Genomic DNA, 57,492 nt, shown 5'->3' with positions numbered 1-57,492 from the left:
TCAATGCAATAACCCGTCGCGAACCTAACCGGGGAGGCCCCGTCGACATCGGCGGTCGCCTGCGTCAGATCTTGGAGCTGCTACTGCCCGGCACCGTGACGGAGGCGTCGTTGCCCTATTTCCAGCAGTTCCTCGGTCGCGAAGTCATGCGTCATGCCGCGGTCATCGCGGCCCACCCCGATGCCGACACGGAACCCCTGATCGGCTAGGGCTCCACGATCCGGCGGTCGGGCCGGATGCGCCACACCCGCTTTCGCGGCCATCGAATTGATTGAAGTAATTGCGGCTGACGCGCATTCCACAATGCATACTGTTCCGGTGATGTACCGGAGACGTCTGAGCAAAGTGGCCGCGCTGGCCGCGGTGGTTGGGTTTTTGGTGATGAGCGCCCCGGCGTCCTGGGGCGCTCCCGGCGACCCGGCTACCGCCGCGGACTCGCCGACCCTGTCGCTTACCGACATCGGGTCCGCTCCCAGTCTGGAGTTCTGGGGCGTGACGAGTACCCAACAGCTGACCGTGCCGGTGCTGCATGGTCTGACACCGACGGCTATGAACGCCACCGTCGAAATGCCGATCAATTTGCGGTCCGGGGTGCTCACTGTCACGCAGGGCGAGCGCACCATCGCACGGCTGAATTTGCCCTCCACCGATCAGGCGCCAATCGTCATTCCCCTGGCGGGCGCGGAGGTCAACGACAATTGGCTGACGGTGACGCTGCGTTCCTACCTGGTGCCGTTGGACGGATACTGCCTGTATCCGTGGAGTCCGCTGCGCCTGACCAACGGGTCGATCACCTACACCGGGGTCGAACTGCCGCCCACCACCGTCGCACATTTCCTGCCTCCAGTGCTGCGCAAGCTGTCCATCTACCTGCCGCCGTCGCCCTCGCCGAATGAGTCCGATACGGCGATCCAACTCGCCGCCTCCGCGGCCGCGCATTACGGTAGGCAGACCACCGAGATAGCCGTGATTCCGCTGGCCGAGGGGCAGGCAGCGCCGCCGGCGCCGCCGCAACCGCTGGAACGTCAGATCGTCGTCAAAGAGGGCCCTGACAACGGGCTTTCGCTACAGGGCCCCTCCGGTGTGCCGTGGTTGCTGATGTCGGGACCGCTCGGTCAGTCGGACGAATCGAACACGGCGGTGCTGTTCAACGACGTGTCGCAGTTGGCGCTGTCTTCCAAGGCGGCGGTGGAACAGCTCAAACCGACCGTCCAGCAACTCGGCGGCAGCGTTGCGTTGCGCGAGTTGGCGCAGCCCGTTCTCAACTCGACGTCACTGCAACCGCGGGTGTCGATCGCAATCGACCAAACCCGATTCGCCAGATCGGTACACGACGTGCGCGTGCATCTGCAGGGCTCCTATACCCCGACGCCGGGGAACGTCGGCGGCCAGATCGCCGCGACCATCGGCCCCGAAACCATCGACCATTGGGCAACGGACGGCCACGGCACCATCGACCGCTGGATCGACGTGCCGGACCGATTACTGCAGCGATACACCAGTATTGATTTGGTCCTCGACGTTGCGGCGAACACCGGGCATTGCGGCGACTTCTATACCGCCGGGCCGGGGAATCAGCTCCTGACGCTGAACATCAACGGCGACAGCACAATAGAGAGTAACCCGGCTGCCCCACCGGTGCCGGACGGCTTCCAATCGGTGCCGCAGTCATTGATGCCCCGGATGCAGGTGGGCATCGAGGCCCACTCGTTTATCGACACCGTACGGGCGATCGGCATCGTGGTGGGCCTGCAGCGCATAAGTTCCGTGCCGCTCTACACCACGGTCACGACGCCGCAGCAGGCGATCGACTCGTCGGACCCCGCGATAGTGGTCTCGGCCGACGGGTGGAACCACTCCAATGTCGCGCTCCCGGTGTCCGCGGGGCCCAGCGGGCCCATCACCGTCAACGCCATCCAGTCCGACGGCAAGCCCGCCAAACTCACCCTCGACCCAGATCTCCGGTTCGCTTCTCTCCAAGTGGTTTTCAACCGCGGCAGGTCGCTATTGGTGGCGACATCCAACGGGGCGCCCGGGCAGCTCGACGAGCTGCTGCGATGGCTCAGTAGCGATAACAAGCGCTGGCAACGACTTAGAGGCGCCGCGGTGGTGTCCGCGCCAGGAGGGCAGGACCCGGTGACCGTCGAGCACTCGCCCTCGGCCGGTCCGACCGCGACATCGCAGGGCCACTCCGACCTCGGCTGGCTGTGGTGGTTCGGCGCGGGCTGGATTGCGGTGGCAGTCGTCGGCGGCGGGGTGATCCTGTGGCGCACCAGGCGCGAATCACGGCGGCGCCGTTAGCGTCTCACGGTCGGGGCCGGTGGCCGGATCGCTCTGCTGGACGACGGTCTCGGCAGCCATGGGGGACCGCGACCGCGGTGGTGGCCCGTTGGAGATCGCGGACTGCTGCCCGACCCTCAAGCGGGATTGCAAGCGCAACAACGGTTTTCGTCAACCCCGATAGCCGGCAAATCGTGCTTCGAGCGCTTGGGGCTGATGGTCTCCCGGGGTTCGGCACCGCCGCTAGCGGTCCTCCTGCCACAACTGCTCGGTCAAATCCTGGAAAGCCGCGAGCACGAACTGATCGTCGGCGCGCATCGCCGCCGACTTGCTCATCAGGGCGCGCACGACCGAGCCGTCCTTGTGCGCCAGTTCGACCACCATGTTTGCCAGGGAATGAACGACGGATAACAACGAATCCGAGGCCGGTGCCTGGTGGAAGATCTGGTGGAACTTCAGCGCCAACACCTCTTCCCGGTCGTAACCCATCATCTCGGCGAACGCGGCGTTGGAAAACAGGAGGGTGCCGTCATTCTCGATGGCCAGCACCGGGATCGGGATCCGCTCTAGCACAACCAGTGCCGGCAGCTGTTTGAGGGTCGTCATCGGCGAGTCACCCTGTTGCCGATTGCGTCGTCGGTCCACCGGCCGATTATGGCGCATAACATAGGCTATACACAGGTCTTCGCGCAGATGCCCATCCCCAGATGGTGCCGCTTTTCGTTCCTCGCTCGCCGAAAGGCCCATCACTTCGTTCGGAGAGCGTCGTCGGCGGCGTCCCAACCCCGTTCCTCCGCGCGGTTGGCTCCACGGCGGTGATAGCCGACGACGAGCGGCCCGGGGCGCCCGGCGGGGCGCGACGCATGCCATGTCATTAGCGCTGATACAAGAAGGTAGCACCGCTATTGACAGCCGCGGCCCGTGGGGTTAGCGTTGCTAGCGCTAACTGGATTTGAGGAGCGCGCATCATGGTCGCCACCTTGTTCGCGGTCGTCGCGGTGCTGGGCACCGGAGTGGTCTACGGCACCGACGTGTTCTGCGCGATGGTGCTCCAGCCCGCACTGGCCCGCATCGACGATCGGGCCCTGCTCGCAGTTTCGGGCAACATCCATCGCTATGGGGATCGCAGGATGCCGGTACCCGGGGTCCTCGGCCTGGCGGCGGCGGCGATCAGCGTGGTATTCGCCGCGGTGTCCGGCCGCTGGGCGCAAGCCGGCGCGGCCGGCGCCGCCGTCGTCCTGCTGCTGGTGTGGCTGCTGATCTACCTGCGAGTGAGCGCGCCGATCAACCGCCAACTCATCGCCGGCGCGGACCAACCCGATCTGCCGACGCATGCTCGTGCGCTGCAACGCAACTGGGACAAGGTGATCGCAACCAGGGCCACCCTGCAGGGCCTGGCCGTCGCGGCGCTGTGCCTGGCAATGTTGATGTGAACCGCCTCGCGAGCGGCTAGTCGGCTTGGTAGCGGGGGAAGACCCCGGTCGGCGCGGGCAGGGCCGTGCCGGGGGCCAACCGTTTGCCGATCGCGTCGAAGCCGCGCTGTTCGGGCGCCTGGCCGAGCAGATCCAGTAGCTTGCTCGCCGACTCGGGCATCACCGGCTGGATCAGCAGCGCCGCGATGCGAACCGCCTCGCACGTCGTGTAAAGCACTGTCGCGAAACGCTTCTGGTCCGCCTCCGAGTCGCTCTTGCGCAACACCCACGGCTGTTGCGCGGAGAAGTATCGGTTAGCGGCGCCCAGCATCAGCCAGATCGCCTCCAACGCCAGATGCATCGCCTGGGCGTCGAAGGCGGCGCGCACGCGGTCCAGCAGGCCGTCGGCCGTCGCCAGCAGCCCGGCGTCGTCGGCGGTGAATTCCCCGGGCGTCGGCACCACCCCGTCCAGGTTCTTGGCCACCATGGACAGCGACCGCTGGGCCAGGTTGCCCAGCTCGTTGGCGAGGTCGGTGTTGATGCGCGTGACGATGGCGTCTTCGCTGTAGCTGCCGTCCTGGCCGAAGGGGACCTCCCGCAACAGGAAATAGCGCAACTGGTCCACGCCGAACGTCTCGGTCAGGGCTACCGGGTCGACGATGTTGCCCACCGACTTGCTCATCTTCTCGCCCCGGTTGAGCAGGAACCCGTGCGCGAAAACCCGCCGCGGCAGCTCGATCCCGGCCGACATCAGAAACGCCGGCCAGTAGACGGTGTGGAACCGGATGATGTCCTTGCCGATCATGTGCAGATCGGCGGGCCAGTAGCGGCGGAACGTCGGTGAGTCGGTGTCGGGGTAACCGACGCCGGTCAGATAATTGGTCAGCGCGTCGACCCAGACGTACATGACGTGATCGGGGTGGTCGGGCACCTGCACGCCCCAGTCGAACGAGGTCCGCGAGATCGACAGGTCACGCAGGCCGCCGGAGACGAAGCTGACCACCTCGTTGCGGCGCACTTCCGGGGCGATGAAGTCAGGGTTCGCCTCGTAGTGGGCCAGCAGCTTGTCGGTGTACGCCGACAGCCGAAAGAAATACGTCTGCTCCTCGGTCCACGTCACCGGCGTGCCGGTCTCCACGGCGACCCGGACCCCGTCGACCACCGCGGTCTCCGACTCGACGAAGAACCGCTCGTCGCGCACCGAGTACCAGCCGGAATAGCTGTCCAGGTAGATGTCCCCGGCGGCGTCCATCCGCCGCCAGATCTCCTTGGACGCTTCGTGGTGGTCGGCGTCCGTGGTCCGGATGAACCGGTCGAAGGAGATGTTCAGCCTCTCCTGCAGCCGTTGGAACACGTCGGAATTGCGCCGCGCCAGCTCGGCGGTCGGGAGGCCCTCCGCCGCCGCCGTCTCGAGCATCTTGAGGCCGTGCTCGTCGGTGCCGGTCAGGAATCGCACGTCGAAGCCGTCGAGCCGCTTGAACCGCGCGATGGCGTCGGTGGCGATGTACTCGTAGGCGTGCCCGACGTGCGGATTGCCATTGGGGTACGTGATCGCGGTGGTGACGTAGAAGGGCCTCATCGAGAGTCCACCTTATTGTGTGCGCGTGAGCTCCAACCGACGAGAACGCGAAGCGCCGCCCGCACCCGAGCCACTGGCGCCCCTGATCGACGCCCACACCCACCTCGACGCCTGCGGCGCGCGGGACGCCGGGGACGTGCGCGCCATCGTGGATCGCGCCGCGGCGGTCGGGGTGGGGGCGGTGGTCACCATCGCCGACGACCTCGCTTCGGCGGCCTGGGTGACCCGCGCCGCGGAGTGGGATCCGCGGGTGTATGCCGCGGTGGCGTTGCACCCGACCCGCGCCGACGCGCTCGACGATGCCGCCCGCGGCGAAATCGAGCGGCTGGTGGCGCACCCCCGGGTGGTGGCCGTCGGCGAGACCGGCCTGGACCTGTATTGGCCCGGACGTCTCGACGGGTGCGCGCAGCCGGACACCCAGCGGGAAGCCTTCGCCTGGCACATCGACCTGGCCAAGCGGAGCGGAAAACCGCTCATGATCCACAACCGGGAGGCCGACGCCGAAGTGCTCGACGTGCTGGCGGCCGAGGGCGCTCCGGACACGGTGATCTTCCACTGCTTCTCGTCGGGCGCCGCGATGGCCCGCCGCTGCGTGGACGCCGGGTGGTTGCTCAGCCTGTCGGGAACGGCGAGCTTCCGCAACGCCCGCGACCTGCGGGAAGCCATTCCGCAGATACCGCTGGAACAGCTCTTGGTGGAAACCGATGCGCCGTTCTTGACGCCGCATCCCTACCGCGGCGCGCCGAACGAGCCGTATTGCCTTCCTTATACTGTCCGAGCGGTCGCCGAACTGGTGGGCCGGCCCGCCGAAGAGCTGGCGCAGGCCACGACGAGCAACGCTCGGCGGGTCTACGGGCTGGTTTCCGGCTGACTCGCCGCCCGGGACGATTCCGTTAACGAATTCGCGCCGGAGTTGCTCAACTTTGGCCGGTTCGTTACCGTCTTGTGATCGAAAGGGTGGGGCCTACAGGCCCTAAATTTGTCGCTTGGTGCTGATTAGGTCGTTGGAGTATTTGCTGTGGTCGGGATAGACGCGCGTTGACTGTATTAACAAAACTTCATCAGACACCGTCGCCGATGTTGCGGCTCATCGTCGGAGGACTGTTAGTAGTTCTGGCGTTCGCAGGTGGATTCGCGGTTTCCGCGTGCAAGACGGTGACGCTGACCGTCGACGGCATCGCGATGCGGGTCACGACAATGAAGTCGCGGGTCATCGACATCGTGCAGGAGAACGGCTTCGCCGTCGACGAGCGTGACGACTTGTACCCCGCCGGGGACGTCAAGGTGCACGACGCCGCCAACATCGTGTTGCGCCGCAGCCGGCCGCTGCAGATCTCGCTGGACGGCCGCGACACCAAACAGGTGTGGACGACGGCATCGACCGTCGACGAGGCCCTGGCCCAACTCGCCATGACCGACACGGCTCCGGCGGCGGCCTCTCGAGGCAGCCGGGTCCCGCTGGCCGGCATGGCGCTTCCCGTCGTCAGCGCGAAGACGGTCCGCATCACCGACGGCGGGGCGACCCGCACGGTGCACCTGGCCGCGCCCAACGTCGCGGGGCTGCTGAGCGCCGCCGGCGCCCCGCTCTTGGAAGGGGACCAGGCGATGCCGAGCGCGTCGTCCCCGATCGTCGACGGCATGGAAATCCAGGTGACCCGCAACCGGATCGAGCGGGTGACCGAGCGGATGCCGTTGCAGCCCAACGCCCGTCGGGTCGAGGACCCGGACATGAACATGAGCCGCCAGGTGGTGGAGGACCCGGGCAGCCCCGGCACCCAGGACGTCACGTTCGCGGTGGCCACCGTCAACGGTGTTGAGACCGGCCGGTTGCCGATCGCCAACACGGTGATCACCCCGGCCCGCGAGGCCGTGGTGCGGGTGGGCACCAAGCCCGGCACCGACGTGCCACCGGTCACCAACGGATCCATCTGGGACGCCATCGCGGGCTGCGAGGCGGGCGGAAACTGGGCGATCAACACCGGCAACGGCTACTACGGCGGTGTGCAGTTCGACCAGGGCACCTGGGAGCGCAACGGTGGGCTGCGGTTCGCGTCGCGCGCCGACCTCGCGACCCGGGAAGAGCAGATCGCGGTCGCCGAGGTGACTCGCGAGCGTCAGGGTTGGGGCGCGTGGCCCGTGTGCAGCGGAAGAGCTGGTGCGAGCTGACCATCCGGCTGCTCGGTCGCAACGAGATCAGGCGGCTTGCCAAAGAACTTGACCTTCGACCACGCAAATCCCTCGGTCAGAACTTCGTTCACGATGCCAACACGGTCCGCCGGATCGTCTCGACCTCCGGGGTCGGGCGGGCCGATCACGTCCTCGAGGTCGGGCCCGGCCTGGGCTCGCTGACGCTGGCGTTGCTGGACCGCGGCGCCACCGTCACCGCCGTCGAAATCGACCCGGTGCTGGCCGATCGGCTGCCGCAGACCGTCGCCGAGCATTCGAACAGCGAAGTGCAGCGGTTCACCGTGCTCAACCGCGACGTCTTGACCCTTCGCCGGGATGAGTTGGCCGCGCAGCCCAACGCGGTCGTCGCCAACCTGCCCTACAACGTCGCGGTGCCCGCGCTCCTGCATCTGCTCGCCGACTTCCCCTCCATTCAGACGGTGACCGTCATGGTGCAGGCGGAGGTGGCCGAACGTCTCGCCGCGGAACCCGGGGGCAAGGACTACGGCGTCCCCAGCGTGAAGGTCCGCTACTTCGGGTCCGTCCGGCGGTGCGGCACCGTGTCACCGACGGTCTTCTGGCCGATTCCGCGCGTGTATTCCGGGCTCGTGCGCATCGACCGCTACGCCGCCCCGCAATGGCCCACCGACGAGGCCTTCCGCCGCCAAGTGTTCGAGCTGGTGGACATCGCGTTTGCGCAGCGCCGCAAGACGGCCCGCAACGCGTTCATCGAGTGGGCCGGCTCGGGGAACGAGTCGGCGAGCCGGCTGTTGGCCGCCAGCATCGACCCGGCGCGCCGCGGTGAGACGCTGTCCATCGACGATTTCGTCAGACTGTTGCGGCGATCGAGCGAGTCGGCCGACACCACGACGCAGCAGCAGGCGTCGCCGAGCTGACCGAGGCCCGGTCGGCGCCGCTGCGTGTGGTTGGCCGGTGGCAGCGATAGTCTGCTGCGGTGGCTGACAATGTCTGACGGCAGCACCGCCGCGCAGTGGGTCCCCACCGGGTCGGTCACCGTACGGGTGCCCGGGAAGGTCAACCTCTACCTGGAGGTGGGCGACCGCCGCGAGGACGGTTATCACGAGCTGACGACCGTCTTCCAGGCCGTCTCCCTGCTCGACGAGGTGACCGTCCGCAACGCCGACGTGTTGTCGCTCGAGCTGGTCGGCGAGGGCGCCGACAAGCTACCCACCGACGAACGCAACCTCGCTTGGCAGGCCGCGGAGCTGATGGCCGAACACGTCGGCCGCGCGCCCGACGTGTCGATCATCATCGACAAATCCATCCCGGTGGCCGGCGGCATGGCCGGCGGCAGCGCGGATGCGGCGGCCGTGCTGGTCGCCATGAACTCGCTGTGGGAACTCAACGTGCCGCGCCGCGACCTGCGCGCGCTGGCCGCGCGGTTGGGGAGCGACGTCCCGTTCGCGCTGCACGGCGGCACGGCGCTGGGCACCGGCCGCGGCGAGGAGCTGGCCACCGTCTTGTCCCGCAACACCTTCCACTGGGTGCTGGCGTTCGCCGACGGGGAGCTGCTCACGCCGGCGGTGTTCGCCGAGCTCGACCGCCTGCGGGCGGCGGGCGACCCGCCCCGGCTCGCCGGGCCGGGCCCGGTGTTGGCGGCCTTGGCCGCGGGCGACCCGGAACAGCTGGCGTCGCTGCTGGGCAACGAGATGCAGGCCGCCGCGGTGAGCTTGAACCCAAAGCTGCGTCGCACCCTGCGCGCCGGCGTCGAGGCCGGCGCCCTGGCAAGCATCGTGTCGGGCTCGGGCCCGACATGCGCATTCTTGTGCTCCTCGGCGGCCTCGGCGGTCGACGTGGGCACCGAGGTGTCCGGCGCGGGCGTCTGCCGCACGGTGCGGGTCGCCAGCGGGCCGGTCGCCGGCGCGCGCGTGGTTCCCGCCCCCACCGAAGTGTGAAAATCGCCCCAAAACGCGCATTCGTTTGGGCTGTTCCCTAAGAGGAGTTTAAGATAATGCGCGGTGACGGGTAGCGCTGAGCAAGACCAATCATTTTCGTCGTCCGCCGGAGTCCCCGGCGGACGACTGATGCGTCGGGCTCACCAGCGTTTTCCGGGCCCGGTCCGCGCCTATCGGGCGACCGGACGGGGGGTCGCCGGCTCATCGCCGATTCGAGACCTAACCGCCGCCCGACTGTGTTTGCGAGCCTGCTGCGAAGTGCCACCCAGTGGGCGGAACATGAAATCCCGGGCGTTGGGGGAAGCGCCGGAACCGAGGAGGTTTGTGTGAGCAGGTTTACCGAGAAGATGTACCGCAATGCCCGCACCGTGACGACGGGCATGGTCACCGGTGAACCCCACGAACCGGTCCGCCACACGTGGGGCGAGGTGCACGAGCGGGCCCGCCGCATTGCGGGCGGCCTCGCCGCCGCAGGCATCGGCCTCGGCGACGCCGTCGGCGTCCTCGCCGGCTTCCCGGTGGAGATCGCCCCGACCGCGCAGGGCCTGTGGATGCGCGGCGCGAGCCTGACCATGCTGCACCAGCCCACGCCCCGCACCGACCTGGCCGTGTGGGCCGAAGACACGATGAACGTCATCGGGATGATCGAGGCCAAGGCCGTCATCGTCTCCGAGCCCTTCCTGGTGGCCATCCCCGTGCTCGAGGAGAAGGGCATCAAGGTCCTCACCGTCGCCGACCTGCTGGCGTCGGATCCGGTCGACCCGGTCGAGGTCGGCGAGGACGACCTGGCGCTGATGCAGTTGACGAGCGGTTCCACTGGATCTCCCAAAGCCGTCCAGATCACCCATCGCAACATCTACTCCAACGCCGAGGCGATGTTCATCGGCGCCCAGTACGACGTCAACAAGGACGTCATGGTCAGCTGGCTGCCCTGCTTCCACGACATGGGCATGGTCGGCTTCCTGACCATCCCCATGTACTTCGGCGCCGAGCTCGTCAAGGTCACGCCGATGGACTTCCTGCGCGACACGCTGCTGTGGGCCAAGCTCATCGACAAGTACAAGGGCACCATGACCGCGGCGCCCAACTTCGCCTACGCGCTGCTGGCCAAGCGGTTGCGCCGCAACGCCAAGCCGGGCGACTTCGACCTGTCGACGCTGCGGTTCGCGCTGTCCGGTGCCGAACCGGTTGAACCCGCCGACGTGGAGGACCTGCTGGACGCGGGAAAGCCGTTCGGGCTGCGGCCCTCGGCGATCCTGCCGGCCTACGGGATGGCCGAGACGACGCTGGCGGTGTCGTTCTCGGAGTGCAACGCCGGCCTGGTCGTCGACGAGGTCGACGCCGACCTGCTCGCCGCGTTGCGCCGCGCGGTGCCGGCCACCAAGGGCAACACCCGCCGGCTGGCCACTCTCGGCCCGCTGCTGCAGGACCTCGAGGCGCGCATCATCGACGAGAACGGCGACGTGATGCCGCCGCGCGGCGTCGGCGTGATCGAGCTGCGCGGCGAGTCGCTGACGCCCGGCTACCTGACCATGGGCGGCTTCATCCCGGCGCAGGACGAGAACGGCTGGTATGACACCGGCGACCTCGGCTACATGACCGAGGAGGGCCACGTCGTGGTGTGCGGCCGCGTCAAGGACGTCATCATCATGGCGGGCCGCAACATCTATCCCACCGACATCGAGCGGGCCGCCTGCCGCGTCGAGGGGGTGCGGCCCGGCTGCGCCGTCGCGGTGCGCCTGGATGCCGGCCACTCCCGCGAGACGTTCGCCGTCGCCGTCGAGTCCAACGCCTGGCAGGACCCGGCCGAGGTGCGCCGCATCGAGCACCAGGTCGCCCGCGAGGTGGTGTCCGAGGTGGACATGCGGCCGCGCAACGTGGTGGTGCTCGGGCCCGGCACCATCCCGAAGACACCGTCGGGCAAGCTGCGCCGGTCGCACTCCGCCACCCTGGTTTCGTAGAATTTCGCACGCCGAGCGTGGGGCGTAAGTACGTGTGCGCGGCCGAAATTCGTCCATAAGGCCCACATTCGGCGTCCTGGGCACCTACCAGGCGTGGACGCGGTTCTGCGCCGGCTCCAGCCCCAGCTCGACGAGCAACTCCGTCGCGTCCGCGGCCTGCTCGCAAATGGTCGGCACCTCGCCGCGCTCGGCCGCCGAGAAGTTCTCCAACACGAAGGCCGCCGGGTCTTTGCGTCCGGGCGGTCGGCCGATCCCGATGCGGACGCGCTGAAAGTCCTTGGTGCCCAACGCGGACGCCACCGAGCGCAGCCCGTTGTGGCCGCCCTCGCCGCCCCCGATCTTCAGCCGGATGCGGCCGAAGTCGAGGTCGAGGTCGTCGTGCACGACGATGATGTCGGCCGGTGCCACCGAATAGAACTTCGCCAGCGGCCCGACCTGGCGGCCGGACTCGTTCATGTAGCAGCGCGGCTTGGCGACCAGGACCGAGTGTCCGGCCAACCGGCCGCTGACCACTTCTGCGCCGGAACGCTTGTGCACCTTGAACTTTGACCCCAGTCGGCCGGCGAGCAGGTCGGCGACCATGAACCCGAGGTTGTGCCGGGTGCGGGCATAGTTGTCCCCGGGGTTGCCCAGGCCGACCACCAGCAATGGCTCGGCCACGTTGCGATCCGCCTACTCGGACTCGTCCGCGGCGGCCTCGGCCTCGCCGGCCTCCTCTTCGGCGGGGGCTTCGGCGCCCCCGGCGACCTCGCCCGCGCCCTCTTCCTCGAGGTCCTGGGCGGTCGGCGCGACGACCACGTTGACCACCAGCATCTCCGGGTCGGAGATCAGGTTGACGCCCCGTGGCAGAGCGATCTGGCCGGCGGTGAACTGGGTGCCCGGTTCGGCGCCCTCCACCGACACGGTGACGTGCTCGGGAATCGACAGCGCCTCTGCCTCGATTTCGATGGTGTTGGTGTCCTGGGTGACCAGGGTGCCCGGTACGGCGTCGCCCTCGATGAGGACGTTGACCTCCACGACGACCTTCTCGCCGCGGCGCACGACCAGCAGGTCGGCGTGCTGGATGGTGCGGCGGATCGGGTGGATATCGAGCGCCTTGGTCAGCGCCAGCTGCTCCTTGCCGTCGATGTCCAGGGTCAGCACGGCGTTGGTGCCCGCGTGGCGCAGCACGGCCGCGAAGTCGTGGCCGGGCAGCTCCAGGTGCTGCGGGTCGGCGCCGTGGCCGTAGAGGACGGCGGGAATCTTGCCTTCGCGGCGGGCTCGGCGGGACGCGCCCTTGCCGGTCTCGGTTCGCACCGTGGCGGTGAGCTGGTTGCCTGCGGACTTGGCCATCGTGTCGCTCCTGTGTGCTCTTCAGTGTGGGGGCACGGCCAGGGTCGCGACGGTTTCGTCGGTCTCCGTCGATAACGGTGCTGGCTGGCCAGTCACCCTCGCCGTGACGCCCGGTCAGGTTAGCGCATCTGCACCTCAGAGCGGAAATTTGGTGCCGGTGAGCTGCTCGGACAGCTCCCAGAGCGCCCGGGCCATCGCCGGGTCCTGCGCCCGCCGGCTGCGGGCCACCGGTTGGCTGCGGCCCAGCTGGCCGAACCGCGGCCCGACGAACGTGTCGCCCGGCAGGTCCTGCGACGCCGCGTACAGCGTCTGGCGCGCGCCGAAGTCCGCGTCGGTGGCCACCACCCGGCTGACCGCCGACATCATCGCGTCGCCCAGCTTGCGGCCCGAGGCCCCCTGCAGGTTGGTGTGCGAGTAGCCGGGGTGGGCGGCCAGCGCGCGCAGCGTCGAACCGGCCGCATTCAGCCGGCGCTGCAGTTCGCTGGTGAACAGCAGGTTGGCGAGCTTGGACTGGCTGTAGGCCAGCCAGGGTGAGTACCGCCGCGTCTTCCAGTTCAGGTCGTCGAGGCTGATCCGACCCGCCCAGTGCGCCATCGAGGACACCGTGACCACCCGATCGGTGAGCTTGGGCAGCAACAAGTTGGTGAGCGCGAAATGCCCGAGGTGGTTGGTGCCGACCTGGCTCTCGAAGCCGTCGACGGTCTGCGCATAGGGGGCGGCCATGATGCCCGCGTTGTTGATCAGCACGTCGACGTTGTCGACGCCCTCGGCGAATTCGCGCACCGACGCCAGGTTCTGCAGGTCGAGGGGGCGCACTTCGACCGGGCCGGTCTGGGTGCCCCGTATCTGCAGCGCGGCCTGCTCGCCTTTGCGTACGTCGCGGACCGCCATGATCAGCGTGGCGCCCCGGCGCGCCAGCTCTCGGGCGGTCACGGCGCCGAGCCCGCTGTTGGCCCCGGTGATGATCACGGTGCGCCCCGCGAACGAGGGCAGGTCGGCGGCGGTCCAGTTCGTCATGGCTGACGAGCCTATAGGGCCCATCGGTGCCCGGCGCTCCTCATGACGCGCCGAGATTGCCGTCAGGGCTGTGGTTCGGGCCGCGATCACGACCATGGTGGCAATCTCGGCGGGGCCCGACGACGCCGATCACTTCGCCGCGACGACGAACCCTCGCATGATCGCCTCGATGTCGGTGGACTGCGCCACCGCCTCGTTGGCCAGGCCGGTGATGGTGAGTTGAACCAGGTAGCGCTGCTTGGCGGGCGGCGACCCGGTGGCAATGACGATCCGGTTGAAGCTGTGCAGCCGGGTGCCGTCCAAGTCGTAGCTGCCCTGAATCATCGACGAGGGAAAGCCGTTGTAGGGCGTCGTCGAGGCGTCGAGCTGCTTGAAGTTCTCGAACAGCTGGGCGTCGTCGTTGCCGTGCTGAATCACCTGCGTCGGATCGAAATCGCCATTCAGCTTGAACACCACAAGCCTGGCGGTCGGATACTTGTTGCCCTTGGAGATCATCAGCGTCTCCGGCGAGATGTGCGGATTGCTCGCCACCGACCAGCCCGGGGGCGTCGGGATCGACACCGTCAAGTCGGGCAGGTTGCCCGGCGCCACTTGCTGGCCGGTGACACCGATGTTCTGCAGATATTGCGACAGGGGAACGGGCTTTTCGACGCGCGTCGTGGTGGTCGTGGTGGTCGGAGTCGTCGACCAGATCGATTGGTAGTCGGGCGTTTTCGGGCCGCACGCCACCGCGGACAGCGTCAGCGCGATGGCCGCCGCCGCGTACCCACGTCTCACAGAATCTCGCGGACCGCGTCGACCGGCCGGGCCAGCCGGGTGCCCTTCGGCGTGACGACGAACGGCCGCTCGATCAGGATCGGGTGTTCGGCCATCGCGTCGAGCAACTCGTCGTCGGTCGCGTCGGCCAGATTCAGTTCGGCGTAGAGCGATTCACGCCTGCGGACCGCGGTCCGCACGTCGATTCCGGCGTCGTCGATCATCTTCACCAGCTCGCCGCGCGACGGCGGATTCTTCAGGTACTCGATGATCGTCGGCTCAACGCCGTTGTCGCGCAACAAGTCCAGTGTCTTGCGAGACGTGCTGCAGCGGGGGTTGTGGTAGATGACGGTATCGGCCATCTAGGCGTCTCCGTCGAACAGCCCCGTGACGGAGCCGTTTTCGAAGACGGCGCGGATGGTGCTGGCCAACAGCGGTGCGATGGACAAGACCGTGAGCTGGGGGAAACGCTTCTCCTCGCCGATCGGCAGCGTGTTGGTGACGATCACCTCGCGGGCGCCGGATGCCGCGAGCCGCTCGGCGGCCGGGTCGGACAGCACGCCATGGGTCGCTGCGATGATCACGTCACCGGCGCCCTCGTCGCGCAGCAACTTGACCGCGCCGGCGATGGTGCCGCCGGTGTCGATCATGTCGTCGATCAGCACGCAGGTCCTGCCCTGGACCTCGCCGACGACGCGGTTGGACACCACCTGGTTGGGCACCCGCGGGTCGCGGGTCTTGTGGATGAAGGCCAGCGGGACGCCGCCCAGCGCGTCGGCCCACTTCTCGGCGATCCGCACCCGCCCCGAATCGGGGGAGACCACGACCATGTTCCCGTCCGGGTAGTTGTCCCGGATATACCCGGTCAGCAGGTTCTGCCCGCGCATGTGGTCGACCGGCCCGTCGAAGAACCCCTGGATCTGGTCGGTGTGCAGGTCGACGGTCACGATCCGGTCGGCCCCCGCGGTCTTGAGCAGGTCGGCGACCAGTCGCGCCGAGATCGGTTCGCGACCGCGATGCTTCTTGTCCTGGCGGGCGTAGGGGTAGAACGGCATGACGGCGGTGATCCGCTTGGCGCTGCCGCGCTTGAGCGCGTCGATCATGATCAGCTGTTCCATCAGCCAGTCGTTCACCGGCGCCGGGGCCGACTGCAGGACGAAGGCGTCGCACCCGCGGACCGACTCGTCGAACCGGACGAAGATCTCGCCGTTGGCGAACTCCCGCGCCGTCTGGGCGGTGACGTGAACGTCGAGCTCCTTTGCGACCTGCTCGGCCAACTCCGGGTGCGCACGTCCGGAGAAGAGCATCAGGTTTTTGCGGTTGTCGGTCCAGTCGTGGCTCAACGCACTGCCCTCGCCGTTCGGATCAAAAGGGAATGGCTAATCGTACGTAGCGAATGGTACGGAAATGTGGCCGGGTTACCAGATAGCAAAATCACAATGTCTATTCGCGCTCGCGCGTCTCATGCTGGGTCTTCGCCGCCTTTTCGGCCGCTTCCGCCGCAGCGCTGCCCGGCCGTTTGCTCTGCACCCAGCCCTCGATGTTGCGTTGTGGGCCGGCGGACACCGCGAGCGCGCCCGGCGGGACGTCGTCGCGGACCACGGTCCCCGCGCCGGTGTACGCCCCGTCGCCGACCGTCACCGGGGCGACGAACATGGTGTCCGACCCGGTGCGCACGTGCGAGCCGATAGTGGTGCGGGCCTTGGACGTGCCGTCGTAGTTGACGAAGACGCTCGACGCGCCGATGTTGCTGTGTTCGCCGATGTCGGCGTCGCCGACGTAGGTCAGGTGCGGAACCTTGGTGCCGGTGCCGATCGTGGAGTTCTTGGTCTCGACGAACGCGCCGAGCTTGCCGTCGTCGCCGAGCACCGTGCCGGGCCGCAGGTAGGTGAAGGGCCCGACCGTGGCGCCGGCACCGATGGACGACGACGTGCCGTGGGTGCGCACCACCGACGCGCCGTCACCGACGGTCACGTCGGTGAGCGTGGTGTCCGGGCCGACGACGCAGTGGCCGCCCAGTTGGGTGCGGCCCAGCAGCTGCGTGCCGGGGTGGATGACGGTGTCGCGACCGATCGTGACGTCGACGTCGATCCAGGTGGTCGCCGGGTCGACCACCGTCACTCCGGCCATCTGGTGGGCGGCGACGATCCGGCGGTTGAGTTCGGCGCCCAATTGCGCCAGCTGCACGCGGTTGTTCACGCCTGCCACCAGCGCGCTGTCGTCGACGTGCTGGGCGTGGATGGCCCGCCCGTCGCCGCGCAGGATGGCGATCACGTCGGTCAGGTACAGCTCCTGCTGCGCGTTGTTCGAGCTCAGCCGGTTCAGCGCCGAGCGCAACGCGGGAACGTCGAAGGCATAAACACCGGCGTTGACCTCGCGGATCTCGCGCTGGGAGGGCGTCGCGTCGGCGTGTTCCACGATCGCGGTGACCTCGTTGTCCTGGGTGCGCAGGATGCGGCCGTAGCCGGTGGGGTCATCGAGCGTCGTGGTGAGCACCGTCGCCGCGGCCGATCCGGCGTCGTGCGTCGCGATCAGGTCGGCCAGGGTGTCGGAGTCCAGCAGCGGCGTGTCGCCCGAGGTGACCACGACCACGCCGGCGTAGTCCTCGGGCAGCGCGGACAGGCCACAGAGGACCGCGTGGCCGGTGCCCAGCGGTCGGTCCTGCAGGGCGACCTCGATGGCGCGCCCCAGGCCGTCGGCCCATTCGGCGACCAGCGGGGAGATGCGCTGGTGGTCGTGGCCGAGGACCACCACCAGGTGGTGCGGCGCGACCTTGGTGATCGCGTGCAGCAGGTGGGACAACATGCTGCGCCCGGCGATCGTGTGCAGCACCTTGGGGGTGTCCGACCGCATCCGGGTGCCGGGCCCGGCCGCCAGCACCAGGACCGCGGTATCACCACGAGCCGCCATCAACTCTCCTCACCGGCTTGAACGTCGTCTCCTTGCGACGACACGCCGTCAAGCGTGGCACCACACCTGATGTGGACGCAAAGACCACTTCGGTCCGACACGCTCGACTGTGGGGCCTGCGTACGGGAACTGCGGCGAATTCGTGCATAGGCCCCACACTCGACCCAGGAAGCCAAGCTCCGTCGCCAGGACTCGAACCTGAACTATCTGAACCAAAATCAGAGGTGCTGCCGATTACACCACGACGGATTGCAAGGCCCATCGGCCCGCGCCACCAAGAGACTTTAGACGGTTCGCGGGCCGACCGCGGCGCCGAGGGAAAGACGGGCGGTTTGGCCCCGGCGAAGCTATACGCTGATTGACGTGGCTGTTCTCGACAAGGAGCCGGACAAGGAGGCGCGCGCGCCGCGTGCCCGGATGACCGGTACCGAACGCCGGCAACAACTCATCGGCATCGCGCGCTCGCTGTTCGCCGAACGCGGCTACGAGGGCACCTCGATCGAGGAGATCGCGCTGCGCGCCAACGTGTCCAAGCCGGTCGTCTACGAGCACTTCGGCGGCAAGGAGGGGCTGTACGCCGTCGTCGTCGACCGCGAGATGTCGGCGCTGCTGGACATGATCACCTCGTCGCTGACCAACAACCGGTCCAGGGTCCGGGTCGAGCGGGTCGCGCTGGCGTTGCTCACGTATGTCGAGGAGCGCACCGACGGCTTTCGCATCATGATCCGCGACTCACCGGCTGCGATCAGCTCGGGCACCTACTCCAGCCTGCTCAACGACGCCGTCAACCAGGTCAGCTCCATCCTGGCCGGCGACTTCGCCCGCCGCGGCCTGGATCCGGAGCTGGCGCCGCTGTACGCGCAGGCGCTGGTGGGCTCGGTGTCGATGACGGCACAGTGGTGGCTCGACACGCGGGAGCCCAAGAAGGAAGTGGTCGCCGCGCACCTGGTCAACCTGATGTGGAACGGGCTGACCCATCTGGAGGCCGACCCCAGGTTGCAGGACGAGTAACAGTTGTCAGTCGACCAGCGACTGTGTGCCCAAGACGATCGCGAGGGCGAGGCGCTCGGCGTCTTCCGTCCCGGGTTCGGCGGTGTAGATCATGATGCGCAGGTCGTCGGCGGCGACGATCAGCACGTCGCAGTCAAGCGTGATGTGGCCGACGTCCGGATGATCGATGGTCTTGCGCCGGCTGCGATCGCGGTGCGGCGCCGCGGCGCCGGATTCCCAAAGCTGGACGAAGCGTGGGCTTTGTGCCGCGAGGTCGCGAGTCAATTGCTTGAGACGCTGATCCGCCGGATACCGGGCGGCCGTCAGTCGCAGGTCGGCGATCAATCCAGCCTCGAATTCGGCTTGCTCCTCGGCGTTGTGGACGGCGCGACTGCCAGGGCCGACGACGTTGCGCCAGACTGCGTTACGTTCGATTCCCCGCCAGCTCGTCGTCGGCCCCATCAGTGCGTCGTATGGCGCGTTGGCGACCAGGAGGTTCCAGGTCGCGTCGTAGACGGCGACGGGTGTGTGCGCCAGGCGGTCGAGCAGGCGTTGCACGCTCGGGGTGATGCGCGACGAGACGACGTCGAGTCCAGGGGTCACATGCCCGGCCAGCCGAAACAGCAGATCCCGCTCGGCGTCGGAGACCCGTAGCGCACGGGTCAGCGCCTCCACCACCTGAGCCGAAGGCGACGTGGCCCGCCCCTGTTCCAGCCTGGTCAGATAGTCGACCGAAATCCCGGCCAGCCCGGCCAGCTCTTCCCGGCGCAGCCCCACCGCGCGGCGGCGTCCACCGACCGGAACGCCGACCGCCGTGGGAGGCACGCGGTCGCGCCAGCGGCGCACCATCCGGCCGAACTCCCACTTGTCCATCTCTTTACTGTGCGCGATTCGCGGGTTCCTGTCCTGGTACTGGCAGTCCTACGAAAACCGGACGACTGCCTGGTTGCCAGAGATGGACCGAAGCTGGGGGAATGAATTCGATTGCTTCGGGAACTGTGTTGATCACCGGGCCGACGAGCGGGCTGGGAAAGGCCGCGACGCTGGCGATTGCCAACCGCCCCGCATCGCAGCGTCCGGACCTCCTGCTCGTCGGTAGGGCAGGGCAAGCTCTGACCGAGGTCGCAGAGCTTGCCCGGGCGGCGGGCGCAACCGTCCACCACATCGGCTGCGACCTCGCCCGGCTGGTCGATGTCCGCGACGCCGGCCGCCAGGTCAAAGACCTGCTTGCCGACGGCGCGGTGCGCCCGCTGCGCGGACTCGTGGCCAACGCCGGCGTCATGGTCGCCGACACCCACAACGCGTCCGCTGACGGATATGAACTGACCTTCGCGGTGAACTACCTCGCGCACGCTCAGCTCGTCGGCGATCTGCTGGACACGTTCGTCGCGCCCGCCCGGGTCGTGCTGGTGGGTTCAAATACCTACCACCAGAACATCTTTCGCCGGATTCTCAAAGTTCCGCCGGCGGTGTGGCGCGATCCGGTCGAGCTGGCGCGGCCCGCTTCCCCGGACACGCCGGCGACATCCGAGCAGTCCGGCATCGCCTACTCGAACTCCAAACTGGCGATCCTGTACTACGCGCATGAATTGCAGCGGCGCGCTCCAACGGGGATCAACGTGTCGGTCTTCGAGCCGGGCTTCATGCCGGGTACGGCCCTGAGCAGGGACCACGGCCCCGGCCTGCAACGGGTCGGACGCCTCGTAGAGCGCATCCCGCGCGTCTCTTCGCCCACCGACTCCGGTCCGGCGCTGGCGTCGATCGTCCTCGACGATCGCTGGGCGCAGCTCTCCGGCGGCGGCTTCGTCGTCAAGGACAGGGAGCGCGAGGTAAAGCCGTTCGCGAATGATGCAGCTCGTGAGGCTCGGCTGTGGGAGGCCACAGGGGAACTCCTCGCGGGCGCGGCGGCCGCCGAATGTGGGCCCTAGGCTAGCCCGCGGCGCTCGCACTCCCCACTAGCCGCGGTCGCGGGCCAGCAGGTCGGCAACCGTCTCGCGGCGGACCAGCTCGCGGGCGCGACCGTCGCTGACGCCGACGACGGCCGGCCGGGCGACCATGTTGTAGTTCGACGCCATGCTGTGGTGGTAGGCGCCGGTGCAGGCCACCGCCAATAGGTCCCCGGCGCGCACGTCGGCGGGTAGCTCGATGTCGCGGGCTATTTCGTCGCCGGCTTCGCAGTGCCGGCCGGCCACGGTGACGAGTTGCTTGAGGCCCAGCGGTTGCCGGTTCGCCAGCGCGACGGTGTAGCGGGCGCCGTACAGCGACACCCGGGGGTTGTCGCTCATGCCGCCGTCGACGGCGACGAAGGTGCGCCCGCCGGACTGCGTCTTCACCGAGCACACCCGGTACAGGGTGACGCCGGCGCGGCCGCTGATGGCCCGGCCGGGCTCCACCACCACGCTCGGGCGGGGGAAATGCTCGGCGGCGCAGGCCTCGTCGAGCGCGTCCTCGATGACGCGGGCCAGCGCGTCGAGGTCGAGTTCGCGGTCGCCGGGAACGTAGGGGATGGCGTGGCCGCCGCCGAGGTTGAGCTCGGTCAGGATGACGCCGTGCCGGGCCCGGATGTCGGCCATCGCGGCGATCAGCCGGTGAATCGCTTCGCCGTACAGCGCAGGGTCGGTGACCTGCGAACCGATGTGGCAGTGCAGGCCGACCAGGTCGAGGATCGGGTGCGCCAGGACCCGTCTGACCGCCTCGGCGGCGTGGCCCCCGGCGAGGGTGAAGCCGAACTTCTGGTCGCTGACACCGGTCGTCACCGCGCGGTGTCCGTGAATGTCGATGTCCGGGGTCACCCGGATGAGGACCGGCTGGCGCCTGCGCGCGAGGCCGGCCAGGTACGCGATCTCCATGCAGGAATCCAGCACGATCCGCCCGACCCCGACGCGCACCGCCTCGCGCAACTCGTCGGGAGACTTGGCGTTGCCGTGCATGACGATCCGGGCCGGGTCCACCCCACCGGCGAGGGCGACGGCCAGTTCACCGGCCGAGCAGACGTCGATGCCGAGGCCCTCGTCGCGGGCCCAGCGGGCCACGGCTGTGGTCAGCAGCGATTTCCCGGCATAGACGACCTGGACACCGCGCAGCGACTTGCGGTAGCGGCGGGCGCGGCTCCGGAAGTCGGTTTCGTCGATGACGTAGGCCGGCGTTCCGAACTCGTCGGCGATATCCGCCAGGGGCACATCGCCGATGCAGAGCCCGCCCTGCTCGTCGGGGTGGGCGGTGATGGGCCAGATCGCGGGGTCGAACCGCGGCGGGGCGGCGTGACCGAGCGACGGGAAGATGTCCAGCAATGTCATGAGCCCAACGTGCGCCCGCGCGGAGCCGAAGGCCGTCTTCCTTACGAACCCTTGACGGCGCCGGGCTCAATATTGACGAATCCTGGCGCCCCTAGAATGGATTCATCATGACCGCACCGGGGCCTGCTCGCCCAGAACCCCCGATCGCGGGGCTCGTTGAATTGGCGCTCACCGCGCCGACCTTCCAGCAACTGATCGAAAGCGCGGCCGAGCGACCGGCCGAGCTTCGCCTGGTGGGTCCAGCCAGTGCACGGCTTTTCGTGGCAAGCGCGCTGGCGCGGTTGGGGCCGTTGCTCGTGGTCACCGCGACGGGGCGCGAAGCCGACGACCTAACCGCTGAATTGCGCGGCGTCTTCGGCGATGCCGTCGCGGCTTTCCCGTCGTGGGAGACCCTGCCGCACGAGCGATTGTCGCCGGGCGTCGACACGGTCGGCGCCAGGCTGACGGTGCTGCGCAGGTTGGCGCATCCCGACGATGCGCGGCTGGGGCCACCGCTGCGGGTCGTGGTGACCGCGGTGCGCTCGTTGATGCAACCGATGACGCCGGAGTTGGGCCTGCTCGAGCCGGTCACGTTCAAAGTCGGCGAGGAGATCGCCTTCGAAGACGTCGTCGCCCGGCTGGTGGAGCTGGCCTACACCCGGGTCGACATGGTGGGCCGGCGCGGCGAGTTCGCGGTGCGCGGGGGCATCCTCGACGTCTTCCCGCCGACCGCCGAGCACCCGGTGCGCATCGAGTTCTGGGGTGACGAGGTCAGCGAGATGCGGATGTTCGCCGTCGCCGACCAGCGCTCGATACCCGAGATCGAGGTCGACACGGTGATCGCGGTGGCCTGCCGCGAGCTGCTGCTGACCGACGAGGTGCGGGAACGGGCCGCCGCGCTCGCCGCCCGGCACTCCGGGTCCGAGCCCGCCATCACCGGCAGCGTCACCGACATGCTGGCGAAACTGGCCGAGGGCATCGCGGTCGACGGCATGGAGGCGCTGCTGCCGGTGCTGCGGCCCGGCGAGCACGTCCTGCTGACCGACCAACTGGCCAAGGGCACGCCGGTGCTGCTGTGCGACCCCGAGAAGGTGCGCACCCGCGCCGCCGACCTGATCAAGACGGGCAGCGAATTCCTCGAGGCGTCCTGGTCGGTGGCGGCGCTGGGCACCGATGCGCCCGTCGACGTGGCGCAGTTCGGCGGATCGGGGTTCGCCGAACTGGACGACGTGCACGCCGCGGCGGCGAAGTCCGGTCACCCGTGGTGGACGCTGAGCCAGTTGTCCGACGAATCGGCGGTGGAGCTGGACATCCGCGCGGCGCCGTCGGCCCGCGGGCACCAGCAGGACATCGACGGCATCTTCGCGATGCTGCGCGCGCACGTCTCGACCGGCGGCTACGCCGCCGTCGTCGCCCCTGGCACTGGGACCGCCCACCGCGTCGTCGAGCGGCTCGCCGATTCGGACACCCCCGCCGCCATGCTGGAACCGGACGCGGCGAACACGGCGCTCAAGCCCGGGATCGTCAGCGTGCTCAAGGGTCCGCTGCACGACGGGGTGGTCATCCCCGGCGCCAACCTTGTCGTCATCACCGAGACCGACCTGACCGGCAGCCGGACCAGCGCCGTCGAGGGCAAGCGGCTGGCGGCCAAGCGGCGCAACACCGTCGACCCGCTGGCCCTGACGGCCGGCGACCTGGTGGTGCACGACCAGCACGGCATTGGGCGGTTCGTCGAGATGACGGAGCGCACGGTCGGCGGCGCCCGGCGCGAGTACCTGGTGCTCGAGTACGCATCCAGCAAGCGGGGCGGCGGCTCCGACAAGTTGTACGTCCCGATGGACTCCCTGGACCAGCTGTCCCGCTACGTCGGCGGGCAGGCGCCGGCGCTCTCCAAGCTGGGCGGCAGCGACTGGGCCAACACCAAGACCAAGGCCCGCCGCGCGGTGCGCGAGATCGCCGGGGAGCTCGTCGCGCTCTACGCCAAGCGGCAGGCCAGCCCCGGCCACGCGTTTTCACCCGACACTCCGTGGCAGGCCGAGATGGAGGACGCGTTCGGCTTCACCGAGACCGTCGACCAGCTCACCGCCATCACCGAGGTCAAGGCCGACATGGAAAAGCCGATCCCGATGGACCGGGTGATCTGCGGCGACGTCGGCTACGGCAAGACCGAGATCGCGGTGCGCGCGGCGTTCAAGGCGGTCCAGGACGGCAAGCAGGTGGCCGTGCTGGTGCCCACCACCCTGCTGGCGGATCAGCACCTGCAGACGTTCACCGACCGGATGGCCGGCTTCCCCGTGACCGTCAAGGGGCTCTCGCGGTTCACCGACAACACCGAGTCCCGCGCCGTGATCAACGGTCTGGCCGACGGCTCGGTGGACGTCGTGATCGGCACGCACCGGCTGCTGCAGACCGGGGTGCGCTGGAAGGACCTCGGGTTGGTCGTTGTCGACGAGGAGCAGCGGTTCGGCGTCGAGCACAAGGAGCACATCAAGTCGCTGCGCACCCACGTCGACGTGCTGACCATGAGCGCCACCCCCATCCCGCGGACCTTGGAGATGAGCCTGGCCGGGATCCGCGAGATGTCGACCATCCTGACACCGCCCGAAGAGCGCTATCCCGTGCTGACCTACGTCGGCCCGCACGACGACAAGCAGGTCGCGGCCGCCCTGCGGCGTGAGCTGCTGCGCGACGGGCAGGCCTTCTACGTGCACAACCGGGTCAGCTCGATCGACCGCGCCGCCGCGCACGTTCGCGACCTGGTGGCCGAGGCGCGCGTGGTCGTCGCGCACGGCCAGATGCCCGAGGACCGGCTGGAACGCACCGTGCAGGGGTTCTGGAACCGCGAATACGACATCCTCGTGTGCACGACGATCGTGGAGACCGGGTTGGACATCTCCAACGCCAACACGTTGATCGTCGAGCGCGCCGACACCTTCGGGCTGTCGCAGCTGCACCAGCTGCGCGGACGGGTGGGCCGCAGCCGCGAGCGTGGGTACGCCTACTTCCTGTATCCGCAGCACGCGCCGCTGACCGAGACGGCCTACGACCGGCTGGCGACCATCGCGCAGAACAACGAACTGGGCGCGGGCATGGCGGTCGCGCTGAAGGACCTGGAGATCCGCGGAGCCGGCAACGTGCTGGGCGTGGAGCAGTCCGGACACGTCGCCGGGGTCGGGTTCGACCTGTACGTCCGGCTGGTGGGCGAGGCCGTGGAGGCCTACCGTGCGGCCGCCGACGGTCAAACCGTCACGACCGCCGAGGAGCCCAAGGACGTGCGGATCGACCTGCCGGTGGACGCGCACCTGCCGCCGGACTACATCGCCAGCGACCGGCTGCGGTTGGAGGCCTACCGGCGGCTGGCGGCCGCTTCCGACGACGCGGCCGTCGACGCCGTCGTGGACGAACTCGTCGACCGCTACGGCGCGCTGCCCGAACCCGCCCTGCGCCTGGTGGCGGTCGCGCGATTGCGGCTGCTGTGCCGCGCCGCCGGCATCACCGAGGTGTCCGCCCCGTCGGCGGCCACCGTGCGGCTGTCGCCGATGACGCTGCCCGATTCGGCCCAGGTGCGCCTCAAGCGGATGTATCCGTCGGCGGGCTACCGCGCCACGACCTCGACCGTGCAGGTGCCCATCCCGCGGGCCGGCGGCGTCGGGGCGGCACGCATCCGCGACGTCGAGCTGGTGCAGATGGTGGCCAATCTGGTGACGGCGCTGCAGGGAAAACCACAGATAGAGATTGGTATAACGGGGTCACCGCCGCTCGACGACGATGCGGGCCGGGAACCGGCCCGAGGAGCAGTCGGGCGATCAGGCCGAGCGACGAGCGGGGAGGAGCGGCGCGCATGATCGTGGTCTTGTTCGACCCGCGCCGCCCATCGCTGGTGCCCGTCGAAGCGATCGAACATCTCAGCGGCGAGGTGCAGTACACCGAGGAGATGCCCGTCGCGGTGCCGTGGTCGCTGCCGGCGGCGCGTCCCGTGCATGCCGGGGACCCCGATGATCCCGCGCCGGTGCTGCTGTCCTCCGACCCCGACCATCCGGCCGTCACCGCGCGGCTGGCGGCGGGGGCCCGGCTGATCTCGGCGCCCGACACGCCCCGCGGCGAACGACTGGTCGACGCCGTGGCGATGATGGACAAGCTCCGCACCGCCGGCCCTTGGGAGAGCGAGCAAACCCACGACTCGCTGCGCCGGTTTTTGCTCGAGGAGACCTACGAACTGTTGGACGCGGTCCGCAGCGGCAGTGCCGACCAGTTGCGCGAAGAACTCGGCGACGTGTTGCTGCAGGTGCTCTTTCATGCGCGCATCGCCGAGGACGCGCCGCAGCTTCCGTTCACCATCGACGACGTCGCCGTCACGCTGATGCGCAAGCTGGGCAATCGGGTGCCGGGCGTGCTTGCGGGCCAGACCATTTCGCTGGAAGAGCAGTTGGCCCAATGGGAAGAGCGCAAGGCCGCCGAAAAGCCCCGGAAATCGGTGATGGACGACGTGCATACCGGGCAGCCGGCATTGGCGCTGGCGCAGAAGGTGATTCAGCGCGCCGAGAGGGCCGGCCTGCCCGCCGACCTGGTCCCCGCCGGGATCACGTCCATCTCGGTGTCGGCCGATGGCGACGCCGAAGGCGCACTGCGGTCGGCGGTTCTGGAGTTCGTAGACACGGTCCGCGAGGTCGAACGGGCGATCGCCGCGGCGCGCCGCGGCGTCGGCGTCCCGGAGGAGTTCGACGTGGCACCCCTCGGGGAGGTCACCGAAGAGGAGTGGCGTGCGCACTGGCCATCGGACGAGGCGCCCGATGCGGCCGCGGTCGACGACGAGTGACCACGAAAGGTGCTTGGAGCTAACCGATAATTAATCGAAATCCTGTGCCGGGGGGCCCCGACGCGGCCGGGCAACACCGGAACACATGGGACGATGGTTGCGGATGTCGGTGCAGGGGATTTGAGGGAGCTTTAACCAGCATGGTGTCGCCGAGGCGTTGGTTGCGCGCGGCTGCCGTGATCGGCGCGACCGCGATGCTGATGGCCTCCAGCTGCACGTGGCAGCTCAGCCTCTTCATTCCGGAGGGCGTCCCGCCGCCCGCGGGTGCCCCGGTGCCCCCGGTGGACACCCACGCCAGCGGCCGCCCCGCGGACCAGCTTCGAGCCTGGGCCGAACAGCGGTCGGCGGCGCTCGAGATTCCGGTGATCGCGCTGGAGGCGTACGCGTACGCCGCGCGGGTCGCCGAGGTCGAAAACCCCAAGTGCCATATCGCGTGGACCACCCTGGCGGGCATCGGACAGGTCGAGAGCCATCACGGCACCTACCGCGGCGCCCGACTGGCGCCCAACGGCGACGTGAGCCCGCCGATCCGCGGTGTCCGCCTGGACGGCAGCGGCGGCACCCTGCGCATCGTCGACAGCGAGGAACCGGTGACCGACGACGACGGGGTGGTGCGGGCCATGGGGCCGATGCAGTTCATCCCGGAGACCTGGCGGTTGTACGGTGTCGACGCCCACAACGACGGTCGGGTCAGCCCGGACAACATCGACGACGCGGCGCTCGCGGCGGCGGGTTACCTGTGTTGGCGGGGCAAAGATCTGGCGACCCCGCGCGGTTGGATCACCGCGCTGCGGGCCTACAACAACTCGGGCGTCTACGCGCGGGCGGTGCGCGACTGGGCGACCGCTTATGCGGCGGGTCACCCGCTGTAGCAGGATGTAGCAGGCTTTAACTAACGGCGGCCCGAGGCCGGCACCAGCTAGGAACAAGGAGAAACTCAGTGCCGATTATCGAGCAGGTCGGGGCCCGCGAGATCCTCGACTCCCGCGGTAACCCGACGGTCGAGGTCGAAATCGCCCTGATCGACGGGACATTTGCCCGCGCGGCGGTGCCGTCCGGGGCGTCGACCGGCGAGCATGAGGCCGTCGAGTTACGCGACGGCGGCGAGCGATACGGCGGCAAGGGCGTGCGCAAGGCCGTGGAGGCCGTCCTCGACGAGATCGGCCCGGCGGTGATCGGGCTCAACGCCGACGACCAGCGGCTGGTGGACCAGGCCCTGGTCGATCTCGACGGCACCCCCGACAAGTCCCGCCTGGGCGGCAACGCGATCCTGGGTGTGTCGCTGGCGGTCGCCAAGGCTGCCGCCGACTCCGCCGAGTTGCCGCTGTTCCGCTACATCGGGGGACCGAACGCGCACATCCTGCCGGTGCCGATGATGAACATCCTCAACGGTGGCGCGCACGCCGACACCGCGGTCGACATTCAGGAGTTCATGGTGGCCCCGATCGGCGCCCCCAGCTTCAGTGAGGCGTTGCGCTGGGGCGCCGAGGTGTATCACTCGCTCAAGTCGGTGCTGAAGAAGCAGGGCCTGAGCACCGGCCTGGGGGACGAGGGCGGTTTCGCGCCCGACGTGGCCGGCACCACCGCGGCGCTGGACCTGATCGGCAGCGCCATCGAGTCGGCCGGGTTCAAGTTGGGCGTCGACGTGGCGCTGGCGCTGGACGCGGCGGCCACCGAGTTCTACACCGACGGCACCGGATACGCCTTCGAGGGCAGCACCCGCACCGCCGAGCAGATGGCGGAGTTCTACGCCGGGCTGCTCGGCTCCTACCCGCTGGTGTCCATCGAAGACCCACTCTCCGAGGACGATTGGGACGGCTGGGCGGCCCTGACGGCCTCGATCGGTGACCGCGTGCAGATCGTCGGCGACGACATCTTCGTTACCAATCCCGAACGCCTCGAGGAGGGTATCGAGAAGGGCGTCGCAAACGCGTTGCTGGTCAAGGTGAATCAGATCGGCACGCTGACCGAGACGCTCGACGCGGTCGCGCTCGCCCACCACAGCGGGTACCGCACCATGATGAGTCACCGCAGCGGCGAGACGGAGGACACCACGATCGCCGACCTGGCGGTGGCCGTCGGCAGTGGGCAGATCAAGACCGGAGCGCCGGCCCGCAGCGAGCGCGTTGCCAAGTACAACCAGCTGCTGCGGATCGAGGAGGCGCTGGGCGACGCCGCCCGGTACGCCGGCGATCTGGCCTTCCCGCGCTACGCGCCGGAGGCCAAATAGCTTGCCCGCCAAGCCGGATCCGAAACGGCGCTCCCCGGCATCGCGTCCGGGGAAGGCCGGTGATCCGGTTCGGCGCCGCCGCACGGCCAAGCCGACTTCCAAGCCGTCCAGCACCGCGAAGCAGGCCAGCCCCCGAACGGTTTTCGAGCATGTCGTCGAGCCCATCAAGCGGCAGGCCGCGGAATCGGTCGAACAGCGGTCCGAGCAACGGCTGGGTTTCACCGCGCGACGCGCGGCGGTGCTGGCGGCGGTCGTCTGCGTGCTGACGCTGACCATCGCCGGCCCGGTACGCACCTACTTCGCGCAGCGCACCGAGATGAATCAGTTGACGGCGAGCGAAGCCGCGCTGCGCCGCCAGATCGCCGACCTCGAGCAGAGGAAGGCCAAGCTCGGCGACCCCGCCTACATCGCGGCGCAGGCCCGCGAGAGGCTCGGCTTCGTGAAGCCTGGCGACATCCCGTTCCAGGTTCAGCTTCCGCCGACGGCCGCTCCCAGCGAGCCTGGAGGCCAAGCGGCAAAACCCGCCAACACCGATCCCTGGTACACGTCGCTGTGGCACACCATCGCCGATGCGCCGCATCTGCCCCGGGCCAATGTGCCGCCGCCCGAACCGGGTCCCGCCGGTCCTGTTCCGCCGCCGAGCCCTACGGCGCCCGGTGGTTGATCGTGCCGACCTGGAGGCCGTGGCGCGTCAGCTCGGGCGTGAGCCACGAGGCGTGCTCGAGATTGCCTACCGCTGCCCCAGCGGCGAGCCCGGTGTCGTGAAGACCGCACCGAAACTTCCTGACGGCACACCGTTTCCGACGTTGTACTACCTGACGCATCCGGTGCTCACCGCGGCCGCGAGCAGGCTGGAGACGACCGGGTTGATGCGCGAGATGTCCGAGCGGCTGCGGCATGACCCGGATTTGGCGGCCGCCTATCGTCGGGCGCACGAATCGTACTTGGCCGAACGCGATGCGATCGAGCCGCTGGGGACGACCTTTTCCGGCGGCGGGATGCCGGACCGGGTCAAGTGCCTGCACGTGCTGATCGCGCACTCGCTGGCCAAGGGGCCGGGGTGCAACCCGCTCGGCGATGAGGCGCTCGCGATCCTGGCGCCCGAGCCCGCCATGGCCGGCATCCTGGTGGCGGGGCAGTGGTGAGCAGGCTCGCCGGGATCGACTGCGGGACAAACTCGATCCGGTTGCTGATTGCCGACGTGCGCGACGGCCGGCTGCGCGACGTGCATCGCGAGACGCGGATCGTGCGGCTGGGCCAGGGGGTTGATGCGACGGGCGAGTTCGCGCCGGAGGCGATCGCCCGCACGCGGGATGCGCTCGCCGATTACGTCGCGCTGCTGCAGCGGCACGGCGTCGAGCGGGTGCGGATGGTGGCGACCTCGGCGGCGCGCGACGTGGCCAATCGGGATGACTTCTTTGCGATGACGGCCGAGGTGCTGGGCGCCGTGGTGCCGGGCGCGGTGGCGGAGGTGATCACCGGAGCCGAGGAGGCCGCCCTCTCGTTCCGCGGGGCCGTCGGCGAATTGGACCCGGCCTCAGGCCCGTTCGTCGTTGTCGACTTGGGTGGTGGCTCCACCGAGATCGTGCTCGGCGGGGATGCCGTGGTGGCTAGCTACTCCGCCGACATCGGTTGCGTCCGGCTGACCGAACGCTGCCTGCACTCGGATCCGCCGACGCCCGGCGAGGTGGCGGCGGCCCGGGCGGTGGTGCGCGAGCGGCTCGACGTCGCGCTGGGCGTGGTGCCCGTCGAGCGGGCGCGAACCTGGGTTGGGGTGGCCGGAACGATGACGACCCTGTCCGCGCTGGCCCACAACTTGACGGCGTATGATTCTGCGGCCATTCATCTTTCGCGCGTTCCGGACAGCGATCTGCTGGCGGTGTGCGAGCGGCTGATCGCCATGCCGCGATCCGAGCGCGCCGCTTTGGGTCCCATGCATGAGGGCCGCGCCGACGTGATCGGCGGCGGTGCGATCGTGGTCGAGGAGTTGGCGCGCGAACTGCGCGCCCGCGCCGGCATCGACGAGCTGACGGTCAGCGAGCACGACATCCTGGACGGCATCGTGTTGTCGATCGCCGGTTGAGTCACATCCGCCCCATTGGTCCCCGCGCGGAGGATGATGCACGTTTTGTCCACCTCATAGCGACAATTTGGTTGTCGTACCTCTGTGCGACGGTTACCTGATGATCTCGCTTCATGGCATCGAGCTTCGGTACGTCCTGGCCCTCCACCTTTGGCAGCACGGGCCGGCGACCGTCTCTGAAATGGTCGACCTGCTCGGCCGCCAAGGGTTTCGTGTCCGCGGCAGGCCGTCGAAAACCGTGTCAGATGCGCTGCGCTGGGAGATCGCGCGGGGCCGGGTACGACAACTGCGTCGGGGCCGGTACGGGCCGGAGCACATCCCCCACGCGACCGAGTACCGGATTATCCACCGTGTGCACGCGTTACGCGAGGCCGCCAAGTTGTCGCTATGAGGTGAACAAAGATTGCATCGTCTCCAGGCCGGTACGCAACTGGCGCCTGTGACTCACACCTCGAACCGATACCCCATGCCCGACTCGGTCAGCAAGTGCTTGGGCTGCGACGGGTCGTCCTCGAGCTTGCGCCGCAGTTGCGCCAAATACACTCGTAGATAATGCGTTTCGGTGGCATACGCGGGACCCCACACCTCTTTGAGGAGCTCTTCGCGGCCGACCAGCTTGCCCCGGTTGCGGACCAGCACTTCGAGCATTCCCCATTCGGTGGGGGTGAGGTGAACCTCGGCACCGTTCTTGGTGACCTTCTTGGCCGCCAGATCGACGGTGAACGCGTCCGTCTCGATCACCGGCTGCTCCAGCTCGGACGCCGCGGTATTGCGCCGGACCGCCGCCCGCAGCCGAGCCAAAAACTCGTCCATGCCAAAGGGTTTGGTGACGTAATCGTCGGCCCCGGCGTCGAGCGCCTCGACCTTGTCCGACGAGTCGGTGCGCGCCGACAACACGATCACGGGCGCGGTGAGCCACCCCCGCAACCCGGCCAGCACGTCGATGCCGGAGATGTCGGGGAGTCCCAGGTCGAGGATCACCACGTCGGGTTTGTGCTCCGCGGCGGCGCGCAGCGCGCCGGCGCCGCTGGACGCGGTGATCACCTCGTAGCCCCGCACCGACAGGTTGATGCGAAGCGCCCGCAGGATCTGCGGCTCGTCGTCGATCACCAACACGCGGGTCATCGCGCCCCAACCATTTCTGGCGCAGCCAATTCGACCACGACCGTGAGACCGCCGCCCGGGGTGTCCCCGGCCGTGATGGTCCCGCCCATGGCTTCGACAAAGCCGCGCGCTACCGACATGCCCAGGCCCACCCCGGTGGTGTTGTCGTGATCGCCGAGGCGCTGAAACGCTTCGAAGATCTGCTCCTCGGTCCCGTGCGGGATGCCGGGTCCCTCGTCGATGACGTTGATCAGCACCCGATCGCCGACGCGCCCCGCGTTGACCCGCACCACACAGTCGGGCGCGTACCGCAGCGCATTGTCGATCAGGTTGGCCAGGACGCGTTCCAGCAAACCTGCGTCGGCCAGCACCACGGCGTCACCCACGTCGACTTTCACCCGGTCGATGGCAGAGCGGTAGAAACCGGTGGCCCCCTTGCCGATGCTGATCAGCGCGCGTTGCACCGTTTCCTCCAGATACACGCGGCGCAGGTCGGGGTGCACCACCCCGGCGGCCAGACGCGACGAATCGAGCAGGTTTCCGACCAGCGCGGTCAGCTGGTCGATGGACTCCTCGATGGTCGCCAGCAGTTCCGCCGTGTCGGCGGGGGAGAAGGCGACGTCCTCGGCGCGCAGGCTGGACACCGCAACCTTGGCCGCCGCCAACGGCGTACGCAGGTCGTGGCTGACCGCCGACAGCAGGGAACGCCGCAACTCGTCGGCCCGCACGATCGCCTCGGCCCGGCTGGCTTCCTCGGCCAGTTCGCGCTGCCGGATCAGGCCCGCGGCCTGTTTGGCCACCGCGCCCAGCACCCGCCGGTCGCGGGCCGAAAGCTTTCGGCCCGCCAACAGCATCCAGAACTCGTCGTCGCCGACCTCGATCGCGGTATCGGCGGAATCGACCGTGACACAAGGGTCTCGGCCCACGCACGCGACGACCTCGCCCCTCTTGCTGCCGCCGTGGTCCTCCCCGCCGGGCTCGCGCAGCATGCTGACCGCGCGTTGCGAGTAGGTCTCGCGCACCCGCTCGAGCAGCGTCTCGAGGTCGGCCCCGCGCAGCACCGAGCCCGCGAACAGCGTCAGCAGTTCGGCCTCCTGCGAGGCGCGCCGGGCCTCGCGGGTGCGCTTGGCCGCGCCGTCGACCAGCACCGCGACGGCGACCGCGATCAGCAGCAGCACGAGTTCGGTGACGGCGGCGTCGGGTTCGGCGATGGTGAACGTGTGCCGGGGGGCGGTCAGGAAGTAGTTCAGCAGCAGGCTGGACAACACCGCCGAGACCACCGCCGGCGCAACGCCTCCCAGTAGCCCGACCACCAAGACTCCGACGAAGAACAGGGCGCTGTCGCCGCTGGTGCCCAGGTACCTGTCGAGCGCCGTCACGATCACCGCGCAGATGAGCGACGGCACGATGAATGCCGCCAGCCACGACGCCACCCGGCGCTCATTGGGCGCCAGCGACGCCGCGCGAAAGCCGCGCTTGGATTCCTCGTGGGTCACCAGGTGCACGTCAATCTTTGCGGACCGCTCGACGATCGTCGCGCCGATGCCCTCCTCGAAGATGCGCGCCCACCGCGACCGGCGGGAGGTGCCGATCACCAGCTGAGTGGCGTTCATCTCGCGGGCGAAATCGAGTAGGGCGGTGGGCACGTCGTCACCGACGACAGTGTGCAGCGAGGCATCCAGACTGCTCGCCAGCTCACGGATCTTGCCCATCCGCGCCTCCGACAGGCCCGCCAGGCCATCACCGCGGATGACGTGCACCACCATCAGCTCGGCGCTCGACTTCGACGCGATGCGGGACGCTCGCCGCACCAGCGTCTCCGATTCCGGGCCGCCGGTGACCGCCACCACGACCCGCTCGCGGGCCTCCCACGTTTCGGTGATCTTGTTTTCGGCGCGGTATTTGGCCAGCGCCGTGTCGACCTGGTCGGCCAGCCAGAGCAGCGCGAGTTCCCTTAGCGCGGTGAGGTTGCCCTGGCGAAAGTAGTTGGACAGCGCCGCGTCGATTCGCTCCGGGGCGTACACATTTCCGTGGGAAAGTCTGCGGCGCAATGCTTCCGGCGTGATATCGATCAGCTCGACCTGGGAAGCCTGTCGGACGATGGAGTCCGGGATGGTCTCTTTCTGTTCGATGCCGGTGATTTGGGCGACGACGTCGTTGAGGCTTTCCAGGTGCTGGACGTTGACGGTGGATATCACCGTGATCCCCGCGTCGAGCAATTCCTCGACGTCCTGCCAGCGCTTGGCGTTTTTGCTGCCCGGCGTGTTGGTGTGGGCGAGCTCGTCGACCAGGGCGACCTGTGGGCGACGGGCCAATACCGCGGGCACGTCGAGTTCTGCGAAGCTTGCACCGCGGTACTTGAGATAGCGCGGCGGGACGATCTCGATCCCTTCCATCAGGCTGGCGGTCTTGTGCCGCCCGTGTGTCTCGATGACGGCGGCCACCACGTCCGTGCCGCGTTCCAAGCGCCGGTGTGCCTCCCCGAGCATCGCGTACGTTTTACCGACACCCGGCGCCGCGCCGAGGTAGATGCGCAGCTCGCCGCGCTTGGGATGTTGGCTCCGGCCTCTCACCTGAACCATCATCCCTCCTCCGCGCTAGCTCGTGACCGGATACCGGCGGTCGAGTTGCAGGTTGAGCTGCAACACGTTGACGCACGGTTCACCGAAGAACCCGAGGATGCGGCCGTTTCGATTCTGCGCCAACACCTGACGGATCTGGTCCGGGCTGACGTGCCGGGCCTTGGCCACCCGGGCGACCTGGAGGTCGGCGTAGGCCGGCGAGATGTTGGGGTCCAGGCCGCTGCCGCTGGCGGTGACGGCGTCGGCGGGCACGGCGGGATCGGCGGGTGCGGCGCCGCGGACGGGCACGATCTGACCGATCGTGTAGTCCTCGCCGTACTTCGCGCATTCGACCCGCACGCCCTCGTAGAGCGTCACGAACGGCGCCGGCGTCGTCGGGCACGGCTCGTTGACGCTGACCACTCGGGTGGGGTGGGTGACGTTGCCGCGGGCGTCGCGCGGCCCGATCACCGACAGCACGGCGCCCACACCGCCGCCGGTGCAGAACGGTCGCGACCCGTCCACACCTTCGAGCTGGCCCACCGCGGCGCTGCGGGAACACACGGTGGTCAGCAGGCTCGGCTTGAAGCCCGCGTCCGAAGCGGACTTGCCGGATGCCAATTGCGCCGGATCGGCGGGCGTGTCGACGACGCTTTCCGGCCCGAGATTGCTTGCGCCCGAGGAGAGCGGGTCATAGCCGTTGCCGGCCGCCGACGGGCGGCTTTGGAAGTACTGGGGCAGCGGGTTGCCGTCTTTGTCGGTGAACAGTTGACCGATCAGCCGGCTGCCGACCGGCTTGCCGTTGGCGGTCAGGATCGATCCCTCGGCCTTGTCGTGCAGTCCCGGTATCTGCGCGACGAGCCAGATGAAGACCGGGTAGGCGAGGCCGGTGATGACGGTCAGCACCAACAGCGCGCGAAAGGCCGTCCAGTGCACGCGGACGAAATTCGAGAACTTCATGTCAGGACATCCCCGGGACGAATTGGATGATCAGGTCGATCAGTTTGATTCCGACGAACGGGGCGACGATGCCGCCGAGGCCGTAGATGTAGAGGTTGCGGCTCAGCAGTTTCGAAGCGCTGCTCGGTGTGTAGCGCACGCCGCGCAGCGACAACGGGATCAGCGCCACGATGACGATCGCGTTGAAGATCACCGCCGAGAGGATCGCCGACTGCGGGCTGTGCAGCCGCATGATGTTGATCGTGTCCAGCCCGGGGAACAGCGCGACGAACATGGCCGGGATGATCGCGAAGTACTTGGCGATGTCGTTGGCGATCGAGAAGGTGGTCAGCGCGCCGCGGGTGATCAGCAGCTGCTTGCCGATCTCGACGATCTCGATGAGCTTGGTGGGGTCGGAGTCGAGGTCGACCATGTTGCCCGCCTCTTTGGCGGCCGACGTGCCGGTGTTCATCGCGACGCCTACGTCGGCCTGGGCCAGCGCGGGTGCGTCGTTGGTGCCGTCGCCGGTCATCGCGACCAGCTTGCCGCCCGCCTGTTCCCGCTTGATCAGCTCGAGTTTGTCCTCGGGCGTGGCCTCGGCGAGGAAGTCGTCGACGCCGGCCTCGTCGGCAATCGCCTTGGCCGTCAACGGATTATCGCCGGTGATCATCACCGTGCGGATGCCCATCCTGCGCATCTCGTCGAAACGTTCACGCATGCCCTGCTTGACGACGTCCTTGAGGTGGATGACGCCCAGCACCGACGCCTCGCCGTCGCGAATCTCCCCGACGACCAGCGGCGTGCCGCCGCCGGCGGAGATGCCGTCGACCAACTCGCCCAGCTGCTGTGGCACCTTTCCACCCTGCCCGCGCACCCATTCGGCCACGGAGCTGGCCGCGCCCTTGCGCAGCTGGTGTCCGTCGATGTCGACGCCGGACATCCGCGTCGCGGCGGAGAACTCCACCCAGTGGGCGTGCGCGAGTTCACCCGGAGCGCGCTCGCGCAGCCCGAAATGCTGCTTGGCATAGACGACGATCGAGCGTCCCTCCGGCGTCTCGTCGGCCAGGCTGGACAGTTGCGCGGCGTCGGCGAGTTGCTCCCTGGTGACCCCGTCCAAGGGGACGAAGGCGCTGGCCTGCCGGTTGCCCAAGGTGATCGTGCCGGTCTTGTCCAGCAGCAGCGTGTTGACGTCGCCCGCGGCTTCCACCGCGCGGCCCGACATGGCCAGCACGTTGCGCTGCACCAGCCGGTCCATCCCGGCGATGCCGATCGCGGACAGCAGCGCGCCAATGGTGGTGGGAATCAGGCACACCAACAGCGACACCATCACGATGCCGGTGACGCCGTTTGCGTTGAGTGCCTGGGTGTCTGGGACGCCGGGATTGTTCATCTTCGAATAGATCGCCAGCGGCTGCAGGGTGGCGACGGCAAAAACGAAGATGATGGTCAGCGCGGCCAATAGGATGTTGAGCGCGATCTCGTTGGGGGTCTTCTGCCGGTTCGCGCCCTCGACGAGCGCGATCATCCGGTCGATGAAGCTCTCGCCAGGTTTCTGGGTGATTCGCACGACGATTCGGTCGCTCAGCACGGTGGTGCCGCCGGTGACCGCGGAACGGTCGCCACCGGACTCGCGGATCACCGGCGCCGATTCGCCGGTGATGGCCGATTCATCCACGGAGGCAATGCCTTCGACGACGTCGCCGTCGCCCGGTATCACCTGCCCGGCCTCGACCACGACGACATCACCCTGCTGCAGCTGCGGTGCGGCGACCTCCTCCTCGACGGCGGCCGCGCCGGGTTGCCAGTTCCTCAGCCGCCGGGCCAGCGTCTGGGTCTTGGCTCGGCGCAGGGTCTCGGCCTGGGCCTTGCCGCGGCCTTCCGCCACGGCCTCGGCGAGGTTCGCGAATAGCACCGTGAGCCATAGCCAGACCACGGTCAACCAGGCGAACCAGGTCGGGTCGATGATCGCCAGCACGGTGCTCCAGGCGGCACCGATCTCCACAATGAACATCACCGGGTTGCGCCACAGCGTGCGCGGGTCGAGTTTGCGCAGCGCGTCAGGCGTCGAGCGCCACAGCATCTTCGGGTCGAGCAGACCGCCCTGCACCCGTTTGGTGTTCGCGGTAGCGGTGGGCTGTGACTGCTCAGCCGGGTCGACGGTGGTCGCGGTCATCAGTGAATTCCTTCGGCGAGAGGTCCGAGCGCCAACATGGGCAGGAAGGTGAGGGCGACCAGGATCAGGGTGACGCCGGCGACCATGCCGACGAACTGTGGCCGATGGGTCGGCAGGGTGCCCGCCGATTCAGGTGTCTGCCCTTGCCTGGCCAGCGAGCCGGCCAGGGCGAGCACGAGCACGATCGGCAGGAACCGGCCGAAGACCATGGCCAGCCCCAGGGCGGTGTTGTACCAGTTGGTGTTGGCGCTGATCCCGGCGAACGCGGACCCGTTGTTGTTGGCGGCGGAGGTGAACGCGTACAACACCTCCGATAGGCCATGCGGGCCGGCGTTGAGCATGCCGGCTCGTTCGCCGGGCAGGGCCGTCGCGATCGCGGTACCGGTCAGCACGATCAGCGGCGTGACCAGGAAATAGCTTGCGGCGAGCTTGATTTCGCGGGGGGTGATCTTCTTGCCGAGGTATTCGGGGGTGCGCCCGACCATCAGCCCGGCGACGAACACGGTGATCACCGCCAGGATCAGCATGCCGTAGAGGCCCGAGCCGGTGCCGCCGGGCGCGACCTCGCCGAGCTGCATGTTGAACATGGTCATCATGCCGCCAAGGCTGGTGTAGCTGTCGTGGGAGGAGTCGACCGCGCCCGTGGAGGTGAGCGTCGTCGAGTCGGCGAAGACGGCGGAGTTGGCGACGCCGAACCGCTGCTCTACGCCCTCCATGGCCGAGCCGACCGCGGTCGGCACCGTGCCGTGGTGCTGCAGCTGGAACCACATCATGAAGGTCACGCTGACCGCGTACAGGGAGGCCATGACCGATGCGATCGCGTAGCCCTGCTTCGTGCTGCCCACCATTCGCCCGAACGTGCGCGGCAGCGAGAAGCTGATCACCAGCAGCAGGAAGATTTCCAGCCAGTTGGTCCATGCGGTCGGGTTCTCGAATGGGTGGGCGGAGTTCGCGTTGTAGAAGCCGCCGCCGTTGGTGCCCAGCTCCTTGATGACTTCCTGGCTGGCCACCGGACCGCCGGTGATCGTCTGCTGCGCCCCGTTGAGGGTGGTGACGACCTGGTCGTTCAGGTGGAAATTCTGGATAGCTCCCCCCGCGATCAGCACGATCGCGCCGAGGACCGCGATGGGCAACAGGATGCGCAATGTCCCGCGCACCAGGTCGACCCAGAAGTTGCCCAGCTCGCCGGTGCGCCTGCGGGCGAACCCGCGCACCAGCGCGATCGCCACCGCCATGCCGACCGCGGCGGACACGAAGTTCTGCACCGCCAGCCCGGCCATCTGCACGAGGTGACCCTGAGTGGACTCGCCGGAATAGGCCTGCCAGTTGGTGTTCGTGACGAAGCTGACCGCGGTGTTCCACGCCAGCCCCGGGGTCATCTGGGTGGCCGGATCATGCAGGTGCAGCGGCAATTTCCCCTGCACCAGCTGGAACACGAACAGGAACAGAATGCTGATCGACGAGAACGCCAACACGCTGCGCGCGTACGCCCCCCACGTCTGCTCGGAGCGTGCGTCGACGCCAATCAGCCGATAGATGGCCCGCTCGACGGCGTTGTCCTTGTCCGCCGTGTACACCCGATACATGTAGTCGCCCAACGGCACGTGCACTGCGACCAGTGCCAGGACGAGAACCGCGAGGAAGACGAGCCCGGCCGTCGTCCCGCTCATCAGAACCTCTCCGGGAAGAGCAGTGCGCAGCCGAGGAACAGCGCGAGAAGGACGGAAAGCACCAAACCGACGATGTTTTCGTAACTCACAGCCGCTCGACCAACTTCTGCACCAAGCCCAGCACGGCGAACACCGCCACCGTGAGCACGATGTACACCAACACGCCCATCTAAACTCCGTTCCGGGCCGATCACGCGCAGACGAAAGGGCCTCATCGAGTAAGCAACAGCGCGGTTCTCGGAGGCAAGGTCAGCTTGAAAGTAGCTGGCACCCCTGGTCTAGGGCCTTTGGTTGACACTTTTCTAACGGCGCCGCGGGGCACCTTTACGGTTTCTTAACACCCGGGGACGCGCGCGTTACCCGTCGCCGGCGCCGGGACCGTCGATCATCGGCAGCCGGACCCTGAAAACCGTTGCGCCCTCAGTGGATTCGGCGGCTACGGACCCGTGGTGTGCCTTGACGATCGAACTGACGATGGCCAGACCCAGCCCGGTGCCCGTTCCGTTGAGCCTCGAGCTGTCCGCCCGGGCGAACCGTTCGAACAGGCGGGGGAGCAGCTCCGGGTCGATGCCCGGCCCGTCGTCGGCGACGGTCAGCTCCGCGCACGGCGGCTCGGAACCGTCGCGGCGGCGGGTGATTGCGGTCGTGACTGTGACCCCCGGCGGGTTGTGCACCCGGGCATTGTTGAGCAGGTTGCTCACCAGCTGGTGCAACCGCGCGTGATCCCCGCGGACCCACACCGGTTCCTCGGGCAGGTTCTTCACCCAATGGTGCGTCGGCGCAGCGACTGCCGCATCGTTGACGGCGTTGCCGACGAGCTCGGCAAGGTCGACGTCCTCGCTCTGCAGGTCTTGCCCTTCGCCTAGGCGGGACAGCAGCAGCAACTCGTCGACGAGCAGCGTCATGCGCCGCGCTTCGGACTCGATGCGGGCCAGCGCATATTCGGTGGTCGGCGGCAACTCCGAGCTGTCCTGGCGGGTGAGTTCGGCGTACCCCTGAATCGCGGCGAGCGGGGTCCGCAGCTCGTGGCTGGCGTCGGTGATGAATTGCCGTGTCCGCAGGTCGGATTCGGCGCGTTGTGCCAGCGCGCTATCGACGTTGTCCAGCAACCGATTCAAGGTGTGGCCGACGATGCCGACTTCGTTCTGCTGGTTGGTGTCACGCGGCCGCACCCGGACGCTGATTCGGTGGTCGTCGTCGGCGAGCGGCATGGCGGCGACTTCCGCCGCGGTAGCCGCCAACCGGCGCAACGGCCGCAGGGTATAGCCGACGACCCACACGGTGAGCCCGGCGGTGACCGTCAACGCCGCCGCAATGAGCAGGGTGGTGGTGACCTGCTTGCGGGCGATGATCTGATCGGCAAGGTTCAGTGACACGCCGGCAATCAACACGTCCGGCCCATCGACGTGGCTCTTGAGCCGGTAATACCCAAGGCTGCCCAGGTTTTCGGTACGTGGCGGGCCGTTCGTCCACGACTGCGCCTCGATGACGCGGACGGCGTCGGCGGGCGCCGGCCGCGCTTCGGCTTCTGAGAACACCGCCGACCCGATCAGGGTGCCCTCATGCAGCACCACGATCAGGTTTCCCGGCGTCTGATCGGTGAACTGCAGCATCGCCTCCGGCAGCGGCTTGGCGCCACCGGCAGGATCATGTTCACCCCTAACGTATTTGTGGTACGAGTGGCCCAACGCGTCCAAGGACTCGGCGACGTCGGCGTCGCTCATCGCGGTGACGTAGCCACGCAGGCTCAGCACGGAGACGATTCCGACCGTCATCAGCACAACACTGACCACGCCGAGGACGCCCAACAGAAGCTGGCGGCGCAACGAACGCGGTAGCCACCGCGGAAGATCGCCGGACAGGGCGTCCCGGGCCCGGGTCATTCCGGGGGCCGCAACATGTATCCCACACCGCGCACGGTGTGAATCATCGGTTCCCGGCCGGAGTCGATCTTCTTCCTCAGGTAGGAGATGTAGAGGTCCACGATGCTGGTGCGCCCGGCGAAGTCGTAGTTCCACACGCGGTCGAGGATCTCGCTGCGGCTCAGCGCGCGGCGGGGATTGCGCATCAGGAACCGCAGCAGTTCGAACTCGGTTGAGGAGAGCGATATCTGCGTGCCACCCCGCGTCACCTCGCGGCTGGCGGTGTCCAGCCGCAGGTCGCCGACATTGAGGGTTTCGGCCGCCGGCGGCGCCTGCTGACCGGAACGGCGCAGCAACCCACGCAGCCGCGCCACGAGCTCTTCCAGGCTGAAGGGCTTGGTCATGTAGTCGTCGGCGCCCGCGGTCAGACCCGTGACCCGGTCCATCACCGAATCCCGCGCGGTAAGGAACAGCGTCGGGGTGTAGGTGTCAGATTGGCGGACGCGTTCCAGGATTCGCAGCCCGTCGACGTCCGGCAGCATGATGTCGAGCACCAGCACGTCTGGACTGACCTTGTCGAACTTGGCCATGGCCTCGCGTCCGTTGTGGGCGATGTCGACGACCCAGCCCTCGTAGTGCAGCGCCATCTTGACCAGGTTGGTCAGCGCCGGCTCGTCATCGACCAACAGCACCCTGATCGGTGATCCATCGGCACGATAAATCCTGGGCAGTTGCCCGAGAATGGCCTGGCGGGGGCGCTGGCCACCGCCGTAGTCCGACATTGCGGTCATGTTCCTCCATTCTGGCAAGACCCACACCTAACTGTCACGGAGTTCATAGAGTTCTCAAATGTGCGCGGTGGGTCGCGACGCGTAAACCCGCGCAAATATGAGTTCTGTATGTGTGCGGAGCGGGGAACTTGCGGCCGGCCGGTTTGCCAAAAACTTTGAATCGCGCGGCCATTGGCTTGTCCGTTTTTGTGCTCCAGGCGATACATCACGAAACCGGCGTTACCCGAGGCGATTTGGTCCGTTTGCAGTGCGCGGATATTGCCGCCGTTGGGGTCGGAGCCGAAATACGTACGGTCGATGCAGCGGAAGCGCGGCGCCGTCGTCGGCGGCCACCGGTGTCGCCAAGTTGCCGCTGGGCGGCATGGGTAGAGCGCGGATCCGACGGCGCGATCCACCGGGCCACGTTCCGTCCTGCGCTCGTCCCGCGTTCGCCGGTCCGGCTAACCGCGGAAGCGAAAGGGCCCGCACACCGTGGTGTGCGGGCCCTTCGATTGAAGAAGCGGTGTTAGGCCCAGCTGGACCCAACGGCGCTGTCGGTGCTGGCCATGTTGTTGCCGGCGCTTTGCACCTTCTGCCCGTGGGCGTTGGCCTGCTCGTAGATCACCTGGAAGTTGCGACCCAACTGGGTGATGAACTCCTGGCAGGCCACCGAACCGGCGCCACCCCAGAAGTCACCGGCAGCAAGCACATCGCGAACGATGGCCTGGTGCTCAGCCTCCAAAGACGCGGCCTGGGCGCGGATCAAGGCACCGTGGGCGTCGACATCGCCGAACTGGTAGTTAATGGTCATTGCTTAGCTCCTTAAAAGTGTTGGACAGCAGTGGTTTTCGGCTGCTAGCTGCTCAAGATCTGCTGCGAGGCCTGCTCTTGCTGCTCGTAGTTGTTGGCATCGCGGATGAGCCCGTCGCGCACTCCGTGGAGCATGTTGACGATGTTGCGGAAGGCCTGGTTGACCTGACCCATGGTGTCGTACGAGGTCGCCTGTGCCTGGCCGCTCCAGCCGGAGCCGGCGATGTTCATCGAGGACGCCCACATCTTGCGGGCCTCGTCCTCGACGGTCTGGGCGTGCACCTCGAAGCGGCCCGCCATCGCCCGCATTTCGTGCGGGTCAGTCATAAAACGAGTTGCCATGTTTCTTTCTCCTTGTCTTTCAAGCCTTCAAACTCGAAGTCTTAACATTTCCAATTGATGCGGTGGTGGCCGCGTTATGGACAGATTACGGCCTACCGGTTAACTGATCGCCTCAAACGGGTGACATGTACCCCCTTATTTCCCGTACCGGTATTCCCGACATCAGACGACAACCTGCTTGGGCATGACGATCGGCTTGAAGCCGTAGCGCGGCCCGGCGCCGTAGGCACCCGCGCCCTTGGCCGCGCCCGCCATGCCGGGCATGCCGGGCATCGCGGCAACCGGCTCCGCTTCCGCCGCGGCCGTCCAGCCCGAGCCCTCGAGGGGGGCGGTGGAGGAGGCCAGCGACGCAGGGGCGGCCGCGTTCCAGCCAGCCGGCACCGACAGCCCGCCGACCGCGGAGGCCTCGCCGAGGGCGGCCGACGCTCCCGCGCCCGACACCGAGCCCACCATCGTGCCCTGCACCATTCCGCCGGCGAGCGGCGTGACCGAATCGGTGAGAGCGAACGGGATCGACGGCACGGAACCGAGGGTGTGCCCCAGTGACACGGCCGTCGGGATGGTGTTGCACACCCACCATGCCGCGGTGTTCACGGCGCCGTTGATGCCGTTAAGCACGGACGGGGTGCCGAGGAAGTTGTCGACCGAGGACAGGATGCCCGTGGTCTGGAAGGGCAGGGTCGGGGCGGCCAGGGCCGCCGCGTTGGCCGCGGGAGCCAGCGCCTGAACCGTGCCGCCCGTCGAGTCGGCGGCAAGCGCGGTGCTGTCGGCGGCCGCGGCGGCCGCGGGGTTGGTGGTCGACGTCAGCGGCGTCACTGGGGTCAGCACCCCGGCCGCCGCCGACGCCGCCTGGTAGGCGGCCATCATGGCGGCGTCTTGAGCCCACATCGCGGCGTACTGCGCTTCGGTCGCGGCGATCGCGGCCGAATTGACCCCGAGGAAGTTGGTCGCGACGAGGGTCGCCAGCAACGACCGGTTGGCCGCGATCACCGGCGGGGGAACCGTCGCCGCAAAGGCGGCCTCGTACGCGGCCGCCGACGCCGTGGCTTGCGCGCTGGCCTGCTCGAGCGTCGTTGCCGTCTCGGTGAGATAGGTGATGATCGGCTGGGCCGCGGCCGCGGCCGCCACCGACCCACCACCGGTCCAGTTTTCGGTGGTGAGCAGCGAGATGATCGACTCCCACTGGCTTGCGGTGGCGCTCACCTCGGCGGCCAGGTTGGCGTATGAGGCCGCGGCGGCCATGAGCGGCCCGGCGCCTGCGCCCGAGTACAAAAGCGCGGAGGTGATCTCCGGCGGAACTGCTGCAAAGTCAAGAACCATTTGTGTTTCCCGCTCCTTTGTCTTTAGAAATTTGAGGTTTTCGAGAGCACGAGGACTAGACGGTCGCCGGTTTCGGCATGACGATCGGCTTGACGCCGTAGCGCGGGGCGCCGAAGCCGGCGCTGTTGCGCGCCGCCCCGCCCATGCCCGGCATGCCCGGGATGATGGTCCCCGTGCCGGCCTGCGGCGCGGCGGCGGTCCAGCCCACGGTCTGCAGCGGTGCGGCGCTGGTACCAACCACCGGGGTAGCGGGAGCGGCCCACGTCGGCGGCACCGACAGTTTGCTGACCATCGTGGCCGAGCCCATCGAGGCCATTGGCGCCGCGCCCAGGCCGGCCATGCCGCCACCGGCCATCGGGGCGGTCGTGTCGGCGAGGCCCGCCGCCCCGGCGGCCGAACCGGCGGCGTCGGCGGCGGAGGTGTCGAGCAGACCGCCACCGGCCAGGCCGATCAGGTCCGAACCGGCGGAAGCCCAGTTGCCGAACCCGATGTTGCCGATGTTGGCGCCGTTGCTCGAGAGGCCGAAGATTCCGCCGAGCATGTTCGGGTTGGTGCCATTGCCGGTGCTACCGAGGAGGTAGGCAAGCCAGTCGAGCGGCGTGTTCGACGGCGTGGCGGCGGCAGCGGCGGCAGGAGCTGCGGCGCTCGACAGCGCGGCCTGGCTCGCGTTTATGGCCTCGGTGTCGCCGTAGCTGCCCGAGCTGATGCCCAGGGTCTGCGCGTAGTTGTCCAGCAACGCCTGCGCCTCGGTGGCGATCGCCTGGTACTGGGTGCCGTACGCCGAGAAGATCGCCGCCTGCTGGGCCGACACCGGGTCGGCCGCGGCGGGAGCGATGACAGTGGTCGCCGCCGCCGCGCCGGCGTTCTGCGCCGCCAGGTTGGTGTTGATCCCCGACAGCAGCTGCTCGGCAGCGAGCATCTCTTCGGTCTGTGTTGTCAGAAATGCCATCGATTGCTCCTAATGTTGGAACGAGCCGACCCCCATGCGGTGGATCGACCTGTGTGTTCGCGTAACGGCCCCTGTGCGTTGGCGTAACACTAACGACCCACGACTCCACGGTCCTGGCCGAAAGCGCCAGCGTGACAGCCGTTTACGGCTTTTTAACGATGAGGTCGATAGTTTTAACACGGTCTCGCCGAACGACATGGCGGTGTCATCTGTCATCCGCCGGAAAGCCGTGGTTAAGGCGCGCGGGCGCGGATCCTAACCGATCGCCGTTCGCGCCGCATGGTGGAAATTTCGCTTGTTCGAGGGGGATGCGATGTCCCCGATTCGGCGCCCGCGCGCTAGATTCGCCGCCGGGCCCCCATAGCCCAATTGGCAGAGGCAGCGGACTTAAAATCCGCCCAGTGTCGGTTCGAGTCCGACTGGGGGCACCAGCATCGACGCTTGCCTGAGCACCGTCGGGCCGGCCCGCAGCCGCCGGCTTTGGTTGGGGGTACGGGCCGACCCGGCGCAGTAAGTTGGTCGCGACCGTTGCCCGATTTTCCTGAAGGAGCCAGTGCCGACGTGACCGAGGATCCGCGGACTGACGCCGTCTCGCAGCAATACGATCGATGGGAATATCCGCCTCCGGTCCAAGACCTCGAGGCGTGGGCGGCCAACGGACATTGGGATTGGTTCGACCCGTCCTGGAGCCATCGGATCTTCTGGCCGGACCAGGAGTACAGACCGGACCTCGACATCCTGATCGCCGGCTGCGGCACGTCCCAGGCGGCAGCCTGTGCCTTCATGAACCAGGGCGCGAGAGTCGTGGCTATCGACGTCAGCCGGTCGGCGTTGAATCACGAGCAATATCTGAAAACCAAGCACGGGCTGGACAACCTCGAGCTGCACCTGCTTCCGATCGAAGAGGTGTCCGCGCTTGGACGCGACTTCGACCTGATCGTCTGTAGCGGCGTCCTGCACCACATGGCTGACCCGTTGACCGGGCTGAGGGCTCTCGGCCGGTGTCTGCGCACGGACGGGGTGCTGGCCGTGATGCTCTATGCGAAATATGGGCGGATCGGGGTGGAGATCCTCGAATCGGTATTCCATGACATGGGGTTGTCACGGGACGAAGCGTCGGTCCGATTGGTCAAAGACGCGATCGCGGTGCTCCCGCCGGACCACCCCGCCAGCAGCTATGTGCGGGTCGCTCGGGACCTACTGTCGGACGGCGGCCTTGTCGACACCTTCCTGCACGCCCGCCAGCGAAGCTATACCGTCGCGGAATGCCTGGATCTCGTCGGTGCGGCCGGCTTGGTTTTCCAGGGGTGGTTTCATAAGACGCCTTACTACCCGCACGACCTTTTTCCGCCGGGGAGCACACTTCCGTCGGTGTTGAGCAAACTGCCTGACGCCAAGCTCTGGTCGGTGATGGAGCGCTTCCAGACGACGAATGCCACCCACTATTTCCTCGCCTGCCGCCCCGAGCGGCCAATGGAGCAGTACGCCGTTGACTTCTCGGACCCGGGAGCGCTGGATTATGTTCCGCTGATGCGAACGGCGTGCCGGTTGTCCGGTGATGAGATCTTCCTGCGCGGTGTGCAACTGAAGCTCAACCCGGCCCAACTGCCGTTCGTTCAGCGCGTCGACAGTCGTCGGACTATTCGCGAGATTTGCGGATCCGTGGCACAGCTCGAAGGCTTTAGCGGACGCGGCGATGCGCAGATTCAGGAATTCGGGCACAAGCTGTTCGAGGCGCTGTGGCGGTTGGACTTTCTGGCGATGGCGTTGAGGACGGACTCCACCGATTAATCGTGCGGAGTCCCTCTGCGTGTCGGCGGACGCGCTGCGATCCGCAATCAGCTCACGCAGCCCGGGCAGGGTCCCGGGTCACCCTCGATGACCATCGGACTGACCTGGTGGTTGAGTCCTCCGTTGGTCACCCAGGCCGGCGGGTTGGCAGAAATCTGTCCGATCATGAACCGGTGACAAGCGTTCATGTCCCAGTGGGGTGTCCCGGCCGACGCCATCGGTAGCGGCATGCCGGGACACCACTGGTAGCTGCAGGCCATCCCGTTGCAAATCGGGTCGGGGTAGGTGAAGGCCGCGGCGGGCGCGGCTGCCAGAAATGCCGGCGCGATCGCGGTGGCGGCGGACACGACCGCACCGGCGATGAGTCGCCGCGCGCGGTGGTGTGGCGCGAGAGTCGTCACGGTAGTCCCTTCTTCGATCAGTGGTGATGTCACGCGACGACTCAGTGTGGCGCGGGCGCCGACGCCCGCGCATGAGGTGATCACCTCATTTTTGGATTTCTGGCCACACACGACGACGGGGATTTGGGATCGGTAGTCCGTCCACCTCCATCTACTTATCGCACGCGCCGCCACCAGGTGGCACATCACCCGTAGGACTCGGCAGGAAGCGAAAGGAGCCGGCCATCAACACCAACTTCGCTGCCCATCACGCAGCCCCTTCGACTTCTCGTCGAACCCGCATGACTGGCCTCTACGCGTTGAAGCCGTGGTTCACACGCAGGCTGACTCCGATCGTCGACACGGCCGTGGCTCGTCGAGTGTCTCCCGACGTCTTCACCGCCGCGGGTGTCGCCGCGGCCGGCGCCGCGGGAACCGCCATCGCCTTCGGATGGTGGCCGCTGGCGGCGGTCTTCATGGTGATCCGCCTGGCCGGCGCCAACCTGGACGGGGCGGTCGCCCGGGCTCGTGGGGTGAGCCGGCCGTGGGGCTTCGTCGTCAACGAACTCGGCGACCGCGCCGCCGATCTGCTCGCCTTCGGCGGCCTGGCGGTCTGGGCGGCGCGGCAGCACGGCCCCGGGCTGAACTGGCTGTCCTGGCCGGTGCTTCAGGTCCTCGTGGCCGCGCTGGCCGCCACGCTGCCGACCTTCGCATCGCTGGCCGTCGCCGCGGCGGGCCTCACGCGTCGCAACGGTGGACCGCTCGGCAAGACCGAACGCTGCCTGTTCCTAGTGCTGGCCACCGCATTCCCCATCATCATGCCCATTCTGCTGATGCAACTGGTGAACGGATCACTGCTGACGACGGCCCTGCGACTGCGCGCCGCCCATCGCGAGCTGAAGGCGAAGCGCGCGAGCGATATGCAGAACGAAAGGACCGCGCGCATAACGCTGGTCGAGCAGTTCGATGCGATCACCCAGCCGGTCCCCGCGGCTTACCAGCTCTCCAATGCCGTCACGCTGCCCATGGCACTGGTGGCGGCGTGACCATCAATCGGATTGCCAGCGCGCTCCGGCGCCGGCTCTGGCGGACGGTGTGCGCCTTCTCGGGCGGGCTGACCGTGACGGGGCGTTGGAACGCCGAAGGCGGTTGCATCGTCGTCGCCAATCACGCCTCGCACGCCGACACCGCGGTGTTGGTGGCGGCGTTGCCGTCGACGGCTCGTCCGGTCTTCGGCGCGGCGGCCGACTACTGGTTCGACGTACCGGTGCGACGGTTCATCGCGACCTCGCTGATCGGAATACTGCCGGTGCGACGCTCGGGTGACGGCAACTACCACGCGCTGCTCGCGGCGGCCGGCCCGGCGCTTCGCGCGGGACGGACCGTCGTCATCTATCCCGAGGGAACGCGGTCCACCGACGGCACCATCGGTGAATTCCGTTGTGGTGCACTACGTCTGGCGCGGGACTGCGGCGTGCCGATCGTCCCGGTAGCGATCGTGGGCACCGCCGACGTGCTACCCAAGGACGGACGCTTTTCGCCCGGCCGGATGGAGGTACGTCTCGGCGAGCCTGTCGATCCCCACGCCACCTCCGCACCGCAACTGCGCTCACAGGTGCTGGCACTGCGGGGCGACGTGGTGCCCGATGACCGCTTCGCGCTCGCGTCGTGAAACGGCCGCCGGCAATGTCACTCGTCGACCACTGCACGGGGTTTCTTCACCTCGATCGGCGGATGTCGCTCAACATCGACCTGGGTCCGCTGCACGTTCACATGTACTCGCGAGCCGTGTTCCTGATGTGGGTTACGGTGGCGATCCTCGCGGCCGCGGGCGTCGCCGTCCTCGCCTCGCGCAAGCAGGAGTTGGTCCAGAAATGGCGCACCTGGGTACTGATCGCACCAGCAGTCGGGCTGCCCGTCTGGGCCGGCCACGGCACTTCGGCGGGGTTGGCCGCGGCACTGGCCGTCGTCGCGGTGATCGAGTACGCGCGCCTGGTGAAGCTGGGCCGCGCCGACACCTACGTGCTCGTCGTGCTGGCCGTGGCATACCCGGTCGCGGCGTGGCTGCGCCCATCGCTGCTGCAGTTCGCCCCCATCATCGTGCTGCTGTGTGTGCTGCCCTCCGTCCTTGAAGGCGACGTCGAGAACGGCGCCAGGCGCGCCGCGTCCGCCGCGTTCGCGTCGGTGTGGATCTGCTGGTCGCTGTCCCATCTCGTCATGGTGTGGCCGGACGCATATCTGCTGTGCTTCGCCGTCGCGGCCACCGACGTCGCGGCCTGGTGCGGCGGAAAAGGGTTGCGCCGCATGCGATGGGCGCGCAGGCCGCTGTCCCCGCTGAGTCCCAACAAGACGATCGGCGGGATGGTCGGCGCGATCACCGGTGCGTTTCTGATCCTCACCCTCTTGGGCACTGTCTCCATCGGCCTGGTCATCGCCGTCTCCATCGGCGGTCTGTTCGGTGACCTGCTCGAGTCCATGCTCAAGCGGCAGGCCCGGGTCAAGGACGCCGGTGACTGGCTGCCCGGGTTTGGCGGCCTCCTCGATCGCATCGATTCACTGCTGGTTGTCCTCCCACTCGCGTACTTCCTCGGATGAGAGATCTCGATGAATAACGACAAACCCACCATGCCGATCGCCCTGCGGAATCGGACCGACGCGTCGACCGCCCCGAATATGCCCGCCCGTTGGCGATTTCCGGCAGAGCAGTTCGGGTCGATTCCGATAAGTCGGTGCGCCGAACGAGACAATCGCATCCGGCCCGCGGCGACCGGTGGCCTGGAAGTGCGCGATGTCACGCTCTCCGTTGATGGCGAAACGGTTCTACTGGACCGGGTTTCGTTCGCGGCGCGCCCCGGCACCTTGACGGCGGTGATCGGCCCTTCGGGCGCGGGCAAGTCGACACTGGCCAGAGTCGCCGCCGGGGCCCAACGGCCGACCAGTGGGACGGTGTCGTTGGATGCGAGGGCCCTGCACGCAGTGCGCAGCGAGATCGGGATGGTCCCTCAGGACGACCTTGTGCACGGCCGGCTCACCGTCGCACAGGCACTGCGGTTCGCGGCGGAACTCCGGATGCCCGCCGACACCACCGCAAGCGGACGCGGGCGGGTGATCACCACTGTGCTCGAGGAACTCGAGCTGACCCCTCACGCTGACACCCGCATCGACAAGTTGTCGGGCGGCCAGCGTAAGCGTGTGTCGGTGGCGGTTGAATTGTTGACCAGCCCACATCTATTGGTGCTCGATGAACCGACGACGGGGCTGGATCCCGCGCTGGACCGCTCGGTGATGGCGATGCTGCGCCGGCTAACCGACGCGGGCCGCGTGGTCGTGGTGGTGACCCACTCGTTGACGTTCCTGGACGTGTGCGACCAAGTGCTGTTGCTTGCGCCCGGCGGAAAGGCGGTTTTCTGCGGACCGCCCGATCGGCTCAGTTCCGCTCTGGGAGCGTCGGATTGGGCGGACATCTTCACGAAGGTATGCGCCGACCCGGACGGTCTTCACCGCCGGTTCATGCAGAGGCGAGACTCCCAGGCCGCAGACAGTGTGTGCCGTCCCGCACCCGTTCGGCACGTCCAACCGACCCGTGTCGGCGTGTGGCGCCAAACGTCGACGCTCGCACGCCGCCAGGTGCGGTTGCTTGCGGCGAACCGTGGTTACCTCGCCCTTCTCGCTGTGTTGCCGTTCGTCGTCGGCCTGCTGCCGCTGACCGTCACCGGCCACGCCGGCCTAGGCCACATGCCGGCGCCTGGTGCGCCACCGTTCGAAGCCAAGCACGTCGTCGCGTTGACGAGCTTCGCAGCGATTCTGATGGGTACCACACTCAGCGTCCGCGATCTCGTCGGCGAACGCGCCGTCTTCCGGCGCGAACGGGCGGCGGGATTGTCGGCGTCGGCTTACCTTCTTGCAAAGGCGCTCGTCTTCGGCGCGGTCGCGGTGATCCAATCCGCGATCCTCGTGCTGATCGTCACGGCGCCTGCGATCGGCAAGCCCAGCCCGTCGAGTGCGGTGGTCTTGGGCAGCCCGACCTTCGAGTTGTTCGTCGGTGTCGCGGCGACTTGCGTAGTGGCCGTCCTTCTCGGGCTTGCCCTTTCGGCTCTGGCGCGCACGGGCGATCAGGTCGTCGTGCTGTTGGCGATGACTCTGATGGCGCAACTGGTGCTCGCGGGCGGCTTCATCCCGGTGACGGACCGACCGCTGATGGAGGCCCTCGCCTGGCTGACTCCCGGACGATGGGGGTTCGCGGCGACCGCGTCGACGGCCGATCTGACCAAACTGGTCGCGGGAATTGCGAACGACTCGCTCTGGCAGCACACCAGCTCGGCGTGGCTCATGAGCATGGCCATGCTGGGAGTGCTTGCCGTGCTCTTCGCCGGCGTCACGCGGTGGTGCCTACGACGGTGAGGCCTGGGATGATCACCGATACACCGGCTGTCACGGCGCTCCGGGCGGGATAGCGGACCAAGGCGCCGGATTTGGGGACCTTGCTTCCCCAGCTAGAGCCTTTGTGCCCTGTCTAGCCGGCGCCGCCGGACACGAAGATCACCGAGACAGGGTTTAGGAGGCCGGTGGTGATCAAGCAAGCCATGGCGGGCGCAGCGGCGGTGGTTCTCTTCGTCGGCGGCTGCTCCGCTGGAAATCGCAACGGCGGTGGCGGCACGACCACCACGAGCACGTCCCATGCTCAGGCCGTGCGCGGATGGGTCGAACAGACCAAGGACCACATGCAAGACCTGGGGATCGCCATGGGCAAGGCGACTTTTGCCATCGGTGAGCATGACTACGCCGCTCTCGGGGCCGCCTGCCACGAGGGTCATGACGCGGCGAGCTTCCTCCAGGGCCACTTGCCCTCGCCTGACAAAGAACTGACCGACGCGCTGCAAGCCAGCCTCGACGACTTCGATGCCGCCTCCCACTTCTGCGTCGCCGCGGTCGAGGACAAAGACACCAACGAGGCGCGCCACGCCGGCGAATTCATGAACTCCGCCGAAGGGCATCTCACGACCGCCACCAGCATCCGCGATCGCATCGTCAACGGGCCCGCCTGACTGCGATAGGCGACGAAGGGTCCAGCAGGGGAGGACCTTGGCCCCTACAGCCCGCGGCGGGCGGGGCTGACAATGAGATCACACGAAGGCCCGGGAGGCCGAGAAATGAATCGCGAAGTCCCAGTCGGCCTCGGGCTGATCGGCGCAACACCGGTATGAACGTCCGTCCATGGAAGTGGCCGACGGTCGGCGCCGTGCTGCTCTCGGTCCTCGGACTGCTTCCGGCGGCGCCTGCGTCGGCCGACCCGGGTGACGACGCGTTCATCGCGTCGCTCGCGAACTACGGGATCGAAGTCCGAGACCAAGGTGTCGCGATCGCGATGGCCCACCGGGTGTGCACCGGGTTCGACAACAATGCGAACGCAAGCGTGCTGGCGATGAAGGTGAAGCGCGACACCGATCTCTCGATGAAGGAAGCCAGCTACTTCGTCGGCCTGTCCGTGGCCGCCTACTGCCCGCAGTACCGGGGGCTCATCGACAGTTCGCTGATCTGGCTGGTCCCGGGGCCCCCGTTGATGTAGTGCGGAGGCCATAAGCGAGCCGGACGGCCGAAGGCACAGTAAGTTGGTCGCGACCGCCACCGCGAAGGAGCCGCGCCGAAGTGACCGACGACCCGCGGAGCGACGGCGTCTCACGCCAATACGATCGCTGGGAATATCCGCCCCCGGTAACCGATCTGGCGGAGTGGACCAAGACCCACTGGGATTGGTTCGACCCGTACTGGGCGCACCGGGTGCTGTGGCCGAACCGGGAGTACAAACCGGACCTTGACATTCTCATCGCGGGCTGCGGCACCTTCCAGGCGGCCCTTTTCGCGTTCATGAACCGCACCGCCAAGGTGGTCGCGATCGACGTCAGCCGGAAGGCTCTGAGGCACGAGCAGTACCTGAAAGACAAGCACGGCCTGGACAACTTGGAATTGCACCTGCTGCCGATCGAAGAGGTGGGGACGCTTTCGCGCGACTTCGACCTCATCGTGTCCACCGGCGTCCTGCACCACATGGCGGATCCGTTGACCGGGCTCAAGGCGCTCGGCGGCTGCCTGCGCGCAGACGGGGCGCTGGGCGTCATGCTGTATGCGAAGTACGGCCGGATCGGCGTCGAGATGCTCGAATCGGCGTTCCGCGACCTCGGGCTGCGGCAGGACGACGCATCGGTCCAAATGGTCAAAGAGGCGATCGCGGTGCTGCCCGCGGATCACCCCGTCCGCCCGTACCTGAAGGGCGCGCGCGATCTGGTGTCCGACGGCGCGCTGGTCGACACGTTCCTGCACAGTCGCCAGCGAAGCTACACCGTTGCCGAATGCCTGGACCTGGTCGGCGCCGCCGGATTGGCGTTCCAGGGCTGGTTTCACAAGACGCCGTACTACCCGCACGACGTCGTCGCGCCGGCGAGCGAATTCCAGGCGCTGCTGAACCAGCTGCCCGACGTCAAAATGTGGTCGGTGATGGAACGCCTGCAGCCCACGAATGCCACCCACTTCTTCATGGCCTGCCGGCCCGAACGCCCGAAAGAGCACTACGCGATCGATTTTTCGACGTCCCGGGCGCTCGACTATGTTCCGCTGTTGCGGACGGCCTGCCTGCTGTCCGGGAACGATATTCACCTGCCAGGAAGCACACTGAAGCTCAACCCGGCCCAGCTGCCGTTCGTTGAGCAGGTCGACGGCCGGCGGACGATTCGGGAGATCATCGAGGATGTCACCCGGCGCGGCGGCATCGGCCCCGAAAACGCCGAGCTGATAGAGCGATTCGGGCGAAAGCTGTTCGAGTCGTTGTGGCGGCTCGACTTTCTGGCGATGGCCCTGCGCACCGGTTAGCGGTTCACGCCTAGGCCCGGGCGAAGGGCGGCGATGGCGTGCGCGGCCCGATTCGTCGCGACGGGCCGTGTGATCGACCAGGCCGGCCTTGATGGCGTTCCTCGGTAAGCCGGGAAACAGCGGATGCCACGGGGATCCGGCGGCCGAAGACACCCGTCGCGGCGGGCCCCAGGTGGCGGACCAAATTTTCGACCCGGCCGCCGGGACCCGCGCAAATCGTCACTCATACACTGACCCCCCGTGGGCATGCTGTCTGGTCTTGCGCCGTGGATCGTCTATTGGGTGCTCGTCGGTAACGTCCCGTTGCCTGCCGCCGCGCTGGTCGGGCTGGCCGTCGCGGCCGTCGCACTGGCGATCGGAAGTCTCACCGGCAAGCCGGAGCGGACGCTCGAAATCGGTTCCGCCGCAGTCTTTGTGGTGTTGACGGGGCTGACTTTCGCGCTGGGTGACTGGTTCTCTCAGCGGTGGATACTGCCGCTGAGCGTCGCCGGTTTGCTGGTGGTGGCGCTGGTCGGGGCGCTGACGGGCAAGCCGTTCGTGCACGCGTTCGCCGCCGCGGAGCAGCCCGCAGACGTGCGCACGACCGAGCTGTTCAGGCGCGTCGTCAGCGTCGTGAGCTGGATGTGGGTGGGGGCCCTGGCCGTCATGGCCGTGTCGTCGGCGATCCCGCCGATCACGCGGGGGGACGCCACCCTCCTGGACACTAGGACTCCGTTGTCGTACCTGTGCTACTGGCTCATCCCCCTCGCGCTGTTCGGCGTGGCCGCGCTGGCGTCGCGGGCGCTGCCCGAGCGGATGCTCGCCGGGATCGACGACGTGGCCCGCGAGACCTCGTTCGTCGCCTACGACGAGGCCACGATCGACGAGCTGTACTTCCTTGCCCAGGAGCACGCGAATCGAGAGGTCGGTCCGGGCAAGGAGGCCTACAACGTGAAGGTCGGAGGGATGGGCACCCCGTTGACCGGAGACGAGTCCCGAAAGTCGTGGCCCTCGACGTACAAGGTGCGCGACAAGCGGCGCTGACGGCGCACGGGCGTTCCGCTACGTTGGGTTCCGGCGGGGCGGGCCGCGGCCAGCCGCACGCGCTCCCCGTCCGGTTGCGGTCAATGAGGGAGCCCCAAGAGGAGTCGCGAATGAACGCGATCAGCCCAGACGCCATCCGTGCGGAAACGATCACCATCACCGGCCACGGCGCCGACGAGATCGAGGCCTACCGGGCGACACCGCTCGCCGAGGGGGCGCGCGGCGGGGTCGTGTGGATTCATCACATGCCCGGCTATGACCGCGAGACCAAGGAGTTCGTGCGGCGGCTCGCCGTCAACGGCCTCCACGCCGTGGCCCCGAACCTCTATTCGCGTGAGGCGCCGGGCGCGTCGCCGGACGACGCGGCCGCGGCGGCGCGGGCGGCGGGCGGCGTGCCCGACGAACGTCTGGTCGGCGACGTGGCCGGCGCGGTCGAGCACCTGCGCTCATTGCCCGGCGCCAACGGCAAGTTCGGCGTCATCGGGCACTGCTCGGGCGGGCGGCACGCGTACCTGGCGGCGTGTTCGCTGCCGTTTGATGCCGCGGTGGACTGCTATGGCGCGTTCATCGTCGAGGATCCGCCGGAGGGCATGCCCAAGGCCATGAAACCGATCCTGCAGCTGGCGCCGAACCTCAGTTGCCCGCTGCTGGGCCTGTTCGGGCTCGACGACCGATTCCCGGCGCCGCCCGCGGTGGCCGTGCTGGACGACGAGCTGAACAGGCTGAACAAGCCGCACGAGTTCCACTCCTACGAAGGCGCGGGCCACTCGTTCTTCTCCGTCGATCGGCCCGCCTACCGGCCCGAGGCGGCGGTCGACGGCTGGCGGCGCATCGACGACTTCTTCGCCACCCATCTGAAAGGTTAGGTCTCGCCGGTCATGTGCACCTATCTCACCGAACACGTCGGGATCGACGGCAGTGGCAAGGGCGCCACGGGATGGTTCGGCGCCAGCCGCGCGACCGTGTATGTCGATCACCCGGTCCACGCACCCTACGGCCACACCGTCAACATCGACGTGATCAATCCGGAGCTCGGGCCGTCGGCGCGGGTGGCGCTGGAGCTCACCGAGGAGAGCGCGCTGGCGCTGGCCGACGCCATCCGCAAGGCGATCGCCAACGCGCCGGCCGGGCTGGCCGCCAAGGATCAGAAATGACCGCCGAGCGTGATTACCCCGCGATGGCCGTCGCGCGCGGCAGGGTCGAGCCCGCCCCGCGCCGGGTGCGGGGCTATCTTGGGGACGCGTTGATCTTCAACACCACCGCCGCGCTTTACGTGTGGGAGGTCCCGTACTACCCGCAGTACTACATCCCATTGGCCGATGTCCGCCCGGAGTTCCTGCGCGACGAGAATCATTCGCAGAAGGTGCAATTCGGCGCCTCGCGGCTGTATTCCCTGGAGTGCTCCGGTCGGACCCACCCGTCGGCCGCGCGGGTGTTCGACTCCGACGGTGACGGCCCGGTGGCCGGGACGGTGCGGTTCGAATGGAATCCGTTGCGCTGGTTCGAGGAAGACGAGCCCATCTACGGCCACCCGCGCAATCCCTATTCGCGGGTGGACGCGCTGCGGTCGCACCGGCACGTCCGAGTCGAGTTGGACGGAATTGTGCTGGCCGACACCAGGTCTCCCGTTCTGCTATTCGAAACCGGCTTACCGACAAGGTATTACATCGACCCCACCGACGTCTCCTTCAAGCATCTGGAGCCCAGCGAGACACAAACGCTGTGTCCGTACAAGGGGGTGACGTCGGGATACTGGTCCGTGCGCTCCGGCGGTGCGCTGCATCCGGACCTGGCCTGGACCTACCACTACCCGTTGCCCGCGGTCGGCCAGATCGCCGGTCTGGTGGCGTTTTACAACGAAAAGCTGGACATCAGCGTCGACGGTGCCGCGTTACCCCGGCCGAAAACCCAGTTCAGTTAACGAACGAGGTGTGATTTTTCCCTCTTCGCCGGCCGCACCCTGAGAATTTCCTAATCTGCACATCGGCTAGGCCGCTGACCGGGAACGTTAGCGGCAAAACCGAAATCCGCCGCATGGGCGTTTGCATCTCTTTCGCTGAGGGTAAGCGACCGCGGTACAGCGTTATTGAAAGCCTGAGCGGAACCTGAGCGCGGGGAGTGACGTAGCTAACGTCAGGGGAATTCGACCCTTTCGACGCGAATTTTGGCCGGTAGACTCGTAAAAACGAGTCGCGTCAGCGCCTTTCGGTG

General features: G+C 67.9%; 54 protein-coding genes and 2 tRNA genes (1 of these 56 only partly in view). 31 read left to right on the top strand and 25 right to left on the bottom strand.

Going from position 1 to position 57,492, the window contains the following annotated elements:
- On the top strand, window positions 1-209 hold the final stretch of the coding sequence (locus BRW65_RS16810) for a TetR/AcrR family transcriptional regulator (RefSeq protein WP_073876464.1). Its footprint begins 502 nt before the window's first position; 209 of the gene's 711 nt are visible here — the last part of the coding sequence; its start codon lies off the left edge, out of view; the stop codon is at window positions 207-209.
- Between the two features lie 94 nt (window positions 210-303).
- Window positions 304-2,301 carry a hypothetical protein gene (locus tag BRW65_RS16805; RefSeq protein ID WP_073876462.1) on the top strand — a complete coding sequence of 666 codons (1,998 nt, stop codon included), beginning with the start codon at window positions 304-306 and terminating at the stop codon, window positions 2,299-2,301.
- Between the two features lie 222 nt (window positions 2,302-2,523).
- Here the strand turns inward: BRW65_RS16805 and BRW65_RS16800 are convergent, their stop codons facing one another.
- Window positions 2,524-2,886, bottom strand: a complete 363-nt coding sequence (locus BRW65_RS16800) for a PAS domain S-box protein (protein WP_073876460.1) — start codon at window positions 2,884-2,886, stop codon at window positions 2,524-2,526.
- 362 nt (window positions 2,887-3,248) lie between these two features.
- Here BRW65_RS16800 and BRW65_RS16795 point away from each other — a divergent pair, with 362 nt between their 5' ends.
- A complete protein-coding gene (locus BRW65_RS16795) occupies window positions 3,249-3,713 on the top strand; it encodes a DUF1772 domain-containing protein (protein ID WP_073876458.1) in 465 nt (154 codons plus the stop codon).
- A gap of 16 nt (window positions 3,714-3,729) precedes the next feature.
- Here the strand turns inward: BRW65_RS16795 and metG are convergent, their stop codons facing one another.
- Window positions 3,730-5,271 carry a methionine--tRNA ligase gene (gene metG, locus BRW65_RS16790; RefSeq protein WP_073876456.1) on the bottom strand — a complete coding sequence of 514 codons (1,542 nt, stop codon included), beginning with the start codon at window positions 5,269-5,271 and terminating at the stop codon, window positions 3,730-3,732.
- 19 nt (window positions 5,272-5,290) lie between these two features.
- Between metG and BRW65_RS16785 the strand changes: the two genes are divergently transcribed.
- From BRW65_RS16785 to BRW65_RS16760, 5 genes are all read left to right on the top strand, one after another.
- On the top strand, window positions 5,291-6,142 hold the full coding sequence (locus BRW65_RS16785) for a TatD family hydrolase (protein WP_073876454.1): 852 nt from the start codon (window positions 5,291-5,293) through the stop codon (window positions 6,140-6,142).
- Between the two features lie 167 nt (window positions 6,143-6,309).
- The gene (locus BRW65_RS16780; RefSeq protein ID WP_208611828.1) at window positions 6,310-7,437 is read left to right on the top strand and encodes a resuscitation-promoting factor; all 1,128 of its coding nucleotides are present in this window, start codon (window positions 6,310-6,312) and stop codon (window positions 7,435-7,437) included.
- Entirely contained in the window at window positions 7,401-8,333 is a 933-nt protein-coding gene (rsmA, locus tag BRW65_RS16775) for a 16S rRNA (adenine(1518)-N(6)/adenine(1519)-N(6))-dimethyltransferase RsmA (protein WP_073876450.1), read from the top strand. The genes BRW65_RS16780 and rsmA overlap by 37 nt, the downstream gene beginning before the upstream one ends.
- 69 nt (window positions 8,334-8,402) lie before the next feature.
- Window positions 8,403-9,353 (top strand): 4-(cytidine 5'-diphospho)-2-C-methyl-D-erythritol kinase, encoded by a 951-nt coding sequence (locus tag BRW65_RS16770; protein ID WP_073876541.1) that lies wholly within the window; start codon window positions 8,403-8,405, stop codon window positions 9,351-9,353.
- Between the two features lie 326 nt (window positions 9,354-9,679).
- The gene (locus BRW65_RS16760; protein ID WP_073876537.1) at window positions 9,680-11,314 is read left to right on the top strand and encodes a fatty acyl-AMP ligase; all 1,635 of its coding nucleotides are present in this window, start codon (window positions 9,680-9,682) and stop codon (window positions 11,312-11,314) included.
- A gap of 84 nt (window positions 11,315-11,398) precedes the next feature.
- Here the strand turns inward: BRW65_RS16760 and pth are convergent, their stop codons facing one another.
- The 8 genes from pth to BRW65_RS16720 all read right to left on the bottom strand — a co-directional run bounded on the left by pth (window position 11,399) and on the right by BRW65_RS16720 (window position 17,578).
- Window positions 11,399-11,974, bottom strand: coding sequence for an aminoacyl-tRNA hydrolase (gene pth / locus BRW65_RS16755; protein WP_073876448.1), 576 nt, complete (start codon window positions 11,972-11,974; stop codon window positions 11,399-11,401).
- Window positions 11,975-11,986: 12 nt separating this feature from the next.
- Window positions 11,987-12,646, bottom strand: coding sequence for a 50S ribosomal protein L25/general stress protein Ctc (locus BRW65_RS16750; RefSeq protein WP_073876446.1), 660 nt, complete (start codon window positions 12,644-12,646; stop codon window positions 11,987-11,989).
- A 135-nt stretch (window positions 12,647-12,781) separates the two neighbouring features.
- Window positions 12,782-13,663 (bottom strand): oxidoreductase, encoded by an 882-nt coding sequence (locus BRW65_RS16745; RefSeq protein ID WP_073876444.1) that lies wholly within the window; start codon window positions 13,661-13,663, stop codon window positions 12,782-12,784.
- Window positions 13,664-13,792: 129 nt separating this feature from the next.
- The gene (locus BRW65_RS16740; protein ID WP_073876442.1) at window positions 13,793-14,440 is read right to left on the bottom strand and encodes an LpqN/LpqT family lipoprotein; all 648 of its coding nucleotides are present in this window, start codon (window positions 14,438-14,440) and stop codon (window positions 13,793-13,795) included.
- The gene (gene arsC / locus BRW65_RS16735) at window positions 14,437-14,781 is read right to left on the bottom strand and encodes an arsenate reductase (glutaredoxin) (protein ID WP_073876440.1); all 345 of its coding nucleotides are present in this window, start codon (window positions 14,779-14,781) and stop codon (window positions 14,437-14,439) included. Before arsC ends, BRW65_RS16740 begins: the two co-directional genes overlap by 4 nt.
- The gene (locus tag BRW65_RS16730; RefSeq protein ID WP_067759508.1) at window positions 14,782-15,762 is read right to left on the bottom strand and encodes a ribose-phosphate diphosphokinase; all 981 of its coding nucleotides are present in this window, start codon (window positions 15,760-15,762) and stop codon (window positions 14,782-14,784) included.
- 100 nt (window positions 15,763-15,862) lie between these two features.
- A complete protein-coding gene (glmU, locus tag BRW65_RS16725; protein ID WP_073876535.1) occupies window positions 15,863-17,329 on the bottom strand; it encodes a bifunctional UDP-N-acetylglucosamine diphosphorylase/glucosamine-1-phosphate N-acetyltransferase GlmU in 1,467 nt (488 codons plus the stop codon).
- Window positions 17,330-17,506: 177 nt separating this feature from the next.
- Window positions 17,507-17,578: transfer RNA gene (locus BRW65_RS16720), tRNA-Gln, on the bottom strand.
- A 168-nt stretch (window positions 17,579-17,746) separates the two neighbouring features.
- Here BRW65_RS16720 and BRW65_RS16715 point away from each other — a divergent pair.
- Window positions 17,747-18,340: a TetR/AcrR family transcriptional regulator gene (locus BRW65_RS16715; RefSeq protein ID WP_139273156.1), complete on the top strand. Its 594-nt coding sequence runs from the start codon at window positions 17,747-17,749 to the stop codon at window positions 18,338-18,340.
- Window positions 18,341-18,346: 6 nt separating this feature from the next.
- Here BRW65_RS16715 and BRW65_RS16710 read toward each other — a convergent pair whose 3' ends face one another.
- Window positions 18,347-19,192 carry a helix-turn-helix transcriptional regulator gene (locus tag BRW65_RS16710; RefSeq protein ID WP_073876436.1) on the bottom strand — a complete coding sequence of 282 codons (846 nt, stop codon included), beginning with the start codon at window positions 19,190-19,192 and terminating at the stop codon, window positions 18,347-18,349.
- A gap of 101 nt (window positions 19,193-19,293) precedes the next feature.
- Between BRW65_RS16710 and BRW65_RS16705 the strand changes: the two genes are divergently transcribed.
- A complete protein-coding gene (locus BRW65_RS16705; protein ID WP_073876434.1) occupies window positions 19,294-20,247 on the top strand; it encodes an SDR family NAD(P)-dependent oxidoreductase in 954 nt (317 codons plus the stop codon).
- Window positions 20,248-20,274: 27 nt separating this feature from the next.
- On the opposite strand, the gene lysA is transcribed toward BRW65_RS16705, so the two are convergent.
- Window positions 20,275-21,615, bottom strand: a complete 1,341-nt coding sequence (gene lysA, locus BRW65_RS16700; RefSeq protein ID WP_073876432.1) for a diaminopimelate decarboxylase — start codon at window positions 21,613-21,615, stop codon at window positions 20,275-20,277.
- A 107-nt stretch (window positions 21,616-21,722) separates the two neighbouring features.
- On the opposite strand from lysA, the gene mfd reads away from it, so the two are divergent.
- The 8 genes from mfd (at window position 21,723) to BRW65_RS16660 (ending at window position 31,114) form a co-directional block, all read left to right on the top strand.
- Window positions 21,723-25,439 carry a transcription-repair coupling factor gene (mfd, locus tag BRW65_RS16695; RefSeq protein WP_244168113.1) on the top strand — a complete coding sequence of 1,239 codons (3,717 nt, stop codon included), beginning with the start codon at window positions 21,723-21,725 and terminating at the stop codon, window positions 25,437-25,439.
- Window positions 25,436-26,410, top strand: coding sequence for a nucleoside triphosphate pyrophosphohydrolase (locus tag BRW65_RS16690; protein ID WP_073876430.1), 975 nt, complete (start codon window positions 25,436-25,438; stop codon window positions 26,408-26,410). The genes mfd and BRW65_RS16690 overlap by 4 nt, the downstream gene beginning before the upstream one ends.
- Before the next feature lie 143 nt (window positions 26,411-26,553).
- A complete protein-coding gene (locus tag BRW65_RS16685; protein WP_139273155.1) occupies window positions 26,554-27,282 on the top strand; it encodes a lytic transglycosylase domain-containing protein in 729 nt (242 codons plus the stop codon).
- A 68-nt stretch (window positions 27,283-27,350) separates the two neighbouring features.
- Window positions 27,351-28,640 carry a phosphopyruvate hydratase gene (gene eno / locus BRW65_RS16680; protein ID WP_073876426.1) on the top strand — a complete coding sequence of 430 codons (1,290 nt, stop codon included), beginning with the start codon at window positions 27,351-27,353 and terminating at the stop codon, window positions 28,638-28,640.
- 1 nt (window position 28,641) lies between these two features.
- Window positions 28,642-29,304, top strand: a complete 663-nt coding sequence (locus tag BRW65_RS16675; protein ID WP_073876424.1) for an FtsB family cell division protein — start codon at window positions 28,642-28,644, stop codon at window positions 29,302-29,304.
- Window positions 29,297-29,785 (top strand): DUF501 domain-containing protein, encoded by a 489-nt coding sequence (locus tag BRW65_RS16670; RefSeq protein WP_073876422.1) that lies wholly within the window; start codon window positions 29,297-29,299, stop codon window positions 29,783-29,785. Before BRW65_RS16675 ends, BRW65_RS16670 begins: the two co-directional genes overlap by 8 nt.
- A complete protein-coding gene (locus tag BRW65_RS16665; RefSeq protein WP_073876420.1) occupies window positions 29,779-30,723 on the top strand; it encodes a Ppx/GppA phosphatase family protein in 945 nt (314 codons plus the stop codon). The genes BRW65_RS16670 and BRW65_RS16665 overlap by 7 nt, the downstream gene beginning before the upstream one ends.
- A gap of 82 nt (window positions 30,724-30,805) precedes the next feature.
- On the top strand, window positions 30,806-31,114 hold the full coding sequence (locus tag BRW65_RS16660; protein ID WP_432206431.1) for a hypothetical protein: 309 nt from the start codon (window positions 30,806-30,808) through the stop codon (window positions 31,112-31,114).
- 53 nt (window positions 31,115-31,167) lie between these two features.
- On the opposite strand, the gene BRW65_RS16655 is transcribed toward BRW65_RS16660, so the two are convergent.
- The 12 genes from BRW65_RS16655 to BRW65_RS16600 form a co-directional block, all read right to left on the bottom strand.
- Window positions 31,168-31,848 carry a response regulator gene (locus tag BRW65_RS16655; protein WP_073876416.1) on the bottom strand — a complete coding sequence of 227 codons (681 nt, stop codon included), beginning with the start codon at window positions 31,846-31,848 and terminating at the stop codon, window positions 31,168-31,170.
- Window positions 31,845-34,409, bottom strand: a complete 2,565-nt coding sequence (locus tag BRW65_RS16650) for a sensor histidine kinase (protein WP_244168112.1) — start codon at window positions 34,407-34,409, stop codon at window positions 31,845-31,847. The genes BRW65_RS16655 and BRW65_RS16650 overlap by 4 nt, the downstream gene beginning before the upstream one ends.
- Window positions 34,410-34,424: 15 nt before the next feature.
- Window positions 34,425-35,348: a potassium-transporting ATPase subunit C gene (locus BRW65_RS16645; RefSeq protein ID WP_073876412.1), complete on the bottom strand. Its 924-nt coding sequence runs from the start codon at window positions 35,346-35,348 to the stop codon at window positions 34,425-34,427.
- A 1-nt stretch (window position 35,349) separates the two neighbouring features.
- Window positions 35,350-37,500 carry a potassium-transporting ATPase subunit KdpB gene (gene kdpB / locus BRW65_RS16640; protein ID WP_073876410.1) on the bottom strand — a complete coding sequence of 717 codons (2,151 nt, stop codon included), beginning with the start codon at window positions 37,498-37,500 and terminating at the stop codon, window positions 35,350-35,352.
- Window positions 37,500-39,170, bottom strand: coding sequence for a potassium-transporting ATPase subunit KdpA (kdpA, locus tag BRW65_RS16635; RefSeq protein ID WP_073876408.1), 1,671 nt, complete (start codon window positions 39,168-39,170; stop codon window positions 37,500-37,502). The genes kdpB and kdpA overlap by 1 nt, the downstream gene beginning before the upstream one ends.
- On the bottom strand, window positions 39,170-39,259 hold the full coding sequence (gene kdpF / locus BRW65_RS32330) for a K(+)-transporting ATPase subunit F (RefSeq protein ID WP_050790038.1): 90 nt from the start codon (window positions 39,257-39,259) through the stop codon (window positions 39,170-39,172). Before kdpF ends, kdpA begins: the two co-directional genes overlap by 1 nt.
- Before the next feature lie 267 nt (window positions 39,260-39,526).
- A complete protein-coding gene (locus tag BRW65_RS16625) occupies window positions 39,527-41,053 on the bottom strand; it encodes a sensor histidine kinase (protein WP_073876404.1) in 1,527 nt (508 codons plus the stop codon).
- Window positions 41,050-41,823: a response regulator transcription factor gene (locus tag BRW65_RS16620; RefSeq protein WP_073876402.1), complete on the bottom strand. Its 774-nt coding sequence runs from the start codon at window positions 41,821-41,823 to the stop codon at window positions 41,050-41,052. The genes BRW65_RS16625 and BRW65_RS16620 overlap by 4 nt, the downstream gene beginning before the upstream one ends.
- A gap of 505 nt (window positions 41,824-42,328) precedes the next feature.
- Window positions 42,329-42,613 (bottom strand): WXG100 family type VII secretion target, encoded by a 285-nt coding sequence (locus tag BRW65_RS16615; RefSeq protein WP_046184805.1) that lies wholly within the window; start codon window positions 42,611-42,613, stop codon window positions 42,329-42,331.
- 44 nt (window positions 42,614-42,657) lie between these two features.
- Window positions 42,658-42,954, bottom strand: a complete 297-nt coding sequence (locus BRW65_RS16610; protein WP_007168951.1) for a WXG100 family type VII secretion target — start codon at window positions 42,952-42,954, stop codon at window positions 42,658-42,660.
- 162 nt (window positions 42,955-43,116) lie between these two features.
- Window positions 43,117-44,274: a PPE family protein gene (locus BRW65_RS16605; protein WP_073876400.1), complete on the bottom strand. Its 1,158-nt coding sequence runs from the start codon at window positions 44,272-44,274 to the stop codon at window positions 43,117-43,119.
- Window positions 44,275-44,329: 55 nt separating this feature from the next.
- Window positions 44,330-45,223: a PPE family protein, SVP subgroup gene (locus tag BRW65_RS16600; RefSeq protein WP_073876398.1), complete on the bottom strand. Its 894-nt coding sequence runs from the start codon at window positions 45,221-45,223 to the stop codon at window positions 44,330-44,332.
- Window positions 45,224-45,577: 354 nt separating this feature from the next.
- Here BRW65_RS16600 and BRW65_RS16595 point away from each other — a divergent pair.
- Together BRW65_RS16595 and BRW65_RS16590 are read left to right on the top strand one after the other, a co-directional pair.
- Window positions 45,578-45,654: transfer RNA gene (locus BRW65_RS16595), tRNA-Leu, on the top strand.
- A gap of 130 nt (window positions 45,655-45,784) precedes the next feature.
- On the top strand, window positions 45,785-47,014 hold the full coding sequence (locus tag BRW65_RS16590; protein ID WP_073876395.1) for a class I SAM-dependent methyltransferase: 1,230 nt from the start codon (window positions 45,785-45,787) through the stop codon (window positions 47,012-47,014).
- A 47-nt stretch (window positions 47,015-47,061) separates the two neighbouring features.
- Here BRW65_RS16590 and BRW65_RS16585 read toward each other — a convergent pair whose 3' ends face one another.
- Window positions 47,062-47,415, bottom strand: a complete 354-nt coding sequence (locus BRW65_RS16585; RefSeq protein WP_073876393.1) for a hypothetical protein — start codon at window positions 47,413-47,415, stop codon at window positions 47,062-47,064.
- Window positions 47,416-47,696: 281 nt separating this feature from the next.
- Here BRW65_RS16585 and BRW65_RS16580 point away from each other — a divergent pair, with 281 nt between their 5' ends.
- From BRW65_RS16580 to BRW65_RS16530, 11 genes are all read left to right on the top strand, one after another.
- Window positions 47,697-48,440, top strand: a complete 744-nt coding sequence (locus tag BRW65_RS16580; RefSeq protein ID WP_084187843.1) for a CDP-alcohol phosphatidyltransferase family protein — start codon at window positions 47,697-47,699, stop codon at window positions 48,438-48,440.
- Window positions 48,437-49,066 (top strand): lysophospholipid acyltransferase family protein, encoded by a 630-nt coding sequence (locus BRW65_RS16575; RefSeq protein ID WP_073876389.1) that lies wholly within the window; start codon window positions 48,437-48,439, stop codon window positions 49,064-49,066. The genes BRW65_RS16580 and BRW65_RS16575 overlap by 4 nt, the downstream gene beginning before the upstream one ends.
- A gap of 62 nt (window positions 49,067-49,128) precedes the next feature.
- Window positions 49,129-49,989 (top strand): phosphatidate cytidylyltransferase, encoded by an 861-nt coding sequence (locus BRW65_RS16570; protein WP_244168111.1) that lies wholly within the window; start codon window positions 49,129-49,131, stop codon window positions 49,987-49,989.
- A 9-nt stretch (window positions 49,990-49,998) separates the two neighbouring features.
- Window positions 49,999-51,795 (top strand): ATP-binding cassette domain-containing protein, encoded by a 1,797-nt coding sequence (locus BRW65_RS16565; protein ID WP_084187842.1) that lies wholly within the window; start codon window positions 49,999-50,001, stop codon window positions 51,793-51,795.
- A 167-nt stretch (window positions 51,796-51,962) separates the two neighbouring features.
- Window positions 51,963-52,439 (top strand): hypothetical protein, encoded by a 477-nt coding sequence (locus tag BRW65_RS16560; protein WP_139273149.1) that lies wholly within the window; start codon window positions 51,963-51,965, stop codon window positions 52,437-52,439.
- Between the two features lie 155 nt (window positions 52,440-52,594).
- The gene (locus BRW65_RS16555) at window positions 52,595-52,960 is read left to right on the top strand and encodes a DUF732 domain-containing protein (protein WP_073876383.1); all 366 of its coding nucleotides are present in this window, start codon (window positions 52,595-52,597) and stop codon (window positions 52,958-52,960) included.
- A gap of 80 nt (window positions 52,961-53,040) precedes the next feature.
- Window positions 53,041-54,258, top strand: a complete 1,218-nt coding sequence (locus BRW65_RS16550; protein WP_073876381.1) for a class I SAM-dependent methyltransferase — start codon at window positions 53,041-53,043, stop codon at window positions 54,256-54,258.
- A 240-nt stretch (window positions 54,259-54,498) separates the two neighbouring features.
- Window positions 54,499-55,281 (top strand): hypothetical protein, encoded by a 783-nt coding sequence (locus BRW65_RS16545; RefSeq protein WP_073876379.1) that lies wholly within the window; start codon window positions 54,499-54,501, stop codon window positions 55,279-55,281.
- A gap of 110 nt (window positions 55,282-55,391) precedes the next feature.
- Window positions 55,392-56,147, top strand: a complete 756-nt coding sequence (locus BRW65_RS16540; protein WP_073876377.1) for a dienelactone hydrolase family protein — start codon at window positions 55,392-55,394, stop codon at window positions 56,145-56,147.
- A 12-nt stretch (window positions 56,148-56,159) separates the two neighbouring features.
- Window positions 56,160-56,435, top strand: a complete 276-nt coding sequence (locus BRW65_RS16535; RefSeq protein WP_073876375.1) for a DUF6295 family protein — start codon at window positions 56,160-56,162, stop codon at window positions 56,433-56,435.
- Window positions 56,432-57,202 (top strand): DUF427 domain-containing protein, encoded by a 771-nt coding sequence (locus BRW65_RS16530; RefSeq protein ID WP_073876373.1) that lies wholly within the window; start codon window positions 56,432-56,434, stop codon window positions 57,200-57,202. Before BRW65_RS16535 ends, BRW65_RS16530 begins: the two co-directional genes overlap by 4 nt.
- Window positions 57,203-57,492: the final 290 nt, after the last annotated feature.

It is taken from the genome of Mycobacterium paraffinicum (assembly GCF_001907675.1).
Taxonomy (GTDB): domain Bacteria; phylum Actinomycetota; class Actinomycetes; order Mycobacteriales; family Mycobacteriaceae; genus Mycobacterium; species Mycobacterium paraffinicum_A.
The sequence above is the reverse complement of the archived record's forward strand: the minus strand, read 5'-3'. Positions and strand labels throughout refer to the sequence as shown.

Coding starts and splice junctions, on each gene's coding strand:
- BRW65_RS16715 (WP_139273156.1), top strand. CDS start 17,747: ATGACCGGTACCGAACGCCGGCAACAACTCATCGGCATCGCGCGCTCG.
- BRW65_RS16555 (WP_073876383.1), top strand. CDS start 52,595: ATGAACGTCCGTCCATGGAAGTGGCCGACGGTCGGCGCCGTGCTGCTC.
- kdpB (WP_073876410.1), bottom strand. CDS start 37,500: ATGACCGCGACCACCGTCGACCCGGCTGAGCAGTCACAGCCCACCGCT.
- BRW65_RS16625 (WP_073876404.1), bottom strand. CDS start 41,053: ATGACCCGGGCCCGGGACGCCCTGTCCGGCGATCTTCCGCGGTGGCTA.
- arsC (WP_073876440.1), bottom strand. CDS start 14,781: ATGGCCGATACCGTCATCTACCACAACCCCCGCTGCAGCACGTCTCGC.
- BRW65_RS16620 (WP_073876402.1), bottom strand. CDS start 41,823: ATGACCGCAATGTCGGACTACGGCGGTGGCCAGCGCCCCCGCCAGGCC.
- BRW65_RS16615 (WP_046184805.1), bottom strand. CDS start 42,613: ATGACCATTAACTACCAGTTCGGCGATGTCGACGCCCACGGTGCCTTG.
- BRW65_RS16645 (WP_073876412.1), bottom strand. CDS start 35,348: ATGAAGTTCTCGAATTTCGTCCGCGTGCACTGGACGGCCTTTCGCGCG.
- BRW65_RS16655 (WP_073876416.1), bottom strand. CDS start 31,848: ATGACCCGCGTGTTGGTGATCGACGACGAGCCGCAGATCCTGCGGGCG.
- BRW65_RS16770 (WP_073876541.1), top strand. CDS start 8,403: ATGTCTGACGGCAGCACCGCCGCGCAGTGGGTCCCCACCGGGTCGGTC.
- kdpA (WP_073876408.1), bottom strand. CDS start 39,170: ATGAGCGGGACGACGGCCGGGCTCGTCTTCCTCGCGGTTCTCGTCCTG.
- BRW65_RS16795 (WP_073876458.1), top strand. CDS start 3,249: ATGGTCGCCACCTTGTTCGCGGTCGTCGCGGTGCTGGGCACCGGAGTG.
- mfd (WP_244168113.1), top strand. CDS start 21,723: ATGACCGCACCGGGGCCTGCTCGCCCAGAACCCCCGATCGCGGGGCTC.
- BRW65_RS16600 (WP_073876398.1), bottom strand. CDS start 45,223: ATGGCATTTCTGACAACACAGACCGAAGAGATGCTCGCTGCCGAGCAG.
- BRW65_RS16610 (WP_007168951.1), bottom strand. CDS start 42,954: ATGGCAACTCGTTTTATGACTGACCCGCACGAAATGCGGGCGATGGCG.
- BRW65_RS16530 (WP_073876373.1), top strand. CDS start 56,432: ATGACCGCCGAGCGTGATTACCCCGCGATGGCCGTCGCGCGCGGCAGG.
- BRW65_RS16565 (WP_084187842.1), top strand. CDS start 49,999: ATGAATAACGACAAACCCACCATGCCGATCGCCCTGCGGAATCGGACC.
- BRW65_RS16580 (WP_084187843.1), top strand. CDS start 47,697: ATGACTGGCCTCTACGCGTTGAAGCCGTGGTTCACACGCAGGCTGACT.
- BRW65_RS16650 (WP_244168112.1), bottom strand. CDS start 34,409: ATGGTTCAGGTGAGAGGCCGGAGCCAACATCCCAAGCGCGGCGAGCTG.
- BRW65_RS16800 (WP_073876460.1), bottom strand. CDS start 2,886: ATGACGACCCTCAAACAGCTGCCGGCACTGGTTGTGCTAGAGCGGATC.
- BRW65_RS16710 (WP_073876436.1), bottom strand. CDS start 19,192: ATGGACAAGTGGGAGTTCGGCCGGATGGTGCGCCGCTGGCGCGACCGC.
- BRW65_RS16535 (WP_073876375.1), top strand. CDS start 56,160: ATGTGCACCTATCTCACCGAACACGTCGGGATCGACGGCAGTGGCAAG.
- BRW65_RS16745 (WP_073876444.1), bottom strand. CDS start 13,663: ATGACGAACTGGACCGCCGCCGACCTGCCCTCGTTCGCGGGGCGCACC.
- BRW65_RS16705 (WP_073876434.1), top strand. CDS start 19,294: ATGAATTCGATTGCTTCGGGAACTGTGTTGATCACCGGGCCGACGAGC.
- glmU (WP_073876535.1), bottom strand. CDS start 17,329: ATGGCGGCTCGTGGTGATACCGCGGTCCTGGTGCTGGCGGCCGGGCCC.
- BRW65_RS16750 (WP_073876446.1), bottom strand. CDS start 12,646: ATGGCCAAGTCCGCAGGCAACCAGCTCACCGCCACGGTGCGAACCGAG.
- BRW65_RS16690 (WP_073876430.1), top strand. CDS start 25,436: ATGATCGTGGTCTTGTTCGACCCGCGCCGCCCATCGCTGGTGCCCGTC.
- BRW65_RS16805 (WP_073876462.1), top strand. CDS start 304: ATGCATACTGTTCCGGTGATGTACCGGAGACGTCTGAGCAAAGTGGCC.
- lysA (WP_073876432.1), bottom strand. CDS start 21,615: ATGACATTGCTGGACATCTTCCCGTCGCTCGGTCACGCCGCCCCGCCG.
- BRW65_RS16605 (WP_073876400.1), bottom strand. CDS start 44,274: ATGGTTCTTGACTTTGCAGCAGTTCCGCCGGAGATCACCTCCGCGCTT.
- metG (WP_073876456.1), bottom strand. CDS start 5,271: ATGAGGCCCTTCTACGTCACCACCGCGATCACGTACCCCAATGGCAAT.
- BRW65_RS16540 (WP_073876377.1), top strand. CDS start 55,392: ATGAACGCGATCAGCCCAGACGCCATCCGTGCGGAAACGATCACCATC.
- BRW65_RS16570 (WP_244168111.1), top strand. CDS start 49,129: ATGTCGCTCAACATCGACCTGGGTCCGCTGCACGTTCACATGTACTCG.